The sequence below is a fragment of the Neorhizobium sp. NCHU2750 genome, from assembly GCF_003597675.1.
Classification (GTDB): Bacteria; Pseudomonadota; Alphaproteobacteria; order Rhizobiales; family Rhizobiaceae; genus Neorhizobium.
The window spans coordinates 4029462-4085615 of the sequence record NZ_CP030827.1; the positions used below are offsets into that span (position 1 = coordinate 4029462).

At 62.0% G+C, this 56154-nt stretch carries 54 protein-coding genes and 1 tRNA gene (2 of these 55 running past the window's edge); 24 read left to right on the forward strand and 31 right to left on the reverse strand.

The window, feature by feature from the left end; genetic code table 11:
* The 6 genes from rbfA to NCHU2750_RS19375 form a co-directional block, all read left to right on the forward strand.
* Window positions 1-22 carry the end of a 30S ribosome-binding factor RbfA gene (rbfA, locus tag NCHU2750_RS19350; RefSeq protein WP_119942251.1) on the forward strand. It extends 383 nt beyond the left edge of the window, so the window shows 22 of its 405 coding nt (coding positions 384-405); its start codon lies beyond the left edge, outside the window; it ends in the stop codon at window positions 20-22.
* Window positions 23-46: 24 nt separating this feature from the next.
* Entirely contained in the window at window positions 47-976 is a 930-nt protein-coding gene (gene truB / locus NCHU2750_RS19355; RefSeq protein WP_119942253.1) for a tRNA pseudouridine(55) synthase TruB, read from the forward strand.
* A gap of 386 nt (window positions 977-1362) precedes the next feature.
* Entirely contained in the window at window positions 1363-1632 is a 270-nt protein-coding gene (gene rpsO / locus NCHU2750_RS19360) for a 30S ribosomal protein S15 (protein ID WP_113458150.1), read from the forward strand.
* A gap of 295 nt (window positions 1633-1927) precedes the next feature.
* Window positions 1928-4063: a polyribonucleotide nucleotidyltransferase gene (gene pnp / locus NCHU2750_RS19365; RefSeq protein ID WP_119942255.1), complete on the forward strand. Its 2136-nt coding sequence runs from the start codon at window positions 1928-1930 to the stop codon at window positions 4061-4063.
* A 97-nt stretch (window positions 4064-4160) separates the two neighbouring features.
* Window positions 4161-5168, forward strand: a complete 1008-nt coding sequence (locus tag NCHU2750_RS19370) for a class I SAM-dependent methyltransferase (protein ID WP_119942257.1) — start codon at window positions 4161-4163, stop codon at window positions 5166-5168.
* Window positions 5169-5269: 101 nt separating this feature from the next.
* Window positions 5270-5911 carry a tetratricopeptide repeat protein gene (locus tag NCHU2750_RS19375; protein WP_119942259.1) on the forward strand — a complete coding sequence of 214 codons (642 nt, stop codon included), beginning with the start codon at window positions 5270-5272 and terminating at the stop codon, window positions 5909-5911.
* 62 nt (window positions 5912-5973) lie between these two features.
* On the opposite strand, the gene fabI is transcribed toward NCHU2750_RS19375, so the two are convergent.
* From fabI to fabA, 3 genes are read right to left on the reverse strand one after another with little or no spacing between them, the layout of a single operon-like run.
* Window positions 5974-6780 carry an enoyl-ACP reductase FabI gene (gene fabI, locus NCHU2750_RS19380; protein WP_119942261.1) on the reverse strand — a complete coding sequence of 269 codons (807 nt, stop codon included), beginning with the start codon at window positions 6778-6780 and terminating at the stop codon, window positions 5974-5976.
* A 3-nt stretch (window positions 6781-6783) separates the two neighbouring features.
* Window positions 6784-8007: a beta-ketoacyl-ACP synthase I gene (fabB, locus tag NCHU2750_RS19385; RefSeq protein WP_119942263.1), complete on the reverse strand. Its 1224-nt coding sequence runs from the start codon at window positions 8005-8007 to the stop codon at window positions 6784-6786.
* A gap of 44 nt (window positions 8008-8051) precedes the next feature.
* A complete protein-coding gene (fabA, locus tag NCHU2750_RS19390) occupies window positions 8052-8567 on the reverse strand; it encodes a 3-hydroxyacyl-[acyl-carrier-protein] dehydratase FabA (protein WP_119942265.1) in 516 nt (171 codons plus the stop codon).
* Between the two features lie 289 nt (window positions 8568-8856).
* Between fabA and irrA the strand changes: the two genes are divergently transcribed.
* Window positions 8857-9273: an iron response transcriptional regulator IrrA gene (irrA, locus tag NCHU2750_RS19395; protein WP_119942267.1), complete on the forward strand. Its 417-nt coding sequence runs from the start codon at window positions 8857-8859 to the stop codon at window positions 9271-9273.
* Here irrA and NCHU2750_RS19400 read toward each other — a convergent pair.
* Entirely contained in the window at window positions 9270-9932 is a 663-nt protein-coding gene (locus tag NCHU2750_RS19400) for a trimeric intracellular cation channel family protein (protein ID WP_119942269.1), read from the reverse strand. The genes irrA and NCHU2750_RS19400 overlap by 4 nt on opposite strands.
* Before the next feature lie 171 nt (window positions 9933-10103).
* On the opposite strand from NCHU2750_RS19400, the gene NCHU2750_RS19405 reads away from it, so the two are divergent.
* Window positions 10104-10529, forward strand: coding sequence for a hypothetical protein (locus NCHU2750_RS19405; RefSeq protein WP_502703859.1), 426 nt, complete (start codon window positions 10104-10106; stop codon window positions 10527-10529).
* On the opposite strand, the gene NCHU2750_RS19410 is transcribed toward NCHU2750_RS19405, so the two are convergent.
* The 4 genes from NCHU2750_RS19410 to NCHU2750_RS19425 form a co-directional block, all read right to left on the reverse strand.
* On the reverse strand, window positions 10530-11318 hold the full coding sequence (locus tag NCHU2750_RS19410; RefSeq protein WP_119942273.1) for a YdcF family protein: 789 nt from the start codon (window positions 11316-11318) through the stop codon (window positions 10530-10532). It lies immediately after the preceding gene.
* A gap of 30 nt (window positions 11319-11348) precedes the next feature.
* A complete protein-coding gene (locus NCHU2750_RS19415) occupies window positions 11349-12065 on the reverse strand; it encodes a YoaK family protein (protein WP_119942275.1) in 717 nt (238 codons plus the stop codon).
* A gap of 117 nt (window positions 12066-12182) precedes the next feature.
* Window positions 12183-13415: a TIGR03862 family flavoprotein gene (locus NCHU2750_RS19420; RefSeq protein WP_119942277.1), complete on the reverse strand. Its 1233-nt coding sequence runs from the start codon at window positions 13413-13415 to the stop codon at window positions 12183-12185.
* A 25-nt stretch (window positions 13416-13440) separates the two neighbouring features.
* Entirely contained in the window at window positions 13441-14343 is a 903-nt protein-coding gene (locus tag NCHU2750_RS19425; RefSeq protein WP_119942279.1) for a DMT family transporter, read from the reverse strand.
* Between the two features lie 270 nt (window positions 14344-14613).
* Here NCHU2750_RS19425 and NCHU2750_RS19430 point away from each other — a divergent pair, with 270 nt between their 5' ends.
* Window positions 14614-15543: a glutaminase gene (locus NCHU2750_RS19430; protein WP_119942281.1), complete on the forward strand. Its 930-nt coding sequence runs from the start codon at window positions 14614-14616 to the stop codon at window positions 15541-15543.
* Window positions 15544-15615: 72 nt separating this feature from the next.
* Here NCHU2750_RS19430 and NCHU2750_RS19435 read toward each other — a convergent pair whose 3' ends face one another.
* The 4 genes from NCHU2750_RS19435 to NCHU2750_RS19450 all read right to left on the reverse strand — a co-directional run bounded on the left by NCHU2750_RS19435 (window position 15616) and on the right by NCHU2750_RS19450 (window position 19928).
* Window positions 15616-17133, reverse strand: coding sequence for a tripartite tricarboxylate transporter permease (locus NCHU2750_RS19435; RefSeq protein ID WP_119942283.1), 1518 nt, complete (start codon window positions 17131-17133; stop codon window positions 15616-15618).
* Between the two features lie 22 nt (window positions 17134-17155).
* Window positions 17156-17653 (reverse strand): tripartite tricarboxylate transporter TctB family protein, encoded by a 498-nt coding sequence (locus tag NCHU2750_RS19440; RefSeq protein ID WP_119942285.1) that lies wholly within the window; start codon window positions 17651-17653, stop codon window positions 17156-17158.
* Window positions 17650-18594: a Bug family tripartite tricarboxylate transporter substrate binding protein gene (locus NCHU2750_RS19445; protein ID WP_119943562.1), complete on the reverse strand. Its 945-nt coding sequence runs from the start codon at window positions 18592-18594 to the stop codon at window positions 17650-17652. The genes NCHU2750_RS19440 and NCHU2750_RS19445 overlap by 4 nt, the downstream gene beginning before the upstream one ends.
* Before the next feature lie 248 nt (window positions 18595-18842).
* Window positions 18843-19928: an ABC transporter substrate-binding protein gene (locus NCHU2750_RS19450; protein ID WP_119942287.1), complete on the reverse strand. Its 1086-nt coding sequence runs from the start codon at window positions 19926-19928 to the stop codon at window positions 18843-18845.
* 159 nt (window positions 19929-20087) lie between these two features.
* Between NCHU2750_RS19450 and NCHU2750_RS19455 the strand changes: the two genes are divergently transcribed.
* The 3 genes from NCHU2750_RS19455 (at window position 20088) to NCHU2750_RS19465 (ending at window position 22749) form a co-directional block, all read left to right on the forward strand.
* The gene (locus tag NCHU2750_RS19455; RefSeq protein WP_119943564.1) at window positions 20088-20594 is read left to right on the forward strand and encodes a DUF1993 domain-containing protein; all 507 of its coding nucleotides are present in this window, start codon (window positions 20088-20090) and stop codon (window positions 20592-20594) included.
* Between the two features lie 83 nt (window positions 20595-20677).
* Window positions 20678-21355, forward strand: a complete 678-nt coding sequence (locus tag NCHU2750_RS19460) for a response regulator (RefSeq protein WP_119943566.1) — start codon at window positions 20678-20680, stop codon at window positions 21353-21355.
* Complete coding sequence (locus NCHU2750_RS19465; RefSeq protein WP_119942289.1) at window positions 21352-22749, forward strand: sensor histidine kinase; 1398 nt, start codon at window positions 21352-21354, stop codon at window positions 22747-22749. The genes NCHU2750_RS19460 and NCHU2750_RS19465 overlap by 4 nt, the downstream gene beginning before the upstream one ends.
* Here the strand turns inward: NCHU2750_RS19465 and nagA are convergent, their stop codons facing one another.
* Genes nagA through NCHU2750_RS19485 form a run of 4 tightly spaced genes read right to left on the reverse strand, consistent with a single transcriptional unit; the run spans window position 22750 to window position 26608 of the window.
* Window positions 22750-23907 (reverse strand): N-acetylglucosamine-6-phosphate deacetylase, encoded by a 1158-nt coding sequence (gene nagA / locus NCHU2750_RS19470; RefSeq protein ID WP_119943568.1) that lies wholly within the window; start codon window positions 23905-23907, stop codon window positions 22750-22752.
* Between the two features lie 11 nt (window positions 23908-23918).
* Window positions 23919-24941 carry an SIS domain-containing protein gene (locus NCHU2750_RS19475; RefSeq protein WP_119942291.1) on the reverse strand — a complete coding sequence of 341 codons (1023 nt, stop codon included), beginning with the start codon at window positions 24939-24941 and terminating at the stop codon, window positions 23919-23921.
* 18 nt (window positions 24942-24959) lie between these two features.
* Window positions 24960-25724 carry a GntR family transcriptional regulator gene (locus tag NCHU2750_RS19480; protein ID WP_119942293.1) on the reverse strand — a complete coding sequence of 255 codons (765 nt, stop codon included), beginning with the start codon at window positions 25722-25724 and terminating at the stop codon, window positions 24960-24962.
* On the reverse strand, window positions 25721-26608 hold the full coding sequence (locus NCHU2750_RS19485; RefSeq protein ID WP_119942295.1) for a glucosamine kinase nucleotide-binding domain-containing protein: 888 nt from the start codon (window positions 26606-26608) through the stop codon (window positions 25721-25723). Before NCHU2750_RS19485 ends, NCHU2750_RS19480 begins: the two co-directional genes overlap by 4 nt.
* Before the next feature lie 205 nt (window positions 26609-26813).
* On the opposite strand from NCHU2750_RS19485, the gene NCHU2750_RS19490 reads away from it, so the two are divergent.
* The 7 genes from NCHU2750_RS19490 (at window position 26814) to NCHU2750_RS19520 (ending at window position 33494) form a co-directional block, all read left to right on the forward strand.
* Window positions 26814-27737 carry an N-acetylmuramic acid 6-phosphate etherase gene (locus tag NCHU2750_RS19490; protein ID WP_119942297.1) on the forward strand — a complete coding sequence of 308 codons (924 nt, stop codon included), beginning with the start codon at window positions 26814-26816 and terminating at the stop codon, window positions 27735-27737.
* A gap of 18 nt (window positions 27738-27755) precedes the next feature.
* Complete coding sequence (locus NCHU2750_RS19495) at window positions 27756-29012, forward strand: ABC transporter substrate-binding protein (protein ID WP_119942299.1); 1257 nt, start codon at window positions 27756-27758, stop codon at window positions 29010-29012.
* A gap of 240 nt (window positions 29013-29252) precedes the next feature.
* The gene (locus NCHU2750_RS19500; RefSeq protein WP_119942301.1) at window positions 29253-30200 is read left to right on the forward strand and encodes a carbohydrate ABC transporter permease; all 948 of its coding nucleotides are present in this window, start codon (window positions 29253-29255) and stop codon (window positions 30198-30200) included.
* A 10-nt stretch (window positions 30201-30210) separates the two neighbouring features.
* Window positions 30211-31053, forward strand: a complete 843-nt coding sequence (locus tag NCHU2750_RS19505) for a carbohydrate ABC transporter permease (protein WP_119942303.1) — start codon at window positions 30211-30213, stop codon at window positions 31051-31053.
* Window positions 31050-32111 carry a Gfo/Idh/MocA family protein gene (locus NCHU2750_RS19510; RefSeq protein WP_119942305.1) on the forward strand — a complete coding sequence of 354 codons (1062 nt, stop codon included), beginning with the start codon at window positions 31050-31052 and terminating at the stop codon, window positions 32109-32111. Before NCHU2750_RS19505 ends, NCHU2750_RS19510 begins: the two co-directional genes overlap by 4 nt.
* 34 nt (window positions 32112-32145) lie before the next feature.
* Window positions 32146-33147, forward strand: coding sequence for an ABC transporter ATP-binding protein (locus NCHU2750_RS19515; protein ID WP_119942307.1), 1002 nt, complete (start codon window positions 32146-32148; stop codon window positions 33145-33147).
* Window positions 33148-33254: 107 nt separating this feature from the next.
* Window positions 33255-33494, forward strand: a complete 240-nt coding sequence (locus tag NCHU2750_RS19520) for a hypothetical protein (RefSeq protein WP_162939683.1) — start codon at window positions 33255-33257, stop codon at window positions 33492-33494.
* Between the two features lie 38 nt (window positions 33495-33532).
* Here the strand turns inward: NCHU2750_RS19520 and NCHU2750_RS19525 are convergent.
* Together NCHU2750_RS19525 and NCHU2750_RS19530 are read right to left on the reverse strand one after the other, a co-directional pair.
* Window positions 33533-33608, reverse strand: a tRNA-Ala gene (locus tag NCHU2750_RS19525).
* 150 nt (window positions 33609-33758) lie between these two features.
* Complete coding sequence (locus NCHU2750_RS19530; RefSeq protein WP_119942312.1) at window positions 33759-34151, reverse strand: TIGR02300 family protein; 393 nt, start codon at window positions 34149-34151, stop codon at window positions 33759-33761.
* A gap of 228 nt (window positions 34152-34379) precedes the next feature.
* On the opposite strand from NCHU2750_RS19530, the gene aroA reads away from it, so the two are divergent.
* The 3 genes from aroA to rpsA all read left to right on the forward strand — a co-directional run bounded on the left by aroA (window position 34380) and on the right by rpsA (window position 38272).
* Window positions 34380-35744 (forward strand): 3-phosphoshikimate 1-carboxyvinyltransferase, encoded by a 1365-nt coding sequence (gene aroA / locus NCHU2750_RS19535; RefSeq protein ID WP_119942315.1) that lies wholly within the window; start codon window positions 34380-34382, stop codon window positions 35742-35744.
* On the forward strand, window positions 35744-36394 hold the full coding sequence (gene cmk, locus NCHU2750_RS19540) for a (d)CMP kinase (RefSeq protein ID WP_119942318.1): 651 nt from the start codon (window positions 35744-35746) through the stop codon (window positions 36392-36394). The genes aroA and cmk overlap by 1 nt, the downstream gene beginning before the upstream one ends.
* Before the next feature lie 171 nt (window positions 36395-36565).
* Window positions 36566-38272, forward strand: coding sequence for a 30S ribosomal protein S1 (gene rpsA, locus NCHU2750_RS19545; RefSeq protein ID WP_119942320.1), 1707 nt, complete (start codon window positions 36566-36568; stop codon window positions 38270-38272).
* Here rpsA and NCHU2750_RS19550 read toward each other — a convergent pair.
* From NCHU2750_RS19550 to rimP, 11 genes are all read right to left on the reverse strand, one after another.
* Window positions 38191-40227: a hypothetical protein gene (locus NCHU2750_RS19550; protein ID WP_162939684.1), complete on the reverse strand. Its 2037-nt coding sequence runs from the start codon at window positions 40225-40227 to the stop codon at window positions 38191-38193. The genes rpsA and NCHU2750_RS19550 overlap by 82 nt on opposite strands.
* A gap of 200 nt (window positions 40228-40427) precedes the next feature.
* Complete coding sequence (locus NCHU2750_RS19555) at window positions 40428-41051, reverse strand: ribonuclease D (RefSeq protein WP_119942324.1); 624 nt, start codon at window positions 41049-41051, stop codon at window positions 40428-40430.
* A gap of 446 nt (window positions 41052-41497) precedes the next feature.
* Window positions 41498-42490, reverse strand: coding sequence for an Ldh family oxidoreductase (locus NCHU2750_RS19560; RefSeq protein WP_119942326.1), 993 nt, complete (start codon window positions 42488-42490; stop codon window positions 41498-41500).
* An 89-nt stretch (window positions 42491-42579) separates the two neighbouring features.
* Window positions 42580-43533: a TonB family protein gene (locus NCHU2750_RS19565; RefSeq protein ID WP_119942328.1), complete on the reverse strand. Its 954-nt coding sequence runs from the start codon at window positions 43531-43533 to the stop codon at window positions 42580-42582.
* Entirely contained in the window at window positions 43530-44015 is a 486-nt protein-coding gene (gene exbD, locus NCHU2750_RS19570) for a TonB system transport protein ExbD (RefSeq protein ID WP_119942330.1), read from the reverse strand. The genes NCHU2750_RS19565 and exbD overlap by 4 nt, the downstream gene beginning before the upstream one ends.
* A gap of 4 nt (window positions 44016-44019) precedes the next feature.
* Complete coding sequence (gene exbB / locus NCHU2750_RS19575) at window positions 44020-45225, reverse strand: tonB-system energizer ExbB (protein WP_162939685.1); 1206 nt, start codon at window positions 45223-45225, stop codon at window positions 44020-44022.
* Window positions 45226-45477: 252 nt separating this feature from the next.
* Window positions 45478-46236 (reverse strand): 2-dehydro-3-deoxy-D-gluconate 5-dehydrogenase KduD, encoded by a 759-nt coding sequence (kduD, locus tag NCHU2750_RS19580; protein WP_119942332.1) that lies wholly within the window; start codon window positions 46234-46236, stop codon window positions 45478-45480.
* Between the two features lie 71 nt (window positions 46237-46307).
* The gene (gene infB, locus NCHU2750_RS19585) at window positions 46308-49142 is read right to left on the reverse strand and encodes a translation initiation factor IF-2 (RefSeq protein WP_119942334.1); all 2835 of its coding nucleotides are present in this window, start codon (window positions 49140-49142) and stop codon (window positions 46308-46310) included.
* A gap of 98 nt (window positions 49143-49240) precedes the next feature.
* Window positions 49241-49942, reverse strand: a complete 702-nt coding sequence (locus tag NCHU2750_RS19590; RefSeq protein WP_119942336.1) for an RNA-binding protein — start codon at window positions 49940-49942, stop codon at window positions 49241-49243.
* Window positions 49939-51552, reverse strand: coding sequence for a transcription termination factor NusA (nusA, locus tag NCHU2750_RS19595; RefSeq protein ID WP_119942338.1), 1614 nt, complete (start codon window positions 51550-51552; stop codon window positions 49939-49941). The genes NCHU2750_RS19590 and nusA overlap by 4 nt, the downstream gene beginning before the upstream one ends.
* A 67-nt stretch (window positions 51553-51619) precedes the next feature.
* Window positions 51620-52213 (reverse strand): ribosome maturation factor RimP, encoded by a 594-nt coding sequence (rimP, locus tag NCHU2750_RS19600; protein WP_119942340.1) that lies wholly within the window; start codon window positions 52211-52213, stop codon window positions 51620-51622.
* Between the two features lie 235 nt (window positions 52214-52448).
* On the opposite strand from rimP, the gene NCHU2750_RS19605 reads away from it, so the two are divergent.
* Entirely contained in the window at window positions 52449-54080 is a 1632-nt protein-coding gene (locus tag NCHU2750_RS19605; protein WP_119942342.1) for an MFS transporter, read from the forward strand.
* Between the two features lie 12 nt (window positions 54081-54092).
* Here NCHU2750_RS19605 and NCHU2750_RS19610 read toward each other — a convergent pair whose 3' ends face one another.
* Together NCHU2750_RS19610 and recR are read right to left on the reverse strand one after the other, a co-directional pair.
* Complete coding sequence (locus NCHU2750_RS19610; protein ID WP_119942344.1) at window positions 54093-55334, reverse strand: lytic murein transglycosylase; 1242 nt, start codon at window positions 55332-55334, stop codon at window positions 54093-54095.
* Between the two features lie 9 nt (window positions 55335-55343).
* Window positions 55344-55949 carry a recombination mediator RecR gene (gene recR, locus NCHU2750_RS19615; RefSeq protein WP_119942346.1) on the reverse strand — a complete coding sequence of 202 codons (606 nt, stop codon included), beginning with the start codon at window positions 55947-55949 and terminating at the stop codon, window positions 55344-55346.
* Between the two features lie 66 nt (window positions 55950-56015).
* Here recR and NCHU2750_RS19620 point away from each other — a divergent pair, with 66 nt between their 5' ends.
* Window positions 56016-56154: the 5' portion of an MOSC domain-containing protein gene (locus NCHU2750_RS19620; RefSeq protein WP_119942348.1), read on the forward strand. It continues 473 nt past the right edge of the window; 139 of the gene's 612 nt are visible here — the first part of the coding sequence; it begins with the start codon at window positions 56016-56018; its stop codon lies beyond the right edge, outside the window.

The window sequence follows — 56154 nt, forward strand, 5'->3', positions numbered from 1 at the left end:
TGGCGAAGGCGACGACGAATAAACCAAGACATCATAAAGAGTACGCATGTCCAAACCACGCAAACCCAAGGGCCGGGCGGTTTCCGGCTGGCTGATCCTCGACAAGCCGGTGGATTTCGGCTCGACCGAAGCCGTGTCCAAGATCAAGTGGCTGTTCAACGCCCAGAAGGCGGGCCATGCCGGCACGCTCGATCCGCTGGCATCGGGCATGCTGCCGATCGCGCTTGGCGATGCGACGAAGACCGTCCCCTATGTCATGGATGGCCGCAAGATCTACGAATTCACCGTCACCTGGGGCGAGGAGCGCTCGACCGACGATCTCGAAGGCGAGGTGACGGCCTCTTCCGACGCGAGGCCCGCCGAACAGGCGATCCGCGATCTCTTGCCTGCCTATACCGGCGTCATCCAGCAGATCCCGCCGCAGTTTTCGGCCATCAAGATCGCCGGCGAACGCGCCTATGATCTCGCCCGCGATGGCGAGACGGTCGAGATCCCGTCCCGTGAAGTGGAAATCTTCCGCCTGACGCTGCTCGGTACCGGCGAAAACGAGGCGCATTTCGAAGTCGAATGCGGCAAGGGCACCTATGTGCGCTCGCTCGCCCGCGATTTCGGCCGAGAACTGGGCTGCTACGGCCATATCTCGAACCTGCGCCGCACTTTCGTCGCGCCGTTCGCCGAAGACAAGATGGTGCCGCTTGCTGATCTCGTCGCGCTTGAGACGATCGAGGATCGTGACGAGCGTCTGGCAGCGCTCGACGCCATGCTGATCGATACGGCCGAGGCGCTCTCCTCGCTGCCGCATTTGCCGGTGACCGAAGAGCAGGCGCATCGCATCAAGATGGGCAACCCGATCATCCTTCGCGGCCGCGCCGCTCCCGTCGAGGAGCCGGAAGCCTATGCGACGGTCCGCGGCAAGCTGATCGCCATCGGCGAAATCGGCCAGGGCGAATTCCGTCCCAAGCGAGTATTCGGGTAAAATCGACGCCGAAGGCAAATCCCCTCACTTGCGATTTCTAACACTTAGCTGCGCTAAGATGTTGAAATCGCTTTCTCTCCCGCAAGGGGAGAGATGCAGGGGAGGCTGGCTCGGCGCCCTACCTCTCCCCTTGCGGGAGAGGATACAAAATCAAGATCTTAGCGAAGCTAAGTCTTAGATTTTGTTGGTGAGGGGATCGTTCTCCCGAGATCGCCTCTTCGCGAGAGACCCCCGGGGGCCATCACCAATCTCGCACCTCTTTCCTTTTGCCTGAAATTCGTCTATAGGCCGCCCAAGCTCTCGGTATCCGAGGCTTTTCACGGCCAAGGCTGGACGACATCCCGGCCTTTGGCGACCCTATTTCCTCTCATGACAAGGATCAGACGATGTCGATCACTGCAGAACGCAAGGCCGCTCTTATCAAGGAATACGCAACTGCCGAAGGCGACACCGGTTCTCCGGAAGTCCAGGTTGCGATCCTCACCGAGCGGATCAACAACCTGACGGAACACTTCAAGGGCCACAAGAAGGACAACCACTCGCGTCGTGGCCTTCTGACCATGGTTTCCAGCCGTCGTTCGCTTCTCGACTATCTCAAGAAGAAGGACGAAGGCCGTTACACCAAGCTGATCGCCAGCCTGGGTATCCGTCGCTAATCGTTCTCGGCGGGCGCTCCGGAAGGGTCGCCCGCCGGTTCTCTTTTCGGTGCCGTACCGGCATCAGGACTGCGGCGGACCCGGATGGGCCGGTTTCGCCACCAAAAACCAGACCTGTCATGGGGCAGGATTGCCGGATGCTTTTGATCGGAGCCGCGAGGCGGCTTCGGTCAGCTTGAAAGCCTCTCGTTGTCTTGCCCGTGATGTGTCGCAATGATTGCGGTGAAGTGTGTTGCCGCCCCTTGTCTGACAAAGGCTGGGGCGAGACGCCGCCTCCCGCATTGAAGGACAACAGATGTTCAATACCCACTCTGTCGAAATCGAATGGGCAGGCCGCCCTCTGAAGCTGGAAACGGGCAAGATCGCCCGCCAGGCTGACGGCGCCGTCCTCGCCACCTACGGTGAAACCGTCGTTCTCGCCACCGTCGTTTCGGCCAAGGCGCCGAAGCCGGGCCAGGACTTCTTCCCGCTCACCGTCAACTACCAGGAAAAGACCTACGCCGCCGGTAAGATCCCGGGTGGCTATTTCAAGCGCGAAGGTCGTCCGTCGGAAAACGAAACGCTGGTTTCGCGCCTGATCGACCGCCCGATCCGCCCGCTCTTCCCTGAAGGCTACAAGAACGACACCCAGGTCGTCGTCACCGTCGTCCAGCACGACCTTGAAAACGATCCGGACATCCTGTCGATGGTTGCGACCTCGGCAGCGCTCACGCTCTCCGGTATTCCGTTCATGGGCCCGATCGGCGGCGCCCGAGTCGGCTACATCAACGGCGAATACGTCCTGAACCCGCATCTCGACGAGATGGATGAATCGGTTCTCGACCTCGTCGTCGCCGGCACCCAGGACGCCGTCCTGATGGTTGAATCGGAAGCCAAGGAACTCAACGAAGAAGTCATGCTCGGCGCCGTCATGTTCGGCCACAAGGGCTTCCAGCCGGTCATCGACGCGATCATCAAGCTCGCCGAAGTTGCCGCCAAGGAACCGCGTGACTTCCAGCCGGAAGACTATTCCGAACTCGAAGCCGAAATGCTGAAGCATTTCGAAGCCGAGCTGCGTGAAGCCTACAAGATCACCCAGAAGGCTGACCGCTACAACGCCGTCGACGCCGTCAAGGCAAAGGTCAAGGCTCACTTCTTCCCGGAAGGCGAAGAGCCGAAATACACCGCCGAAGTCATCGGTGCGATCTTCAAGCACCTGCAGGCCAAGATCGTTCGCTGGAACATCCTCGACACCAAGAGCCGCATCGATGGCCGTGACCTCGTCACCGTCCGCCCGATCGTCTCGGAAGTCGGCCTCCTGCCGCGCACCCACGGTTCGGCCCTCTTCACCCGTGGTGAAACCCAGGCCGTCGTCGTTGCCACCCTCGGTACCGGCGAAGACGAACAGTACATCGATAGCCTCACGGGCATGTACAAGGAGCGCTTCCTGCTCCATTACAACTTCCCGCCCTATTCCGTTGGTGAAACCGGCCGCATGGGCTCCCCGGGCCGTCGCGAAATCGGTCACGGCAAACTCGCATGGCGCGCTATCCGCCCGATGCTTCCGTCTGCCGAGCAGTTCCCCTACACGCTGCGCGTCGTCTCCGAGATCACCGAGTCGAACGGCTCGTCCTCGATGGCAACCGTCTGCGGTACCTCGCTCGCTCTGATGGATGCCGGCGTACCGCTGGCAAAGCCGGTCGCCGGTATCGCCATGGGCCTGATTCTCGAAGGTGAACGCTTCGCCGTTCTCTCCGACATCCTCGGTGACGAAGACCACCTCGGCGACATGGACTTCAAGGTAGCAGGTACTGCCGACGGCATCACCTCGCTGCAGATGGACATCAAGATCGCCGGCATCACCGAAGAGATCATGAAGGTCGCGCTCGCCCAGGCACAGGGCGGTCGCACCCACATCCTCGGCGAAATGTCGAAGGCAATCTCCGAAGGCCGTTCGCAGCTCGGCGAATTTGCTCCCCGCATCGAAGTGATGAACATCCCGGTCGACAAGATCCGTGAAGTCATCGGTTCGGGTGGCAAGGTCATCCGCGAAATCGTCGAAAAGACCGGCGCCAAGATCAACATCGAAGACGACGGCACGGTCAAGATCGCCTCGTCCTCCGGCAAGGAAATCGAAGCGGCCCGCAAGTGGATCCACTCGATCGTTGCAGAACCGGAAGTCGGCGCCATCTATGAAGGCACCGTTGTCAAGACCGCCGATTTCGGCGCCTTCGTCAACTTCTTCGGCGCCCGCGACGGTCTGGTCCACATCTCGCAGCTCGCTTCCGAGCGCGTTGCCAAGACCCAGGACGTCGTCAAGGAAGGCGACAAGGTCTGGGTCAAGCTGATGGGCTTCGACGAACGCGGCAAGGTTCGCCTGTCGATGAAGGTCGTCGACCAGGCCACCGGCCAGGAAATAAAGAAGGCCGAAGGCGACGCTGCCGCCGAATAAGCTTTCGCTTGATCGATAGGAAGGGCGCGGAAGTTTCTTCTTCCGCGCCTTTTCTTTATGCATGAACACCAAGATCCATCCGCTAAGGTCTAAACCCATGAGCCGCGACGCGCTGAAAACCCTCTTCCATCCCTTCGTTACCGATGCCGTGCCCATGCCCGGCGAAGGCGAGCGGGTGATCTTTCTCGGCGCCGAGGCGGGCAATGCAAGGCCGGAAGGCTTTGATGCGGAAATCACCTTCGTCCAGCCGTTCCGCCCGCTCTTCCGCGCCCTGCGCGACAACGCCTTTCCGGACGCCGAGGGTGAGGATTACGACGGTGCGCTGGTTCTCTGCGGTAAGCACCGCGGCGACAACGAGAACCGCGTCGCCGAGGCTCTGGCGCGCGTAAAAGTCGGTGGCCTGATCGTCGTTGCCGGCGGCAAGGAAGACGGCATCCAGCCGCTGCGCACCATGCTGCTGAAACTCGGCATCATTCTCGACTACGCGCCGAAATATCATGGCGTGGCGATCTGGTTCGCACGGCCGGAAGATGCCGGCGATGCGATCAAGGCCCTGAAGAAGACCGCTGTCACGGTCGAGGGCCGCTTCCAGGCGGTTCCGGGCATGTTCAGCCATGATCGCGTCGATTCCGGTTCGGAGCTCCTCGCAGGCCGCTTCCCGACCGATTTCGACGGTAACGTCGCCGACTTCGGCGCTGGTTGGGGCTACCTCTCCGTCATGCTCGCCGAAAAGTCGCCGCGCGTGAACCGCATCGACCTGTTCGAGGCAGACTATCGTGCGCTGGAATTCGCCAAGCAGAACCTCGCGCATAATTGCCCCGATCTCGAGGCGCGTTTCTTCTGGCAGGATCTGGGTAGCGAGCCGCCGAAGGAAAAATACGACATGGTCATCATGAACCCGCCCTTCCATGAGGCGCAGGCCGCCGACCCAGAACTCGGCCGCACGATGATCCGCACCGCCGCCGGCGCGCTGAAACAGGGCGGCCGCCTGCTGATGGTCGCCAACCGCGGCCTGCCCTACGAGACGGTTCTCGCCGAGGCTTTCCGCGAACACGGCGAAACCTGCCGCAACGCCAAGTTCAAGGTCCTTTGGGCGCGGAAGTAATCGTTCGAAGCATCAGTCCACACACTGTAAAATCTTATAGATTGTCGCGTCACTGATCGGCACGTTAAAGATGTGCCCGGTAGTGTTGTCGGGGCGATCGCATGGGGCGGCTATGGGCCAGTTGCATATTCCTGCTGATAGCTGCGGGTGGGGCGTCCGCCGATTCCGCCCGCATCACCTGGGAATGGTATAACGCCGCCGAGATCCATCAGGGTCGTGAAGCCCAGGGGCCTGGCGAACAGAGGCTTGCTGCCCACTATTTCCGGCTTGCGGCCGAAAAGGGAAATGCTACGGCCGCCTACAAGCTCGGCGAGATCTACGAGAACGGCTGGGGCGTCTCACCGGACCCCATCCAGGCCTTTGCCTGGTACATGCAGGCTGCCGCGAGAGGCGACAGATACGGCCAGCTCAAGGTCGGCTGGTGCTATCAGAAGGGCATAGCCGTTCAGCCGGATCAGAAGATCGCTGCCATCTGGTACAGGATCGCCGCCGAGAACGGCAATATCTGGGGCTATCACATGCTTGGCTTCATGCTGGCAGATGGCGATGGCGTGGTGAAGGACGTGGCGCTGGCCCGCCGCTATTTCGAGATGAGCCTGCCGAAGACCAGAGATCACTGGGCCAAGTGGAAACTCGCGCACCTGATCGAAGAGCAGGAACCGGCAAGGGCGAAAGCACTGCTGAAGGAGGCCGCAGCGGCCGGCAACACGCAGGCGGCGGAAGAACTGAAGCAGATGCCTTGAATGCAAGAAGGGCGTGCGCATCATGATGCGCACGCCCTTTTCGGATAAAATAGTCGGAATGCTTACTCGGCGTCGGCCTTGCGCAGCTTGTCGAGGCTCGGCAGCGAGGTGATGCTGTAGCCGGCATCGACATAATGCACTTCGCCGGTCACGCCGCGGGAAAGATCCGACAGCAGATAGAGGGCGGATCCACCGATATCCTCGATCGTCGGCGTGCGACGCAGCGGTGCGTTTTCCTGGTTCCACGAGAAGATTGCACGGGCATCGGAAATGCCGGCGCCGGCAAGCGTGCGCACGGGGCCGGCGGAGATCGTGTTGACGCGGATATCCTGCGGACCGTAATCGGCGGCCAGGTAGCGCACGGAGGCTTCCAGAGCCGCCTTGGCCACGCCCATGACGTTGTAGTTCGGAATGACGCGCTGCGAGCCGTTATAGGTCAGGGTCAGCATCGAGCCGCCATTCGGCATCAGTTCGGCGGCGCGCTTGGCTACTTCCGTGAACGAGAAGCAGGAGATCACCATCGTGCGCGAAAAATTGTCCCGCGTCGTGTTGGCGTAAAGCCCCTTCAGCTCGTTCTTGTCGGAAAAACCGATCGCATGGACGAGAAAGTCGATCGTGCCCCAGCGTTCCTTGAGCGCCGCAAAGGTCGCATCGACCGAAGCGATGTCTTCCACGTCGCAGGGAATGACGAAGTCCGAATTCAGTTCTGCCGCCAGCGGCTTTACGCGCTTTCCAAGGGCATCGCCCTGATAGGTGAAGGCGATTTCCGCACCCTGTGCAGCAAGCGCCTTGGCGATGCCCCAGGCGATCGAATGATTATTGGCGACCCCCATGATCAGGCCGCGTTTTCCCTGCATGATACCTGTCATGGCTTATCCGTTATAGCGCTGGAAGACGAGCGTGGCGTTGGTGCCGCCAAACCCGAAGGAATTGGAGAGAACAGTGTCGATCTTGGCGTTGTCGATCCGCTTGCGGACGATCGGCACGCCTTCGAATTCGGGGTCGAGGGTCTCGATATGGGCGCTTTCGCCGATGAAGCCCGCCTGCATCATCAGAAGGCCGTAGATCGATTCCTGCACGCCGGCACCGCCGAGCGAGTGGCCGGTCAGGGACTTGGTCGACTGGATATGTGGGATCTTGTCCTTGAAGACTTCGCGGATCGCGCCGATTTCCTTCGAATCGCCCACCGGCGTCGAGGTGCCGTGGGTGTTGATGTAGTCGACTTCGCCCTTCACCGTTGAAAGCGCCTGGCGCATGCAGCGAATGGCGCCTTCACCCGACGGAGCGACCATGTCGTAACCATCCGAGGTAGCACCATAGCCGGTGATTTCGGCATAGATCTTGGCGCCGCGAGCCTTGGCGTGTTCCAGTTCTTCGAGAACCAGAACACCGGCGCCGCCGGCGATGACGAAACCGTCGCGGTCGGCGTCATAGGCGCGCGATGCGGTGGCCGGCTGATTGTTGTACTTGGAGGACATTGCGCCCATCGCGTCGAACAGGTTCGACATCGTCCAGTCGAGGTCCTCGTGGCCGCCGGCGAACATGATGTCCTGCTTGCCCCACTGGATCATTTCGGCCGCGTTGCCGATGCAATGCGCCGAGGTCGAGCAGGCCGACGAGATCGAGTAGTTGACGCCGTGGATCTTGAACCAGGTGGCAAGCGTCGCGGATGCCGTCGACGACATCGCCTTCGGCACGGCGAACGGGCCGATGCGCTTCGGGCTGTTGTTCTTGATGGTGATGTCGGCGGCTTCGATCAGCGTGCGGGTCGAGGGACCGCCGGAACCCATGATGATGCCGGCACGCTCGTTTTCGCTGTAATCCTTTTCCTCAAGCCCGCTGTCGGCCAGCGCCTGCTTCATCGCCACGTGGTTCCACGCCCCACCCTGGGACAGGAAGCGCATGGCGCGGCGGTCGACGAGGTCCGTCGTGTCGATATTCGGCTTGCCCCAGACCTGGCACTTGAAACCGTGCTCGGCAAAGTCGGGGGAAAAGGAAATGCCGGACTTTGCAGCCCTCAAGGATTCGGTGACTTCGGCCGCGTCGTTTCCGATCGAGGACACGATACCGAGGCCCGTGACAACTACCCGTCTCATCTGATCTAACCCTTTTGTTTCCTGGAAATCGCCTGAGTTTTGCCTCAGGCGGTCTTGTCCTTGGACAGGCCGACGCGCAGGTCGGTTGCCTGATATATGGTTTCGCCGTCGGCCTTTAGCCAGCCGTCGGCGGTGCCGAGTACGAGCCGGCCCTTCATCACGCGCTTGAAGTCGATGCCGTATTGCAGGAGCTTCGTGGTCGGGCGGATCATGCCCTTGAACTTCACTTCACCGGTCGACAGCGCCATGCCGCGGCCTTCTTCGCCGAGCCAGCCCAGGAAGAAGCCGGTGAGCTGCCACATGCCGTCAAGGCCAAGGCAGCCCGGCATGATCGGGTTGCCTTCGAAATGGCACGGAAAATACCAGTCATCGGGCTTGACGTCGTATTCGGCCCGGATGAAGCCCTTGTCGAAGGCGCCGCCGGTTTCCGAAATCTCCGTAATGCGGTGAACCATCAGCATGGGCGGCAGCGGCAGTTGCGCATTGCCGGGCCCGAAGAGATCGCCATGTGCGCAGGCGATGATGTCTTCGTAAGCGTAGCTGGACTGTCTGGTGGTCATCGAATTCCGTTTCCCCCTCTGATCGTCTTCTCGGCGGCAGCTTTAGAGCAAGCGCTGCCGAAATTGAAGCGTTCAACCTTCCAGGACCGGGGTTTTCTCGCCCTGGAACGTCGTTTTGTCACGTCCGCATATAGGAACCGAAGCGTGCAAACCAGAGGCGGCGGCGTAAAATCCGAATATTTGACGGCCCGCGTGCGCATCGGACGCGGGAAACTGTTGAAACGCGATGCAGCAAAAGTTATATCCGAACGTTAAGAAGTATCGCGAGTTGCGGAGTTCCAGGACCAAAATGGCAGAAGCCGTGCCCCATATCGAAGTGAAATTGCGCCATCATGGCCTGCGCCCGACAAGGCAGCGCGTTGCCTTGGGTGACCTTCTCTTCGCCAAGGGTGATCGTCACCTCACGGTTGAGGAGTTGCACGAAGAGGCAATTCTCGCCGGCGTTCCCGTATCGCTCGCAACCGTCTACAACACCCTTCACCAGTTTACCGAGGCCGGGTTGATCCGTGTTCTCGCGGTCGAGGGCGCAAAGACCTATTTCGACACCAATACGTCCGATCACCACCATTTCTTCGTCGAAGGTCGCAACGAGGTCCTCGACGTGCCGGTGACCCAGCTTCAGATCGGCAATCTTCCGGAGCCGCCCGAAGGCATGGAGATCGCCCATGTCGACGTGGTGATCCGTCTGCGCGAAAAGCGCTCCTAACCTCTTTTTTTCTTCCGTTTCGGCGGTCTCATCGCCTCGTCGGGATGCCGGCCGGGGCGAGACTTGTAGCGTGGCAGCATCCAGCCGTAATGGATGGCGCCCCCTCTGAGTGCGAAAGCAAGGACAGCGCCGAAGCTTGCGCTGACGATCAGCGGCTGACCCATCGCATGCATGGCGGTAAAGCCGCTTGCTCCTGCAAGCGCTGCGGTGATGTAGATTTCCGGCCGCAGAAGCACGGAGGGCTCGTTGGCCAGCACGTCGCGCAGCACGCCGCCGAGCGCTCCGGTCATCACCCCGGTGACGATCGCAATCGTCGGAGAACCGGTGGCGGCCATGCCCTTGGCAGCGCCGAGCACGCTGTAGGCCGCAAGCCCGACCGCATCGAGCCAGATCAGAAGCCGGTAGCGCCATTCCACCCGGTGGGCCGAAAAGAACACGAAAGCGCCGGCAACGACCGCGACCAGCACATAGGTCGGATCCATGATCCAGAACACCGGCCGGCCAAGTACCATGTCGCGTATGGTGCCGCCTCCCAGTCCGGTCACCGCGGCAAAAAACAGGAAGCCAATGAAGTCGAGCTGCTTTCGAGAGGCGGCAAGCGCCCCTGTCGCGGCAAACAGCGCAACGCCCGCATAGTCGAGAATCATCAGCAGGGACATGGTTTTCTCCAGCGTCGCGCAAGTGCCTGAGCTTAATGAAGGTATATTCCGTGCCGACTGCGCCCGTCATCCGCGCTCAAGCACCATGAACAGATCAATTTCGTCTTATTGGTGAGGCCTGTGAAAAGACACCTGATCGCGATAATTCAGGCAATTGCACTCTTGGCATTGATGCCGGTCATGGCTGCAGCACAACAGCAGCTGGTGCCCGACCCGGAAGCATTCGAGAAGGCCTTCTTCCAGAAGACCTGCAAGACGGTCGATTTCGGCCAGAACTTCGTCAAACGCTTCGATATCAACAACGACAATCTTGCGGATGTGGTCGTCGATCATGGTGCCCTGACCTGCGATGGCGTCAAGGGGCCGCGATGCAATGCCGACGGCTGCCCGCAGGATTTCTACGTGCAGGTCAAGGAGGGCGGCTATATCCTGATCGCCACAGCCCAGGTCTACAGCTACGATTTCGTCCAGTATTTCGGCAATATGGTCTTCATGTTCCAGATGCATCCGCGCTTCTGCGACCGTACCGACGCGACGCCCTGCGAGATGCGGGTGCGTGTCCGGGGCACGAAATTCGTCACCATCTCGAAGAAATAGCTATTTCGGGAAAACCGTGCCGATCCGGCCGGTGAGGTAATAGGCCAGAAGGCTCGTCCATTCGCGCGCGGCCGTCGTGGTAATCTGGGCATTGAGCGCAGGCTGGGTGAAGTCGAACGAAAGATGCTCCACGCCGCTCGTCCGATAATCGACCGGCCAGGGCGTCACCCCGATGCCGGCCTTGGCGAACAGGCCGACCGAGCGCGGCATATGGAAGGCCGAGGTGATCAGCAGGCAGTTCTCCAGTCCCTGTGCCTTGAGCAGGCCTGCCGTGTTGAGGCTGTTCTCGTAGGTCGTGCGCGACGTGTTGTCCTCGATCAGCCTGTCGCGTGAAATGCCGAAGGCGGAAAAGAACCGCGCCGCCGTCTTCGCTTCGCTCTCGTAACCGCCGCTGATTGAACCGTCCCCGCCCGAGACGAGGATGCGCGCCTGCGGATGATTGCGGGCAAGCCTCAGTGCCTCGACGAAGCGATCGGCCGCCTGGTTCATCTCCATGCCGCCGCGCGCCGTGTTGATCTCGTTGTCGAAGGCGCCGCCGAGAATGATCATGCAGGAGATGTTTTCCGGTTCGCCCGCCGGCTTGGCAATGCGGGCCTCAAGCACCTGCAACGCGACCGTGCCCGTGGTCGTGAACAGCGTCACGAACAGGATGAGGGCGGCCAGCAACGCGGCAAGACCACCGAGCCGCCGCCAGCCAATGAAAACGGCAAGGCCCGCAAAGGCCCTCAGTAGGAAGGTGATGGAAAGCGGCTGGGCAAACACCCAGAACAGCTTGGAAAGAAGGAACATGCTGCCCCGCCGGTTCGAATCGCCGGCACTCTACAGCGTGTTGCGGCGGTCGTGAACGATCGGTTGCTGGAAGTGCAGATGTAGCGGGCGCGGCAGAAGCGTCGTTGCCAATGCGACGGCGATCGTCACCATCGAGACGATCCAGAGCGCATGGCTGCCGAGATAGTGGGTCAGGAAGGCGCCGCTGACGGCACCGCATGCCATACCGGTCCAGGGGACGGTCTGGATCAACCAGCCGCGCAGATTGCGGTCGCCGATCAGCCATCGGCCGATGCCCCGACCGAAACGCGACAGGGCGCCGGTAATATAAGTCAGCCCGATCGGCAGGCCGTCGATCTGCTCGACCGTGGCATTGATCAGGCCCATTGCCAGCACGACGAGATAGAATTGCTCGCGCATGTGGCTGCCAGGCACGATCGAAGCACCTGCAAGCAGGATGGCGACGGCCGCCAGCACGACGAAGGCACGTCGCGACGAAAGCGTATGCGCCAGCACGATGCCGAGCGCATTGCCGGCGATGAACACCCACAATGCCCCGAACAGCGTCAGGGCATGGCCATAATCGCCATCCGCAAAGGAAATGGCGGCACGCGTCGTGTTGCCGCTCATAAAGGAGACGAAATCTCCCGACAGGATCATCCCGATCGCATCGGTCATGCCGGCGATGAAGGATGTGGCGGCAACGAGCGCCAGACCGGTTGTGGTCCGCCGCTTGCGGATGAGGTGTCGACGTCTCTGGCGTGTCATCTGGACGATTGGTCTTGGGGTGATGCGGGGGTGTTGAGCTGTCCACCCTGCGCAGGATTTCCAGCCGGACATTGATCCAGAACAATAACCGCAAAACCTACGTCGGTCCTGTCTAAACTACCGGCTTGCGAGCCACTCCAGCATGCCCCGCGCTGCCGCACGGCCGGTGGCAAGGCAGGCCGTCAAAAGGTAACCGCCGGTCGGCGCTTCCCAGTCGATCATCTCGCCGGCGGCAAACAGGCCGGGCAGGCGCTTCAGCATATAGCCATCGTCGAGTTCATCCCAACTGATCCCGCCGGCAGACGATATCGCCTCGGCGATCGGCCGGGTCCGAAGCACCGGAATGGGCAGTGCCTTGATCAGTACCGCCAGCGGCTCGGGCGCCATCCGGTTGGCATCCGGCAGCAGTTCGCGCACCAGCGCCGCCTTGACGGCATCGAGCCCTGCGCCCTTGCGCAGCCGGTTGGAAAAGCTCGCCTTGGCATCCTGCCGCGACAGATCGCGGGCAAGCCGCTCGGCGGTGCGTCCCGGCATCAGGTCGATGGTCAGCACCGCATTCCCCGTCATCGCCAGCCGGTCGCGCAGCGCTGCCGAATGGGCGTAGACGAGACTGCCCTCGATCCCATGTTTGGAGATCACGAACTCGCCCTGAAACGCCCCGGCATCCGATGTCGTCACCACCGATTTCAGCGGCGCGCCGCCGAACCGTTCGGTAAAGACCGCGCTCCAGGCGACATCGAAGCCGCAATTGGCCGGCCGCAGGTCGCTGATTTCCATCCCCGCCTGGCGCAACCACGGGACCCATGAGGCATCCGAGCCGAGCCGCGGCCAGCTGGCGCCCCCAAGTGCCAGCAATGCTGCATCCGGCCGGATCGCAATCTCGCCTTCGGGCGTGGCCAGAAGAAAGCCCGAACCGGGTTGATTGTCGGCAAAGCCGGTCCAGCGATGCCGGGTCTTCAGGATCACGCCCTGCGCCTCCAGCCGTTTCAGCCAGGCGCGCAGGAGCGGCGAGGCCTTCATCGCGGTCGGGAAGACGCGGCCGGACGTGCCGGTGAAGGTTTCCGTGCCGAGCCGAGCCGCCCAGCCGCGGATATCGTCCGGCATGAATGCGTCGAGCGCCGGGCGCAGGCGCGGCGAAGACGCACCATAGCGTTCGGCAAAACGGGCAAACTCTTCCGCATGGGTGATGTTGAGGCCGGATTTTCCGGCGAGCAGGAATTTTCGCGCGAAGGTCGGCATGGCGTCATAGACGGTGACCGCAATGTCATGAGACTGCGATGCTGCCGAAAGCACCTCTGCGGCCATCAGTCCTGCCGGGCCGCCGCCGATGATCGCGATTGTCTTCGTCATGCTCTCTTCGCTGCAGGGCCGGTGTCTACAAGCCGGCCTGCCTTGTTGTCGGCACCGGCCCGCGGCTGCGCCTGAATTCGACGCAGATATGCCCGAAAAGTGCCGCCAGCACGATAGGCCCGCCGATCAAAGTTGCCTGCGGCGGCACTTCGGCCATGAAGATCCACACCCAGAGCGGTGTCAGCGGCACTTCCAGTGCCACAAGCAGGCTCGCATCGGCAGCCGGGATCCATCTGGCACCGAATGTATAGAGGATCAGGCCGATCGCGTTCTGCACGACGCCGAACAGAATGATCAGCACGATATCGTTGCCGGTTGCGGTGCCGGGGCTGGCGAAGAAGAAGGTGACGATCGAGCAGAGATAGGCGGAAAACGCCATGGCCGGGATCATCGGTACGTCGCGATGCCGGCGCATGACGACGGCAAGTGCGGCAACCGTCAGCGTCATGATCGCCGCAAGCCCCTTGCCGAGCATCGACCCGCCGCCGCCTGTATCCATCAGCATCACCACGACGCCGCAAAAGGCGATGGCGCTGGCGATCAGCGTCGAGCGGCTGGCCTTTTCCCGGATGAACAGGAAGGCGACGCCGGCCGTGACAAACGGCACGGTCGCATAGATCACCATCGCATCGGCAACCGAGGTATAATAGATCGATCCGAGCCCGGAGATCATGCTGGCGGCTGAAAACAGCGTGGCCAGCAGCGTCGGCCCGCGCATCCTCTGGAGGGTCCTGAGGCCACGCGGAATGCCTTCCAGATAGAAGAAGAACATCAGCGTCGCCGTGCCCGAAACGATCCCTCTGAGAAAGATGATCGTGGCCAGATCGGTGGAGATGGAGCGCATAAACAGGCCCGACAGCGACCATGCCAGCGCCGACAGCGCGACATAGATCACACCCAGGCGATACTGGCGGTCTTCGATGGTCATTCCCGGCCGGCCTCATAAGCGAGATACGCCGGGACGCTAGTCCCGGCGACCATTCGTCACAAGTTCTGCTTGCGCTGTCTCATGCCGCAAACGGAACTGCTGCAGTGCTTCCGTCTGCTCTCGATCAAATCGACTGGTCGCCTCATTCTGAGCGCGGATGTGATGGCTGACCGCTGCATTTTCGCGGCATGTCGTCTTCACGGATGACCACTGCCGCGCTAGAGCTTGATCGACAAACTAAGCGACAGCAAGATAACGCCCGGAGACACGATGACAGACCTGCAGGCCATCGTTGACGACATCCATGTCAAGCTGCAGAAGCGGCTCGGTGAAGGCAAGGTTGCCGATTACATTCCCCAACTCGCCCATGTCGACCCGAAGAAATTCGGCATCGCCGTGGTCACGGTGGACGGCAAGGTTCACAGCGCCGGTGATTGCAACGAGCCCTTCTCGATCCAGAGCGTGTCGAAGGTCTTCACCCTGACGCTGGCGCTCGGCAAGCATGGCGAGACCACCTGGAACCGCGTCGGCCGTGAACCTTCGGGATCCGCCTTCAATTCCATCGTCCAGCTGGAACATGAGGAAGGCAAGCCGCGCAATCCCTTCATCAATGCCGGTGCCATCGCCGTCAGCGATCTCGTCCTCGCCGGCCATACCCCGCGCGAGGCGATCGGCGAAATCCTGCGTTTCGTCCGCTATCTCGCCGATGACGAGGAGATCACCATCGATCCGGCCGTGGCGAAGTCGGAGGAAGCCACCGGCTTCCGTAATTTCGCCCTCGCCAATTTCATGCGCTCCTTCGGCAAGCTCACTCATCCGGTCGAACACGTGCTCGGCGTCTATTTCCACCATTGCGCCATCGCCATGACCTGCACCCAGCTGGCCAAGTCCGGCCTGTTCCTCGCCGCCAACGGCCGCAATCCGATGACCGGCCACACGGTCGTGTCGAAGCAGCGGGCGCGGCGCATCAACGCGCTGATGCTGACCTGCGGCCATTATGACGGATCGGGCGAATTCGCCTATCGCGTCGGTCTGCCGGGCAAGAGCGGCGTCGGTGGCGGCATCATGGCGGTTGCCCCCGGCCGCGCCTCGATCGCCGTCTGGTCGCCGGGCCTCAATCACAACGGCAATTCGCTGGTCGGCTCGCTCGCCTTGGAAATGCTGGCCGACAAGACCGGCTGGTCGGTCTTCGGCCATTGAAGTCATGACGCTGAAACGCAAAAAAGCCCGGCACGAAACCGGGCTTTTCATTGAGCGTACGGCGTCTCGCGATCAGTCTTCGCTGGCAGCCATCTGCGACAGGGCATCCCCGCGACCACGCAGCCGCAGGATCAGTGGCAGGGCGAAGGCGATGACGGCCAGTGCCAGCAGCACGGCAGCGATAGGCGACTGCACCAGCGTCGTCACGTCGCCCTGGCTGATCGACAGTGCGCGGCGAAGATGCTGTTCCGCCAGCGGCCCGAGGATCAGGCCGACAATGACCGGCGCGATCGGAAAATCCATCACCCGCATGACATAGGCGACGAGCCCGAAGACCAAGAGCATGCCGAGCTCGAACACCGACGGGTTGGCGCCGATCGTGCCAAGCGTCGCAAACACTAGGATGCCGGCATAGAGCCAGGGCTTGGGGATGGTCAAAAGCTTCACCCAGAGCCCGACCAGCGGCAGGTTCAGCACCAGCAGCATGAAGTTGGCGATCAGAAGCGAGGCGATCAGGCCCCAGACGAGCTGCGGATTGGTCGCAAACAACAGCGGACCGGGCTGCAGGCCGTATTGCTGGAAGCCGGCGAGCATGATTGCGGCGGTGGCAGACGTCGGCAGGCCGAGCGTGAGGAGCGGCACCAGCGTGCCGGCGGCGGAGGCATTGTTGGCCGCTTCCGGACCGGCAACGCCCTCGATTGCGCCATTGCCGAACTCTTCCGGATGCTTCGACAGCTTCTTTTCCGTCGCATAGGACAGGAAGGTGCCGATTTCAGCACCGCCGGCAGGCATCGCGCCGATCGGGAAGCCGATCACCGTGCCGCGCAGCCATGCTTTCCAGGACCGCGCCCAGTCCTGCGCCGTCATCCAGACCGAACCCTTGATGGCTTCGATCTTGTCCGGCGCGCTTTCGCCCTGCGCGGCGATGTAGAGCGTCTCGCCGATGGCAAACATGGCGACCGCCATCGTCGTCACTTCGATCCCGTCGAGCAGGTCCGGCACGCCGAAGGACAGGCGGTTCTGGCCGGTCAGCTGGTCGATACCGATCAGCGACAGCGCCAGCCCGATGAACAGCGAGGTAAGACCGCGCAGCGCCGAATTGCCGAAGGCCGATGAGACGGTGATGAAGGCCAGCACCATCAGCGCGAAGTTTTCGCGCGGGCCGAAGGAGAGTGCCACCTTGACAACCAGAGGCGCGACGAAGGCAAGCGCCAAAGTCGCGATCAGGCCGGCGACGAAGGAGCCGATCGCCGCGGTGGCGAGTGCCGGTCCGCCGCGGCCGGCGCGGGCCATCTTGTTGCCCTCGAGCGCGGTGACGATCGAGGCGCTTTCGCCCGGCGTGTTCAACAGGATCGAGGTGGTCGAACCGCCATACATGCCGCCGTAATAAATGCCGGCGAACATGATCAGCGAGCCGGTGGCGTCGAGCTGGTAGGTCACCGGCAGGAGCAGCGCCACGGTGGTGGCCGGGCCGATGCCGGGCAACACGCCGACGAGCGTGCCGAGCGTCACGCCGATCAGCGCATAGAGCAGGTTCATCGGCATCATGGCCGAGCCCAGGCCCTGGAGAAGGAAATCGAATGTGCTCATGATCTTGCTTTCAAGGCCCCGGTCAGTGGACGATCAGCTGTTCCAGCGGGCCTGACGGCAGCGAAAGCTGCAGCACGCCGGCAAAGAGCCAGTAGATTGCGAAACAGATGACGATGCCGACGGGAATGCTGATCCAGATCCTGCGCGCGCCGAAGCCGGCGGCCGCAAGCCCGAACAATGCGCCGGTCGCGATCGAGAAACCGGCGATACGGATCAGCGCCATCTGCGCGATAAGGCCCGCGACGACCCAGACGACCGGCTTTATCTGCTGTTTCTCCCGTGCGGGAAAATCCCGCCGGAAGGCGGCGAACACGGTCCAGATGGCAAGGCCGATCAGACAGAAGGCGATCCAGTCCGGCACGGTGGCCGGGCCGACCTGCGAATATCCTCCCATATCCCTCAGGCGCGAGACATCGAAGAAGATGACGCCCGCGATGATGGCGAGCACGGCGGCAACGGCAAGCGCCGCCCAGTCGGGGCGGCGCTTCTCGATGCTGGAAGCATTGTTGTCGTGGCTCATTTGACCAGTCCGATATCCTTCAGGATGCTTTCGGTGGACGCGATGTCCTTGGCGAGCTGGGCATCGAATTCCGGACCGGCGAGATAGGTATCGATCCAGCCCTTGGATTTCAGGTTGTCCTGCCAGGTCTTGGACTTGGCGAGCTTTTCGATATCGGCCGAAACGGCCTTCTTCTGCTCGTCGGTAAGGCCTGGAGCGGCAGCGACCATGCGCCAGTTCTGGATCACCACGTCAACGCCGCCTTCCTTCAGTGTCGGAGCGTCGATGCCGTCGACCTTCTTGTCGGAGGAGATGCCGAGCACGCGCAGCGCGCCGGCCTTGATCTGGCCTTCGAACTCGCCATAGGACGAGATGCCCGCCGTCACCTGGCCGCCGAGAATGGCGGCCAGTGCCTCGCCGCCGCCGGAAAACGCGATGTAGTTGATCTTGGTCGGATCGACGCCGGACGCCTTGGCGATCAGGCCGGCCGTGATGTGGTCGGTGCCGCCGGCCGAGCCGCCGCCCCAGGAAACGGCACCCGGATTGGCCTTCAGCTTGGCCGTGAGGTCGGCGATCGTCTTGATGTCCGACGAGGCCGGAACGACGATGACTTCGTATTCGCCGGTGAGCCGGGCAATCGGCGTGACGTCCTTCAGCGTGACCGGCGACTTGTTGGTCAGGATCGCGCCGACCATCACGTAACCGCCGACCATCAGCTGGTTCGGGTTACCCTTCTGCTGGCTGGCGAACTGGGCGATGCCGATCGTGCCGCCGGCACCCGGAACGTTCATCACCTGCACCTTGCCGGAAATCTTCTCCGTCTGCAGCGCGCTCTGCATTGTGCGGGCGGTCTGGTCCCAGCCGCCGCCGGGCGCTGCCGGTGCCATGATCGAATAGTCGGCAGCCAGCGCCGGCAGCGCGAATACACTCATGGCCAGCGAAGCGATGAGCACATGTTTCAAGGGCTTGAAATGTTGCAAGGGTATGTCCTCCGTTGACGTCCCGCGGGACGAATTGTTTGTGCGCAACAAGAGGATGCAGTGAGCAAGGCGATGCGTCGCCTGCTGTCCTCCTCCCCTTGATCGACGGCGCCCACCTCCATGGGGCCGGATGCCTTAAGCGATCACAGCAAGCTGACATTTACCTGACATCGCTTGACACTCGTCATTCTTGCAGGATGCAACCAGGGTTTGCCAGCATTTTCTGGGTGCTACTGATGCCTGAGCTCGTCGTTCCACTTGGCGATCAGCCGTGCCCGCTTCACCTGGTCGAGATAGACCATCAGCCCGAGGCTGACCGGCACCGGCTTCAACTGCCCGCCGAGTATTTCCCGCATCGTCGTTGCCGTGTTGTTGCCGGCGACTTCCGGGCTGACGGCGGGGATCTGCAGTTCCCGCGCCATGATCGTCTGGCCTTCCTTCGACATGAAGAATTCCAGGTAACGCTTGCCGAGAGCGGGATCGGCGGCAGCCTGCGGCACCAGTCCGATGCGCGACATGACGACGGTATAATCCTTCGGCAGAACGATGCCGACGTCGGGATGGCGGGCGGCCCAGTCGGCCGCATAGGAGCCGACGATATTATAGCCGAGCAGGAACCGTCCGTCCGCCACTCGTTCGAGGATCGCGCCGCTGGTGGAATAAAGCTTCACGCCGGCGGCCCCCATCGCCCGCACGACGGACCAGATATCGCCGAACTGTTCCTGGTCGCGCGACATGAACAGGAAACCCACCCCCGAGCGCTCGATGTCATAGGTACCGATCCTGCCATGAACCGCATCGCCGTGTTTCTGCAGGAAGGCGATGAACTCTGCCCGGCTGGCAGGCGGCGCTTCGTTTTTGAAGCTCGGCTTGTGATAGACGAAGACCGCGGGCTCGAAGGTCAGCGCATAGACGGTGTTGCGCCAGTTCGCCCATTGCGGCCATTGCCCGCTCATCGGCAGGTCGCTTCTCTGCGCATAGCCGTCATTGGCGAGTTTCACCTGCAGGTCCATGGCGGATGAAAAGGCGAAATCGGCGGTCTTCTTGCCCGCATCCGTCTCCCGCACGATCCGGTCGTAGATCTCGCCGGTCAGCATGTCTTCATAGGCAACGGCGACATCCGGATTGGCGGCCTGGAAGCCCGCGATCATCGGCTTGGCCAGTGCCTCGTCCAGCGACGAATAGACCCTCAGCACCGGCGCGTCCGCCCGACCGGAAGGAGCGGGAAACATTAGCACATCTGCAGCGCATGTCCCGGCAACCAATACCGGACAGAGGCCGAAAAGACAGAGACGGAGGAATGAAAGCGCCTTCATGCCGCTAAGAATGCATGAGCGGCAAGGTTGCGGCAAGCCGGCGCACGGCGCTGCCCCGCTGCAACAGATCGGCCGCTTCGTTCTTGACCGCCTTGTTTCCTGCTCCGTCATCCCTAAGTGAGGTCGGCATTTATCTCGCAACGTCAACAAGGTTTGACCATGTCGCTTTCGCTCTACGATATTTCAGTTCCCGCCTTCCTGCGCGGTTTTGCCAGCCTCACCGAGATCCTCAAGAAGGGCGAGGCCTTCGCCGACGAGAAGGGCATTGCCCATAAGGAGCTTCTCGAAGCCCGGCTGATCGAAGACATGCTGCCGCTGACCGGCCAGATCCAGCGCGCCAGCGATACGGCGAAATTCGTGCCGATCCGCGTCGGCGGGCTGGATAATCTTTCGATGGCCGATGACGAGGTCACCTTCGCCGACCTCCATGCCCGTATCGAAAAGACCGTGGCCTTCCTCAACACCGTCGTCCCGGCCAGCATGGCCGATCGCGACGATGCCGAAGTCATCCTCAAGACGCGCTCCGGCGAGACGAAGTTCACGGCCAGGAGCTATGTCACCGGCTTCGCCCTGCCGAACTTCTATTTCCACGTGACGACGGCCTACGCCATCCTGCGCCACAAGGGCGTGCCGATCGGCAAGATGGATTATCTCGGCCGCTCCTAAGCGATCACGTGTAAACTCGGCCCCGTCACCCGTTACATTCCTCCGCTTGCCGATTATAGTTGAGGCGCAAGCGGGGGGATTTCGTGCGGATATTGCTGGTCGAGGACAATCTGGCGCTGGCCGAAGGGCTGCAGGCAATTCTTCGCGGGACAGGCTATGTCGTCGATTTCGTCGCCGACGGCGCTTCGGCGGAAGCCGCAGCGGCAGCCCAGACCTATGATCTCGTCATCCTCGACCTGAACCTGCCGGAAATGGACGGGCTCGACGTGCTGCGCGCCATGCGGGCAAGGCAAAACCGTGCGGCAGTGATGATTTTGACCGCCCGCGGCCTTCCGGAGGAACGGGTCAAGGGGCTCGATCTCGGCGCCGACGACTACATGATCAAGCCGTTCGACGTGCCGGAATTCGAGGCGCGTATCAGGGTTCTTTTGCGCCGTCAGGCGGGTTTGCGAACCTCGGTCGTCAGCCATGGCGGCGTCACCTTCGATCTGACCTCGCGCACCTTTTCCTGCAACGGCACGCCGCTCGATATCCCCGCCCGCGAGATCGCGCTTCTGGAATTGCTGTTCATGAGAATGGGCAAGGTCGTCTCCAAGGAGGCGATCGTCGCCTCTCTGACCGGTTTCGACGACGACCTTTCTGCCAATGCGATCGAGCAATATGTGAGCCGGCTAAGAAGGCGTTTGACCCCGCACGGATTGACGGTGAAGACGGCCCGCGGCATCGGCTACTATCTCGAGACGGCAGGTGCGGCGCCATGATCAGGCTCCCGGTGCCGAGGCCTGGACGCTATTCGCTTCGCCGCCGCTTGCTGGCCTGGCTCCTGGTGTCGACGGCAATGATCGGCGCCGTCGCCCTCGTCGATACCTGGGACGAGGCGATCGATACGGCCAATGAAGTATCCGACCGGGTTCTGGCTGGCTCGGCGCTGGCAATTGCTGAGCGCGTCATCGTCTCGGAAGACGGCTCGCTCGAAGTCGACATTCCCTATGTCGCGCTGGAAATGTTGACATCGGCCGCCCAGGACCGGGTCTTCTACCGTGTCGACGGGCCGCCGGGCAATTTCGTCACCGGTTACCGCACCTTGCCGTCCATCCCGCGCCGGGAGGGCCAGCAGGCAGCCTTTGCCGACAGCAGTTTCCGCGGCGAGCCGATCCGTGTCGCAGCACTCGCCCGTTCCGCCTCGACCGGCATCAATTCGGTGCCGTTCACCGTGACGGTGGCCGAAACGACGATCGCCCGCCAGCAATTGACCCGCGCCATCCTGCTGCGTTCGGCTCTGCGGATCCTGTTCATGATCCTCGGTGCGGCGTTCATCGTCTGGATCGCCGTTACCCTGTCGCTGCGGCCGCTCTATCGGTTCAGCGAGGCGCTGTCGGAACGCAGCCCCGATGATCTGCATCCGATCACCGAGCGGGTGCCGAACGAGGTTCAGGGGCTCGTCGATACCGTCAATTCCTTCATGGTCCGGCTTGAAGGCGCGCTCGATGCGCTTCGTCATTTCACCGGCAATGCCGGCCATCAGTTGCGCACGCCGCTTGCCATCGTGCGCACGCAACTCGCTTTGGCCAAGCGGGCGGGCACGCTTGGCGAGGCGCGCGAGGCCTCCGAAAAGGCCGATGATGCCGTCGGCAGCGCCGAGCGCATCCTTGCCCAGCTTCTGCTCATGGCGCGCATCGATGCGGCCGGCCGATCTACGGCGATGGGGAATGTCGATCTGGTCGATCTTGCCCGTGCGGCAACTGCAGAGCACGTGCCGCGCGCCGCCGAAGCGGGCATCGATCTCGGCTTCGAAGGGGAGGGGGAAGCAAACGTCACCGCTGAGCCGATCCTGATCGGCGAGCTGGTGAAGAACCTCGTCAACAACGCGCTTCTCTATACTGGAACGGATGCCGAGGTAACCGTCCGGGTTTTCGCTACTGGGGATAAGGCCTTGCTCGAGGTCGAGGACAACGGGCCCGGCATCCCACCCGAACGCCGGGAGGCCGTGCTGAAACGTTTCGAGCGCGGCGAGACGTCCGAGCGACCGGGAACCGGCCTCGGACTTCCGATCGTCGAGGAAATCGCAGGACTGCATGGCGCAAGCCTCACCCTCGGCGAAGGCTCAGGCGGAAAAGGCCTCAAGGCTGCGATTGCGTTTCCGCTGGCGAGGTGATCAGGCCCGATATACTTCCCGGCCACCGATCCAGGTACTCTGCGTCCTGAGATCGTCGTCCAGCACGACGAAATCCGCGTCGAGGCCGGGGGCGATCGAGCCTTTCACGCCCGATACCTGCACCGCTTCCGCCGGATAGACCGTTGCCATCCTCAGCGCTTCCTCGAGCGGCAGGCCGAGTATCTGGTGAACGAGGCGAACCGAAGAGGCCATGTCGATATCGGCCCCCGCCAGCGTGCCGTCGATGAGCGTCAGGCGGCCGTCGCGGCGCAGAATTTCGCGGCCGTTGAGGGTGAATGACGTCATGTCCGTGCCGAGCGGGCTCATCGCGTCCGTCACCAGGAATATCTTCCCCGGCCCGGTCTTGGCTCTAAGCGCAATACCCATTGCCGCCGGATGGACGTGAATGCCGTCGGCGATCATGCCGGCGTAAAGCGCGCCTGTCGCAAGTGCAGCACCGACCATGCCCGGCTCGCGGTGGCCGAGCGGGCTCATCGCATTGAAGAGGTGGGTCGCCGTGCGGATGCCGGCCGTCGCATAGCTTTGCGCCGTCTCGTAGCTCGCCTCCGTATGGCCGAGGCTGACGGTGATACCGGCGGCGGCGAGCCGCGTCACCTGGTCCGCCGAGACGCTTTCCGGCGCGATCGTCACCATCAGCGCGTCGAGCGCCATGCCGCAGGAGAGGATGAGATCGAGATCGCGCTCCTCCATCGGCCGGATCAGCTTTGGATCATGCGCCCCCTTGCGGGAGAGCGACAGATGCGGGCCCTCTAGATGCAGCCCGAGAAAACCGGGAACATGCCGGTCCTTCGCCGCGATCCCGGCCTCGACTGTCCGCTCGGTGATCTCGTACGTATCGGTAATCAGCGTCGGCAGGAGCGCGGTCGTGCCGAATTTCGCATGGGCGGCGCAGATCGTCGCAATGCCTTCGACCGTCGGTTCCTCGTTCAGCAATACCCCGCCGCCGCCATTGACCTGCAGGTCGATGAAACCGGGCGCAATGATCTCGCCGCCCTCGATCTTCTCGATATCCGGCGAAAGTGAGCCGACCGGCCGGATCGCGATGATCTTGCCGTTGCCAAACAGCACGGCCGCATCCTCATGCCAGGAGGCGCCGTCGAATACATGCCTGCCGATGAGGGCCCTGTTTTCAGTCATACTGTCTTCGGTCATAGGGTTTCGGTGACCTTCTTCAGCGCTGCCGGCTGGTCGGGGTTGAACCCCTTCGACCGCGACCAGGCCTCGACAAATCCGTAGAACGGCACGATCAGCGCCAGGGCATCGGTCAAGGGATGGCCGGTGGCGACGAAGGGCAATTGGCGTGCGGAAGAAACCTTGCCGGACGTTGCAAAGGCGAGTGCCCGCTTGCCGGCAAGGCTGTCGACGATCTCGACGACGGAGGCTTCTGCCGCATCGCGGGCCGCGAAGGCCAGAACCGGAAAGCTGTTTTCCACCAGCGCTACCGGCCCATGCAGCACTTCCGCCGCCGAATAGGCCTCCGCATGCATGTTGGAGGTTTCCTTGAATTTCAGCGCCGCCTCGCTGGCGATTGCCAGTGCCGGGCCGCGGCCGAGCATATAGAGCGATTCGGCCTCGCCGAGCCGGTCGGCAAATTCGCTCCAGTCGAGCGCGACGGCCTTGTGCAGGTGATCCGGCAGGTCGCATATGGCGGCTTTGAGCGCTTCGTCACCCGTCCATTCCGACAGCAGTGCGAGACCGGCGACGATCGAATTGACGAAGGATTTCGTCGCGGCAACCGCCAGTTCCGGCCCGGCATTGATATCGACGGCATGGAGCGAGGCGTCGGTGATCGGCGAGGCAAGTGTGTTGGTGAGCGCCACGGTAACAGCGCCGCTTTTCGTCGCCGCGTCCGCCATGGCGACGATATCCGGGCTCTTGCCTGATTGCGAGATGGCAATCGCAGCGCCCCCGGCAAGCTTCATCTTTGCCCCGTATATTGACGCAAGCGAAGGCCCGAGTGAGGCGACGGGCCGCCCGGCCGTCAGCTCGACCGCATATTTGATGAAGGTCGCCGCGTGATCCGATGATCCGCGGGCAATCGTCACGAGGAAGGCCGGGTCTGCGGCCCGCAGCGCATTGCCGGCCTTCTGCAGATCTGCTGCCGACCGGTCGAGCAGGCGTGCGACCGCCTCCGGTATCTCGTTGATCTCCTGCCGCATATGGGTCAGCATTCTGTGGTCCTCGAATTGTCAACTGTCTCCGAGCGAAAGCTCGGCCACGAAATCGTAGGCATCGCCGCGATAAAGCGAGCGGGTCAGTTCCACCACCCGGCCGGACGCGAGATAGGACACGCGTTCGATCGAAAGGCCTGCCGCCTCGATCGGCACTTCCAGAAGGGCGGCATCGCTCTTCTTCATATTGGTTGCCGAAATCCGCTGGATGGCCCGCACCGGCCGCGCATCCTTCTTTTCCAGTTCCGCATAAAGCGAGCCGGAAAGAGCGGCCGGCTCCGGCAGGAACTCGGCGGAAATGCTTGCCCGCTCTATGGCAAGCGGCATGTCGTTGCCAAACCGCAGGCGCCCGATCCGCGCCACCATCGTGCCGGGCGCAAGGCCGAGCATCATCATCTCTTCCGGTGACGGATGAAACAGGCCGCGCTCCAGCCATTCGGAACGGGATACGAGCCCGCGCCGTGCCATGTCCTCGGTAAACGATGTCAGCCTCGTCAGCGGCTGTTCCACCCGTGACAAAGGCTTGACCACGAACGTGCCGGAACCCTGCCGACGGGTCAAAAGCCCGTCCCGCACCAGATCGTCGACGGCCTTGCGCACCGTCACGCGGCTGACATTGGCATAGTCGGCGAGATCGCGCTCCGCCGGCAAGGCGTCGCCATGGCCGAGCTTTCCGGAGCGGATCGCATCCTCGAGGCTCTGCCGCAGTTTGAGATAGAGGGGCCCCGAACCCGCCGATTGCAGCCCGTCGAGGGGAAGGATGGCGGTCAGCATATCGCTCATGCGCCAACCTCCGCGCCTGTCCCATAGGCCTTCACCGCAAGCTCGACGGCACCGGTCAGCGCATCGGCGCGCGGTTTGGAAAGGCGCCCACGGTGCCGTTCGGCGAGATAGGGTGGATAAAGCGAGGAAAGACCGCCAAGCAGGCAAAGCCTGCCCTTGCCGTTGGTCACCGCATGGACGGCATCGAGTGCCTCGTCCACGCCGCTTGCCCCGGCCGCCAGAATGCGCAGCGCCGCCGGATCGCCGCTTTCGGCAAATTCGAACACCTTTGGTGTATAGCGGCCGAAATCGCCGGGCTTTGCCAATCTGGCAAAATCGACGATCAGTTCCGGGTTGCCGTCGAACTCGGCAAGGATCGCTGCGCAGAACGGCGTCATCGGCCGGATTGCATCATAGGCGAGCAGCGTTTCCTGCAATGCGAGCTGGCCGAGCCTTGCGCCGCTGCCGAGATCGCTGACTTGGAAACCCCAGCCAGCTATGGATCTGAACCGGCCTTCCGCGCGGATGATATAGACTGTGCCGGTGCCGACGATGCCGATTGCGCCGTCCTCGTCGCCGATCGCCCCCTGCAAGGCGATCACGCCATCCGAGACGATTTCCGATCTCCGGAAGGGAAGGCGGGGCCGCACATAACCCACCGCATCGCCGACATTGTTGCCGGCAAGCCCGAGGATCGCCGCTGCCGCGCCGAGATCGGCTGCAAGGCCCGCGTCTTCGAAAGCAAGCTCCGCAGCTTCGGCAATATGCCGCAATGCCGTGTCGGGATCGGTCAGGATATTGGACGCGCCGCTCTTGCCGCGGCCGAGCACCTTGCCGGACCTGTCGGCCAGCGCTGCCCGGCAACTTGTGCCACCACCATCGATCCCGAGAATGAAACCCGTCATTGGTACCTCCAACTTGATGATACCAAAAAAATACCATTTACCAAGGCAGAAATAACGCTTTGGCAAAATTCATCGATAAAAGGCCAATTTCATTGGCTTTTTAGCATGACCGATTGATGGCTCAATTCTCCCGGGTAACAATCATTAATTTCTCGCTGGACAATTGGTATTTTTTTGGCATCATTTTAATCAGAGGGAGAAACGGATGAGCGAAAAAGCCACCGAAGCCAGACACGGGAAAGCGGAAGGGCTTGATACGCTCGCACCGGCCGATATCCTTGCGCTGCTTTCCGCCGGCCAGCAGGATGCGGCACGCGCGGTGGATGCCGCCATTCCGGCGCTTGCCGAGGCTGCCGATCTGGTGGCACGCGCCCTGCGCAGTGGTGGCAAGCTGGTCTATGCTGGCGCCGGCAGTTCAGGCCTGATGGCCATGGCCGATGCGCTCGAGCTTCCCGGAACCTACGGCATTGCCCGCGAGCAGATTGCACTCCTGCTTGCCGGCGGCATTTCAAGTCTCGGCGATATGCCCGGTGCGCCGGAAGATGACGTGACGCTCGCAGAACGCGATGCATCTGTCATCAAGGAAGGCGACTGTGTGCTGGCCGTCTCTGCCAGTGGCTCCACGCCTTATGTGATGAAGATTGCCGAGATCGCCGAAAGCCGCGGCGCAAAGGTCGTGGCGATTGCCAACAATGCCGGTGCCTGCCTGTTCGATGGCGCCGATGTTGCGGTCCTGTTGTCGACGCCGCCGGAAGTGGTGGCCGGTTCGACCCGCATGGGGGCCGGCACCGCCCAGAAACTCGCCTTCAACATGCTTTCCACGCTTGCCGCGATCAAGCTCGGGCATGTGCATGATGGCCATATGGTCAATCTGCTTGCCGATAACGACAAGCTGCGCACGCGTGCCGCAGGCATGGTCGCCGAGATAGCCGGGATCGGCTTCGACGATGCGCGTCGCCTGCTTCTGGAGGCCGACGGATCGGTGAAGCTCGCCGTCCTTCTGGCTGCCGGCGCGGCCGATCTTGGTGCCGCAAAAGATTTGCTCGATTGTTCCGGTCAGGTGTTGAGGAAAGCCCTGTCGGAACTGGACATGACGGAAAATACAGCCAAACGCGCTTGCAAGCGCTAACCGATAAGGGAGAACATCATGACCCGTCTATTGAATGGCATGCTTCTGGCCACGACCATGCTGGCATCTGCCGGCGCGGCTTCGGCGGCGGATGTCACGCTCAATATCGAAAGCTGGCGTAGCGACGACCTGCAGATCTGGCAGGAGAAGATCATTCCGGCGTTCGAAAAGGAAAATCCGGGCATCAAGCTCACTTTCTCGCCGACCGCACCGACCGAGTATAACGCATCGCTGAATGCCAAGCTCGATGCCGGCTCTGCAGGCGACGTCATCACCTGCCGCCCCTTCGATGCCTCGCTCGAGCTTTTCAACAAGAAGCAGATCGCCGACCTGACCGACCTCAAGGGCATGGATAATTTCACGCCCGTCGCCAAGGCTGCCTGGTCGACCGACGATGGCTCGAAGACCTTCTGCGTACCGATGGCATCGGTCCTGCACGGCTTCATCTACAACAAGGATGCCTTCGACAAGCTCGGCATCAAGGTCCCGACGACCCGCGACGAATTCTTCGCCGCGCTCGACAAGATCAAGGCCGACGGCACCTATATCCCGATGGCCATGGGCACGAAGGATCTCTGGGAAGCGGCCACCATGGGCTACCAGAATATCGGCCCGAACTACTGGAAGGGCGAGGATGGCCGCAAGGCACTGATCGCCGGCAAGGAAAAGCTGACCGACAAGGAATGGGTTGCCCCGTTTGAGGAGCTTGCCAAGTGGAAGCCCTATCTCGGCGACGGTTTCGAAGCCCAGTCCTATTCGGACAGCCAGAACCTCTTCACCCTCGGTCGTGCGGCCATCTATCCGGCCGGCTCCTGGGAAATCGCGCTGTTCAACAGCCAGGCCCAGTTCAAGATGGGCGCCTTCCCACCACCGGTCGCAAAGGCCGGTGACAAGGGCTACATCTCCGACCATCCGGATATCGGCGTCGGCATGAATGCCAAGACGACCCATCCCGAGGAAGTGAAGAAATTCCTCACCTGGGTTACCTCGCCGGAATTTGCCGAAATCTACGCCAACTCCTTGCCCGGCTTCTTCAGCCTCAACAAGAAGGAAGTGAAGATGAGCGATCCGCTTGCCGAAGAATTCGTCTCCTGGCGCAAGGATCACATCTCCACCGTGCGCTCCACCTACCAGATCCTGTCGCGTGGCACGCCGAACCTGGAAAACGAGACCTGGGTCGAATCGGCTAACGTCATCAACGGTACGGATACGCCGGCCGCTGCCGCCGAAAAGCTGCAGAAGGGCCTCGACAGCTGGTATAAGCCGGGCAAGTGATGGTGTGGGATCTCTCTTCGTAGACGAGAGAGGTTCATCTGTGAAAAGTCCCCCTCTGGCCTGCCGGCCATCTCCCCCACAAGGGGGGAGAACACCCGAGGCGAACGCCCAACGGCTCGAGGGCTCGGCGGATCGACTGGGTTAAGCCCTCCCCCTTGTGGGGAGGGTGGGGAGGGGTCTTTGTCTCTCCGAGAACACACCCGCAGTGCCCGCCAGCAAACACAAACAAGACGAGAACCGATGACCGAAGCCGACACCCATTCCGAAGCGGCCCCGATCAAGCGCCCGTTCCGCTGGCATATCCTTGTGTTTCTGGCGCCGGCTTTCATCGTCTATACCGCGGTCATGATCCTGCCCTTGGTCGAGACGCTGCGGCTCTCCTTCTACAACACCGTCGATGGCGCCACCGCCTTCGTGGGCCTCGCCAATTACAAGGTGCTGTTCGGCGACGCACGCTGGTTGCATGACTTCTGGAATGCGCTGAGAAACAACCTGGTCTTCTTCGCCATCCATATGTGCGTGCAGAACCCGATCGGCATCGCGCTCGCAGCACTGCTCTCGACGCCGAAGCTGCGTTTCGTCGCCTTTTACCGCACGGCGATCTTCCTGCCGACGCTCCTGTCCTTCGTCATCGTCGGCTTCATCTGGAAGCTCATTCTCTCGCCCATCTGGGGTGTCGCGCCATGGCTGATGAGCCTTGTCGGTGCCAAGTGGATGTTCGCCCCCTGGCTCGGCCAGTCGGGCCCGGCACTCATCGCCGTATCGTTGATCTCCAACTGGCAATATATCGGCATTCCGATGATGCTGATCTATGCGGCGCTGCTGTCCATTCCAGAAGAGGTGATCGAGGCTGCCGAATGCGACGGCATTACCGGCTGGAGCCAGTTCTGGAGGATCAAGCTGCCGCTCGTCCTGCCGGCGATCGGCATCATCTCGATCCTCACCTTCGTCGGCAATTTCAACGCGTTTGACCTGATCTACACGGTCCAGGGCGCGCTCGCCGGCCCCGACATGTCGACGGACATCCTCGGAACGCTGCTTTACCGCACCTTCTTCGGTTTCCAGCTGCAGCTGGGCGACCGATCCATGGGTGCCACGATCGCCACGGTGATGTTCGCCATCATCCTCGTCGGCGTGTCCTTCTATCTCTTCGCCATCCAGCGGCGCATGCGCCGCTACCAGTTCTGAGGGGGAAACCATGTCCAACAAGGCACGCTCTTCCCCGGTTCGCGCAAGTCTCGTGCATCTGGCGCTGATTGCCTACACGCTGATCGCCATCTTCCCGGTCTTCCTGACGATCATCAATTCGTTGAAGGACCGCAACGCCATCTTCCGCTCGCCCCTGCAGATACCGCTGCCCTCGACCTTCAGCCTCGTCGGCTACAAGACCGTGCTCGGCCAGGCGGATTTCGCCCATTATTTCCAAAACAGCTTCATCGTCACCATCGTCTCGATCGTGCTGGTTCTGCTGTTCGGCGCGATGTCGGCCTTCGCGCTCTCCGAATACCGTTTTCGCGGCAACGCCTTGATGGGCCTCTACATGGCGATCGGCATCATGATCCCGATCCGGCTCGGCACCGTGGCGATCCTGCAGGGCATGGTGGCGTCCGGCCTCGTCAATACGCTGACAGCGCTGATCCTCGTCTACACGGCGCAGGGCATACCGCTTGCCATCTTCATCCTGTCGGAATTCATGCGCACCGTCTCCGACGACCTGAAGAATGCCGGCCGCATCGATGGACTGTCCGAATATGCGATATTCTTTCGCCTCGTCCTGCCGCTGGTGCGCCCGGCCATGGCAACGGTCGCCGTCTTCACCATGATCCCGATCTGGAACGATCTCTGGTTCCCGCTCATTCTGGCCCCGTCCGAGGCAACCAAGACGGTGACGCTCGGCAGCCAGATTTTCATCGGCCAGTTCGTCACCAACTGGAATGCGGTTCTGGCGGCGCTCTCGCTCGCCATCCTGCCGATCCTCATTCTCTACGTCATCTTCTCCCGCCAGTTGATCCGCGGCATCACGTCCGGAGCGGTCAAATGAGCACGCATAAGCCGATCCGGGTTCTCGTCGCAGGTCTGGGCAATATGGGCCGCAGCCATGCGCTCGCCTATCACAACGATCCGGGCTTCGAGATCGTCGGCTTGGTCAATCGCTCTGCGCCCAAGCTCGATCCGGCATTGTCCGGCTACGAGATCCATCCGGACTTCCTCACCGCACTGGCGCAACTGAAGCCGGATCTCTGCGCCATCTGTACCTATTCCGACAGCCATGCGGATTACGCCATTGCCGCTTTCGAGGCCGGCTGCCACGTCTTCGTCGAAAAGCCTCTGGCAACTACGGTCGCCGATGCCGAACGGGTCGTGGCAGCCGCGAAGGCCGCGGGCAAAAAGCTGGTGATCGGCTATATCCTGCGTCATCATCCCTCCTGGGTGCGGCTGATCGAGGAAGCGCGAAGGCTCGGGCCGCCCTATGTCTTTCGCATGAATTTGAACCAGCAGTCCTCCGGACCCACCTGGGACGTGCACAAGGCGCTGATGCAGACGACCCCGCCGATCGTCGACTGCGGCGTCCATTATGTCGACGTCATGTGCCAGATCACCGATGCCAGGCCGGTCGAAGTGCGCGGCATGGGCCTGCGCCTCTCCGACGAGATCGCCCCGGACATGTATAACTACGGCCATCTTCAGGTGATCTTCGACGATCGCTCTGTCGGCTGGTACGAGGCCGGCTGGGGGCCGATGATCTCGGAAACCGCCTTCTTCGTGAAGGACGTGATGTCGCCGAAAGGCTCCGTCTCGATCGTCATGGATCCGAACGCGAAGTCCGACGACATCGACACCCATACGAAGACATCGGTCATCCGCCTCCACAATGCCGAGACCGGACCGGACGGCATGTTCATCCATCCGGACAGGGACATGGCGATGGTGGGCGAGCCCGGCCATCAGCAGCTCTGCGATCTGGAGCAGGCCTATATGCTGAGGGCGATCCGCGAGGATATCGATCTGACGCGCCACATGGACGATGCTGTGCAATCGCTGAAAATCTGCCTGGCGGCGGATGAGAGCGCCCGCACCGGTAAACCGGTCCACCTTTGAAGGCCGGCCACGAGATTTAACAAGGAAGACGCTTTTGGGTTCGCTGCAACTGACCTCCATCCGCAAGTCCTTCGGCGATCATGAAGTGCTGAAAGGCATCGATCTCGACGTCAAGGAAGGCGAGTTCGTCATCTTCGTCGGCCCGTCCGGCTGCGGCAAGTCCACGCTGCTTCGGGTCATTGCCGGGCTTGAGGATGCGACATCCGGTTCGATCCGCATCGACGGCAAGGAAGTGGCCACCGTGCCGCCGGCCAAGCGCGGCATCGCCATGGTCTTCCAGTCCTATGCGCTTTATCCGCACCTGACGGTCAAGGACAATATGGCGCTTGGCCTGAAACAGGCCGGCACCGACAAGGCCGAGATCGAGGAAAGGGTGACGAAGGCTTCGGCCATGCTGTCGCTTGAGCCTTATCTCGCCCGCCGCCCGTCAGAGCTTTCGGGCGGTCAGCGCCAGCGTGTCGCGATCGGCCGTGCTATCGTCCGTGAACCGAGCCTGTTTCTCTTCGACGAGCCGCTGTCGAACCTCGATGCGGCCCTGCGCGTCCAGACAAGGCTGGAAATTGCCCGCCTGCATCGCCGCCTGAAGGCGACGATGATCTACGTCACCCATGACCAGGTCGAGGCGATGACGCTGGCCGACAAGATCGTCGTGCTGAGCGCCGGCGCGATCGAACAGGTCGGCTCGCCCATGGAACTCTACAACAGGCCGGCCAATATCTTCGTCGCCGGCTTCATCGGTTCGCCGCAGATGAATTTCATTGCCGCAGAGAAGCTCGGTGAGAGCGGCTGCAAGACGATCGGCATCCGGCCCGAGCATATCGCCCTGTCGCGCGAGGCGGGCGACTGGAAGGGCAAGGTGGTGCATGCCGAACATCTGGGTGCCGATACCATCCTTTATCTCGAGACGGAAACGGCCGGCCTCGTCACGGTCCGTCTGTTCGGCGAGCATCGCTATGGCGCCGACGACGTGGTTTTCGCCACGCCGGACAAGGCCTCGATGCATCGCTTCGACGCCAACGACCAGGCGATTCGCTAGGTTTTCTGCATCGGCCACGCTGCCGAAGACGGCAGCTGCGACCATCGGACCGCGTCGACCGAAGAACCTTATGGCTTCCTCTGCGTTATCCTTGCAGAGGAAGCATCATGGTTACGATAATAGCACTCATATCGATGGCAACCCTTTTCGCCGCACTGGCGGGCATCATCATCCACCAGAAGTCGCTGGCGCTCCGCGATCTCTATGACGAAGAGGTGGCATTGGGCGGCCAGGTGATCGCGGCAAGGCCCGTCACGCGCCGAAATGGCCGCTCGGCCACGGTCGGCATACGGAACACGGCAACGGCACGCCGCAAGCTCAATCATGCCTGTGGCCATCAGGCCTGAATGCCCGGTCGGCAAATCGTAACTTCTGAGAAGAGGATTGGTGGAGCTAAGCGGGATCGAACCGCTGACCTCTTGCATGCCATGCAAGCGCTCTCCCAGCTGAGCTATAGCCCCATCAGGGTGGTCCGGTATATCCGGTCCTGGGAAACTCTGCGGCGGTGTTCGCTGCGGAGTGGCGGCTTATTACTTCGCCAATTTTGGAAGCGCAAGCCGAAAAATCAAACGTCCGGCAATTTTTCTGAAATTGCCGGACGTTAGCGTCAATTACTGTTCGTCGTCGTCGCCGCCAACGCCGATAATGCCGGTCATATCGTCGTCGTCTTCATCTTCCTGCTCCAGGAAGGTGTCATCTTCATCGTCGCCGATATCGACGTCTTCGTCATCACCCATGTCAGGAATGTCGTCGCCATTGTTGTCGCCGTCGGCATCTTCCAGGGATACGACTTCGACGTCCTGGCTCTCGCTGTCTACTTCCTTGACGTCGTCTTCGTCTTCCGCGGCCTCTTCCATCTTTATCGCGGCGCTGTTTTCAGCGAAGAAAGACAGCGGCCATGCCTTGCCCGTATAGGGGGAGACGACCGGGTCACGGTTCAGGTCGTAGAACTTCTTTCCGGTATCCGGGTCGGTACGTTTGGTTCCGAGTTCCGCTTTTGCCACTGTTAAGCCTCATAAGCCGGCCGATCAGATCGGCGCGCCGCGTGTGCGGCGATGGATGAATGGGTGAAAAATCTAAGCCGGTCCCCATAAGGCCAACAGGTCTTGATGTCAAAGCCTAACTTTCCGGGCTTTCTTGGCCACACGCGGCCAACAAGCGGATGACCGGCAAAACGCTTTGTGATAACGACGGCGCAAAATTCAGAAACGCTTGAGGAATAGGGACACTCAATGTCGCATGGTATCGCGTTGAAGCCGGCAAGGTCGGCTCGCTCGGAAGCTCTCAAAGGGACGATCCGGATTCCCGGCGACAAATCGATCTCGCATCGCTCCTTCATGTTCGGCGGCCTGGCTTCCGGCGAAACCCGCATCACCGGCCTGCTGGAAGGCGAAGACGTTATCAATACCGGCAAGGCCATGCGCGCCATGGGCGCCAAGATCGACAAGGCCGGCGCCGAGTGGATCATCCAGGGCACCGGCAATGGTGCGCTCCTGGCCCCCGAAGCGCCGCTCGATTTCGGCAATGCCGGCACCGGCTGCCGTCTGACCATGGGTCTGGTCGGCGTCTATGACTTCCCCTCGACCTTCATCGGCGATGCCTCGCTCTCCAAGCGCCCGATGGGCCGTGTGTTGAACCCGCTGCGTGAAATGGGCGTACAGGTCTCGTCGACGGAAGGCGATCGCCTGCCGGTCACGCTGCATGGCCCGAAGACGCCGAACCCGATCACCTACCGCGTGCCGATGGCATCTGCGCAGGTAAAGTCCGCCGTCCTTCTCGCCGGCCTCAATACGCCGGGCATCACCACGGTCATCGAGCCGGTCATGACCCGCGACCATACCGAGAAGATGCTGCAGGGCTTTGGTGCGGATCTGACTGTCGATACAGATGCGCAAGGCGTACGCACCATCCGCCTCGTCGGCCGTGGAGACCTGAAGGGCCAGATCATCGACGTGCCGGGTGATCCATCCTCGACGGCATTCCCGCTGGTTGCAGCCCTTCTGACGCCGGGTTCGGATGTCACCATCCTCAACGTCCTGATGAACCCGACCCGTACCGGCCTTATCCTGACGCTGCAGGAAATGGGTGCCGATATAGAAGTGCAGAACGCGCGCCTTGCCGGTGGCGAGGATGTCGCGGATCTGCGGGTCAGATATTCCGAGTTGAAGGGCGTCACGGTTCCCGCCGATCGTGCACCGTCGATGATCGACGAATATCCGGTTCTGGCCGTTGCCGCCGCCTATGCGACCGGTACCACGACCATGTTGGGCCTCGAAGAACTGCGCGTGAAGGAATCCGACCGCCTTTCCGCCGTAGCCGAGGGCCTGAAGCTCAACGGCGTCGATTGCGACGAGGGCAAGGAAACGCTCGTCGTGCGCGGCCGTCCGGGCGGCAAGGGCTATGGCAATGCCTCCGGCAAGGCCGTCGTCACCCATCTCGATCACCGTATCGCCATGAGCTTCCTCGTTCTCGGCTTGGCTTCCGAACATGCCGTGACGGTCGACGATGCCTCGATCATCGCCACCAGCTTCCCGGAATTCATGGACCTGATGACCGGGCTTGGCGCGAAGATCGAGCAGGTGGAAGGCGAAGCCTGATGGGCGTCGTCATCGCCATCGACGGACCGGCGGCAGCGGGCAAGGGCACGCTGTCGCGCCAGATTGCCGAGACCTACGGTTTTCACCACCTCGATACCGGCCTGACCTATCGCGCCACGGCAAAAGCGCTTCTCGACGCCGGCCTGCCGCTGGATGACGAGGCGGTCGCGGAAAAGATGGCGCGCGAGGTCGAACTCGCGGGCCTCGATCGCGATATCCTCTCCGCCCACGCGATTGGCGAGGCGGCCTCGAAGATCGCCGTCATGCCCAGGGTGCGCCGCGCGCTCGTCGAAGCCCAGCAGGCTTTCTCGAAGAAAGCGCCGGGCACCGTTCTCGATGGCCGCGATATCGGTACCGTCGTCTGCCCCGATGCGCCGGTAAAGCTCTATGTCACGGCCTCTCCAGAAGTCCGGGCGAAGCGTCGTTATGACGAGATCGTCGGCAAGGGTGCCGAGGCGGATTATGCCGAAATCTTTGCCGACGTGAAGAAACGCGACGAGCGTGACATGGGCCGCGCCGACAGCCCTTTGAGGCCCGCCGACGACGCGCACTTGCTTGATACGTCCAAAATGGGTATAGAGGCCGCGTTTCAGGCCGCAAAGTCTCTGATTGACCCGATCTTGATGAAGAATGGCCTGACAAGGAATTGATGGAGTGCCGGCCAACCGGCTTTTCGTCCGCAAAGATCCCGCAGTTCAGTCCCAGCGCCGGATAGCCTCCCACGGTATGACCGATTGAGAGAGGCGGGCCTGGACTTCGGGCGTGTTTAACACGAACCACCGGCGCATATGTGTCCGATCCGGGCACGATCAGGAGATTTCATGGCAGTAACTAACCCCACGCGCGAGGACTTTGCAGCCCTCCTCGAGGAATCCTTCGCCTCCAACGATCTGGCAGAAGGCTACGTTACCAAAGGTCTGGTAACGGCAATCGAAAAGGACATGGCAGTTGTCGACGTCGGCCTCAAGGTCGAAGGTCGCATCGCGCTTAAGGAATTCGGTGCCAAGGGCAAGGACGGTTCGCTGAAGGTCGGCGACGAAGTCGAAGTCTATGTCGAGCGCATTGAAAACGCTCTCGGCGAAGCCGTTCTGTCGCGCGAAAAGGCTCGTCGCGAAGAAAGCTGGGTCAAGCTCGAAGCCAAGTTCGAAGCTGGCGAGCGCGTTGAAGGCGTTATCTTCAACCAGGTCAAGGGTGGCTTCACCGTCGATCTCGACGGCGCCGTTGCCTTCCTGCCGCGTTCGCAGGTCGACATCCGTCCGATCCGCGACGTTACCCCGCTCATGCACAACCCGCAGCCCTTCGAAATCCTCAAGATGGACAAGCGTCGCGGCAACATCGTTGTTTCGCGCCGTACGGTTCTCGAAGAGTCGCGTGCCGAGCAGCGTTCTGAAATCGTTCAGAACCTCGAAGAAGGCCAGGTTGTTGACGGCGTCGTCAAGAACATCACCGATTACGGTGCGTTCGTTGACCTCGGCGGCATCGACGGCCTGCTGCACGTCACCGACATGGCATGGCGCCGTGTGAACCATCCGTCGGAAATCCTGTCCATTGGCCAGCAGGTCAAGGTTCAGATCATCCGCATCAACCAGGAAACCCACCGCATCTCGCTCGGCATGAAGCAGCTCGAGTCGGATCCGTGGGATGGCATTGCGGCCAAGTACCCGATCGGCAAGAAGATCTCCGGTACCGTCACCAACATCACCGACTACGGTGCATTCGTAGAGCTGGAGCCGGGCATCGAAGGCCTGATCCACATCTCCGAAATGTCCTGGACCAAGAAGAACGTACACCCCGGCAAGATCCTGTCCACGAGCCAGGAAGTCGACGTCGTCGTTCTCGAAGTCGATCCGTCCAAGCGCCGTATCTCGCTCGGCCTCAAGCAGACGCTGGAAAACCCGTGGCAGGCATTCGCCTACTCGCATCCGGCTGGCACTGAAGTCGAAGGCGAAGTCAAGAACAAGACCGAATTCGGTCTGTTCATCGGCCTCGAAGGCGATGTCGACGGCATGGTTCACCTGTCCGATCTGGACTGGAACCGTCCGGGCGAGCAGGTCATCGAAGAGTACAACAAGGGCGACGTCGTCAAGGCTGTCGTTCTCGATGTTGACGTCGAGAAGGAGCGTATCTCCCTCGGCATCAAGCAGCTCGGCAAGGACGCCGTTGGTGATGCAGCCGCTTCCGGCGACTTGCGCAAGAACGCTGTCGTTTCGGCTGAAGTCATCGCCGTCAACGACGGTGGCATCGAAGTGAAGCTCGTCAACCACGAAGACCTCGTGTCCTTCATCCGCCGCAACGACCTGGCACGCGATCGTGACGATCAGCGTCCGGAGCGTTTCTCGGTTGGTCAGGTCGTCGACGCCCGCGTCGTCAACTTCTCCAAGAAGGACCGCAAGGTCATGCTTTCGATCAAGGCGCTCGAAATCGCCGAAGAGAAGGAAGCAGTTGCTCAGTTCGGTTCGTCTGACTCGGGCGCTTCGCTCGGCGACATCCTGGGCGCAGCCCTGAAGAACCGCGGCAACAACGAGTAATCGTCGTTACCTGAACGTTTGAAGGCCGCCGGACCGAGAGGTTCGGCGGCTTTTTTCATGTCCGCCAGATGCTGCCGGCTACCGGTATCTTCACCCCGGGAATCGGTCCAGCCGGCCATGCGCCAATAGAGATCGCCAGCGCTTGCCTCGGCCGGGTCCTTCCCGATGCTGGCTTCGGCGGCGGTATAACCGGCGGCCTTTTCTGCCGCGGTCATCCTGTCGCGAACGATCTCCTCTTCGGCAGCATCCTCCTGCGCCTGCTCTTCTGCCCCGCTATCGTCGCTCTCACCCTGGAAGGCCTCCTGCTGCGCCGACGAATCCTGTTCCTCGTCCTCGATGGCAGACACCGGAGGGGTCTTGCGCTCTCGCCGCTTCGGCTCTTCTTCGCCGGGAGGATAGGCGGCCACATAGGGCCAGGGCGGGCTTTCTCGGAGCGGGGCCTGCAAGGTGGCGGATGCCGCCGCCAGTGATTGCTCGCTGACATTGCGCGGCGCGGCTGAGCTATTCGCCATGCGCACGTCGTCGGCTGCATCGTCTGTCACGGCAGAATTGGCTGCGAGCTGCTGGGCTGGTGACGAGGTCGCCTCTCGCGTGATCGGAATGCCCGCAGTCTGCTGCTGATCTATCGCCTCCCCAGCCACAGCCTGCTGGCCGGACGCGGCAGCTATTGCGGCGGGGGAGGGCACGTCCATATTGTCGGCTATGGCCGCGGCCCAGGTCGCCAGTTTGGCCACTGCTTGATCGGAAAGCGATGTCCATAGACGAGCCGGAACCGGCATGTCGTCTCCATCGTCTCCGTAAGCCTGCAGCAGCAGAGCCGCCTCCTGAAGCTTGAGCGCGTCCTTCAGTTCCGTCCCGTCGCCGTCTGCCGCCGCCTGCCGCAGATATGCGGCATCCGTCGCTGCAACCGCCGATGTGAGGACGGGTATCGGCACATGGCTTGCCTCGGCTTGGGAGGCGGCGGCCGCAGGCATGGTGGGCTGGGAGGGAGAAGGGTGCGCATCGGCCTGAGCCGGGCCTGGCATGGCTGGGCCGGATGGCTTGGCGTCGGCCATCTGCCCGGCGACGGCCGGCTTCTCTGCCGGGGATGCGGATGGTGCCGGCGCCGACGCGGATGCTGTTGCCGGCTGATTTGTGGAGCCGTCGCCAGCTTTCGCCGACATGGCAGGGCGATCAGCGCCCGTCGCGGCTGGCTGTTGCTGCGCGCCCGCTGTGCGGCCCGCACCTGCGGCGTCAGCTTCGGCATTATCCGAACCGATTGCGCTCGCAATCCCGTCAGGTGTGTCGGTGGCCGCGCCGCCGTCGGCAATTGCCGGGCTTCCGGCAATCACGGCTGTTCCGGTGCCTGTTGGGGCTCCACCAGCCTGGTTCGGACCGCCGCCCGTCGCCGTTGCGCCGGCAGCACTGCCATTGACAGGCGGACGGCTGTCATTGGCTGCCGGAGGAGGTTCGCTACCGTCGTTTTGCTGGTAGGAACTGACGACGGCGTTCGCTGCCGGATCCTGCTCCGCACTGCTCGCCATTTCGATATAGACGGCAAGCCGCGCCGCGGCAGCCCCGGTGGGCTCGCGCAAGACTTCCGCCAGAATGCGCAGTGAGATCCCCTGGACGATCTGGTTCAGCAGTCGCTCGATATTCGCCACCTCGGCGGGTTTCAGCACCTGGACAGCGTTGAACAGCCGGCTCGTATAATCGGCGAGCGTCTCGCCGTCCTGTCTCGGCGTCTTGAGCAGCTTTCCGATCGTTTCAGCGAAAACGGATGATCCCTGGGCGAGCTTGAGCTGGGCGGAAAGCGACATGGCGTCCGACCGGGCGCTGGAAATGGCACTGGCCTTTTCCGGATCTGACTGTTGTGTGCCGGAAGCCACGTCGACACGCGGGCGGGTGGCCGCGACCTGCGACTGGCTTTGGAAATCGATATTTGAGCTCAGCGCGGCTTGAACGGGTGGCAGCATCGCCTGTTCCATCTGTTGTCTGCGACGGTGGACAGTACGGCCAGGTTGAACGCAACGCGAAAGGCTGCGGCCACAACGCCTCATGGCGCGATGATGCCGATTGATGAATGCTAGTTGGAAATGGTTAACGGCTGGCTAACTATCGTTAAGGTAGTTTTAAGCCGGAGGCCTTGCGGCCGCTGAAGCGGGGCGGCTTCGTTTCAGCTATGGGCAAAAATGTCTGTTTCGTCCCAGCCGAGCAGGTCCAGCTTGGCACGGGTCGGCAGGAATTCGAAACAGGCCGCGGCCAGCTCGGCGCGCCCATCGCGCTCCAGCCGCATCGTCAGTTTGTCCCGCAAGGCATGCAAATGAAGCACGTCTGATGCCGCATATTCCAGCTGTGCCTGGGAAAGTGTCGCGGCTGCCCAGTCGGTTTGCTGCTGTGCCTTCGAAATATCGACCTCCAGCAACTCGCGGAGGTTATCCTTGAGCCCATGCCGGTCGGTATAGGTTCGCGTCAGGCGTGAGGCGATCTTGGTGCAGAACACGGGTGTCGTCGTCACGCCGAAGGTGTAGAACAGCACGGCAATGTCGAAACGCCCGTAATGAAATATCTTTTGGCGCGAAGGGTCGCAGAGGATCCCGACCAGATTGGGTGCCTGTTTCTGCCCGGCGGCAATGCGGATGACGTCCGCCGTGCCGTCTCCGGGAGACAGTTGCACGACGCAGAGCCTGTCGCGGCGCGGCACCAGCCCCAGCGTTTCGGTATCGATGGCGATTGCGTCGCTGTAGCGGGCGGCATCTTCCGCAGAAATATCCCCTTCATGGTAGCGTATCACGGCCATGGATGCCTTCCCCGATCTCACGTTTCGCAATCGCTATAACGCGGCTTGCCTGGTTGCGATACGCTTATGATGAAACAAGTGCCATCACGATAGCGAGCAAATGCTCAGCCTTGCACATAATGCATTGCTGCAATGCACCGAGCCGGCTTGGCGAAACCGGTACGGTCGGCTTATAAGCTTGTTCATCGAACGACGCACTCCTCCTCCCAGTGTCGTTCGAGACGGATCGACAACATCCTCCTCCTCCCAGTTGTCGATCAAGTTTAAAGCCTGGCGCATCCTCCTCCCGCGCCAGGCTTTTCGCTTTTCTGGAGGTTTTTCACAAAAGTTTTGGGCTTCTGTTTGATGGCTTCGCGCCATTCGTAGGCGTGCCGTGCCATGCGCAACGGGTTGCGAAATCCGCGTTGGCCGAGGCATGCTGGGGCCTCGGCCGTCCAGCTTCCGGCCTACCTGAGCGCCTCGATTGCCTTCACCACATCTTCCTCGATCTTCAGACCATTCCTCAGCGCCTCTGCGCGTAGACCGCGCCCTCTGCGCCCGGGAAGCCTTACGCCATCCTGCTTTGCCATCTCGGCAGCAAGGTCGGCCATCCGATGAGCCGTGCCTCCGCTATTGCCCGCGTCTGGATCGATGACAATGATCGTGTGGCCAAGCTTCGGGGGAGGTCCGTGCTCATCGAACAGCGAACTGGCCTCGTAGGAAAAATTTGCGCCAGCAAGCCCGGCGGATAACACCTCCACCATCAGTGCCAGTGCTGCGCCTTTCGCGCCGCCTGACGGCGCCATCGTGCCCTTCAGTGCGGCCGCGGCGTCGGTCGTCGGGTTGCCATCGATATCGAATGCCCAATCGTCTGGAATGCTCGTGCCCTTCTGGGTTGCTTCCATGACCTTGCCGCGAGCGACCTTCGACAGTGCAAGGTCGATCACCAGCGGCGTGTGGCCGGCGACCGGAACGGCGAAGGCGATCGGATTGGTGCCGAACAGCGGGCTCTTCCCACCCCATGGTGCCATGGCAGCGGGAGCGTTGGCGAACATCATCGCAATCAACCCCTGCTCGGCAAAGCGCTCGACGGTCAGCGCCATGACGCCGGCATGGTGCGAGCGACCGATCGTGGCAAAGGCGATCCCCTGTTCATGGGCAATCGCCGGTAGTTCTTCAGCTGCAAGATCGAGTGCGGGAAAGGCAAAGCCATGGGCTGCATCGATCGACAGAACGGCTGGACGAGGGCGAACTGCCTGCGGCAATGCGGAGCCATCTACCTTGCCAGTGCGTACCTGCCTGACATAGGCAGGCACACGGCGAAGGCCATGGCCCGACTGGCCGGCTGCTTCGGATTGAACGAGTGCACGCGCCACCGACAAGGCCGTTGTCGGCAATACGTTATTTTCCTCGAAGACGCTTCGAACCAGCGTCTCGGCTTCGTTGAGTTTCAAATGCATCAGGCAGTCCAGGGGTAGGTGTGGGGGTCGTCCGACCACTGGAGACCTGCCGCCGCTCCGATTGGGGCGGCGACACGGCATTTAAGCGGTCACTTGCACTCTACGGCCTGGGTGAGCGTGCTGGCAACACCTGATGGCGGTGTTGGGATCGGCGAGGCGCGCCGGATCGCGGCAGTCACATAATCGTCGATCTGCGAATTGCCCGACGAGCGTGCAACCGATACCCGGCCGATATTGCCGCTGCCGTCGAAGCTGAAGCTGACGGCCACCACGCCCGTATCACCGCCGGGGCAGCGTCGTGCATTGCGGGCAATCTTGGCCCTGACCCGGGTCATCCACTGCGCCGGAGAAACCGTCTGCGAGAAGATCGATCCCGTTGCCGACTGGGTCGCGGCGTTGCGGTTGGACTGCTCGACCTGTGCCTTGGCCTCGACAGTTTCCTTCTGCGCCTGTTGCTGCTGTTGCTTGCGGCGCTCAACCTTCTTCACCTGCTCCTTCTTCGGTTCCGGCTTCTTAGCCACTTCCGGAGGCGGAGGAGGGCGCACTGCCGGCAAAGGCACCTCGACATTGTCGAGTGCGGCAGTCATCTGCTCTTCGATCGGATCGGGCTGCTCGACAGGCTCCGGCGGTTGCTCGGGCATCGGCTGCGCGATTTCCGGTTCCGGCGGCGTCGGTTCTTCCTGAACCGGTTCCGGCGGCGGTGTCTCGACCACTTCCGGCGGCGTTTCCACGGGCTCGGGGGTCGGCTCCGGTTCCGGGTCGGGCTGGGGCTGCTCTACCGGTTCCGTCTGCTTGCTGTCCACCTGCTGGGAATCGGCCGTGTCCGTAGTGATCTGCTCGGCGTCGGTATTGGTTGCTTCCGGCTCGGGCGCGAGCTCGATCATGATGGCCGCCGGCGGAGAGCTGTCCGTTTCGGTAACCGGGTCTTCCTTCATGAGCAGGGCGGCCGCAGCGAGATGGGCTGAGAGCACAACGACACCCGCGCCGACCCAAAGGGAGACCTCGCCGATCCGCCGTCCGCGATAGGGAGCTGCAGGGTTCATTGACCTGCTCCGGCCGCGGGCGCGGCTGGCTGAGCGCCGGCGGGCTGAGCTCCCGCAGGAGCGGGCAATGTCTCGAGCCCGACAAGCGCAATCTTCAGATATCCGGAATCGCGCAGCAGGTTCATCACTTCCATGAACTGCCCGTAGTCGACAACCTTATCGGCGCGCAGGAAGATTCGGGTATCCTTCTTGCCGCCGGTCACCGTATCCAGCCGGCTCGCCAGCTGATCGCGCGGCACCGGGTCGTTGCCGAGATTGAGCGTAAGGTCCGACTGAACCGTGAGGTAAAGCGGTTCGTCCGGGCGCTGCGCGGGCTTGGCGCTCGACGCCGGAAGGTCGACATTGACATCGACCGTCGAAAGCGGTGCGGCGACCATGAAGATGATCAGCAGAACGAGCATGACGTCGATGAACGGCGTTACGTTGATCTCGTGATTTTCCTGCATGTCTTCGCCGTGATGTTCGCGAATGCCGCCGGCCATGGACTTATTCTCCGGCGACGAGCGACATCGAAGCGGGCTTGCGACCGCCCGGCGGCACCTTGCGGAAATCGAGATCGCGGCTGACCAGCCGTTCGACACCCGCGGCAGCATCGGCGAGAAGTTGGCGATAGCCCGTCACCGAGCGCGCGAACACGTTGTAGATAACGACGGCGGGAATGGCGGCGACGAGACCGATAGCCGTTGCCATAAGCGCTTCGGCGATACCCGGTGCCACGACCGCGAGGTTGGTCGTCTGCGTCTCGGATATCCCGATGAATGCGTTCATGATGCCCCAGACGGTGCCGAACAAGCCGACGAACGGACCCGTGGAGCCGATGGTTGCCAGGATGCCCGTGCCGCGTGCGATCCGACGCCCAGCAAAGGCTTCGATCCGCGACAGGGAGGAGCCGACGCGCTCCTTCACGCCATCGCCTTCCACGTGATCGAGTGCGGCTGCGGAAAGCTGCATCTCTTCCGCCGCAGCTCTGAGCATGTAGGCGGCAGGACCACCTCGGCTCGCTGTGGCATCAAGCGCCTCGGCCAGCGTGCGGGATTTACGGATGATCTTGATGGTGTTGCCGGCGCGGGCGCGGGCGCAGGCCAGTTCAAGTGTCTTGACCAGCCAGACGGTCCATGTTGCGAGCGAAGCGATCGCAAGCCCGATCATCACTGCCTTGACCACCCAGTCGGCAGCCATGAACATGCCCCAGGGCGACAGATCATGCGGAATGGTCAGCGGCTTCGGCTCTTCGGCCGGCGCGAGTTCGGTCACGCTTTCCTGCGGTGCAGGGACAGCAGAGGGTGAACTCTGGTTCGTGGCAGCCGGCTCGGGCGTGGTGGACGGTGAAACGGTAGAGGGAGACTGCGCTGCAGACGGTTCGGTTGCCGCAGGAGCGGGCGTCGTCCCTTGGGTTACCGGTGCAGGGGGCTGAGAAGCCGCCGGTACGGTTGCTGCAGGGGCGGGCGCCGCGGGCACGGTTGCCGTCGGCGCGCCACGGCCGGTCGTGGGCGCTGCCGTCGACGTGGGGGCGGTCTGCGGCTCGGATGTCTGCGTCTGTTGCAAGCTCGGCTGTTGCGCCGGAGCTTCCTGGGTCTGGGCCATCGCCGTGGCACCCAGCAAGGCCAGCGCGGCCGCGGTCAGACCAAGTTGTTTCGCGACATGCGCAAGACGGCGGCTTCCGGCGGCAGCTGGGGCGAAATCAACAGACATGGCAGACGATACTCCGACTATTGCCGAAAGGCATTCTTGCCGGCTCGGCACGCAACAATTCGGCCACGGGCCATCCGTGGCGAAAGCAGGCTTTGCTGCTATCCGATAATAAACATGACTACAAATGGCAACTAATAAATCTTGAGTGATGCCACCAATTTTAAATTCAGGATGTTGCAGATGACAAAAGACAATTGCAACCGCCGCACAGATCTGCGGCGGCGCTTGGCTTTTGTCTGCCCAATCCGGCCGTTAACGGGCGAGCCAGCCGCCGTCGACCGGCAGTACTGTGCCATGGACATAGTCAGAAGCTTCAGACGATAGAAAGACCGCCGCCCCGCCGATCTCCTTCGGCTGCCCCCAGTGACCGGCCGGGATGCGGGCCAGAATGGCGGCGTTGCGATCAGGGTCTGCGCGCAGGGCGTCCGTATTGTTGGTCGAGAAATAGCCCGGTGCAATGGCGTTTACATTGATGCCCTTGGCCGCCCACTCGCAGGCGAGCAGCCGCGTCAGCCCGGCAAGCCCGCTCTTCGACGCCGTATAGGACGGAATTCGGATACCGCCCTGAAAGGAGAGGAGCGACGCGATATTGACGATCTTGCCGCCTTTGCCGGCGGAGACGAGACGACGCGCAAAAGCCTGGGAGAGAAAGAACACGCTCTTGAGATTGAGGTCCATCACCGCATCCCAGTCGGTCTCGGTGAACTCCAGCGCATCGGCACGCCGGATGATGCCGGCATTGTTGATAAGGATATCCGCACCTCCGGCCCAGGCAACGGTCTCGTCCATGATGCGCTCGATCGGGTCGAGCGTAGCAAGATCCGCCGAGATCGGCAGGCCTTGGCCGCCGACATCGGCAATCATGGCTTCCGTCTCGGCCATCGATGACCGTCCGACCAGTGCCACCTTGGCTCCGGCCTCCGCCAGAGCGACTGCTATCGCCTGCCCAAGGCCGGTATTGGCGCCGGTGACGATTGCCGTCTTGCCGGTCAGGTCGAACGAATTGGCCATGCTTCCATCCTCACAAAGAAAAACCGCCGGGAACTTCTCCCCGGCGGTTCGTAACATGGCTTTTATCAAGCTTAAAGCGTGCGCGTGATGTGTTCCACGCGGAAGCACTCGATGATGTCGCCGGCACGGATGTCTTCGTAGTTTTCGAAGGCCATACCGCATTCCTGACCCATCGGCACGTCGGCAACTTCGTCCTTGAAGCGCTTGAGCGTCTTGAGCTTGCCTTCGTGGATGACGACGTTGTCGCGGATGAGGCGAACGCCTGCACCGCGCTCGACCTTGCCTTCCGTGACGCGGCAACCTGCGACCTTGCCGACCTTGGTGATGTTGAACACTTCCAGGATCTCGGCATTGCCGAGGAAGGTCTCGCGGCGTTCAGGCGAAAGCAGGCCCGACATCGCTGCCTTCACGTCATCCACCAGATCGTAGATGATGTTGTAGTAGCGGATCTCGATACCGTTGCGCTCGGCAACCGTACGGGCCTGGGCGTTTGCACGAACGTTGAAGCCGATGATGGCTGCATCCGATGCTTCTGCAAGCGAGATATCCGATTCCGTGATTGCACCGGCGCCCGAATGGACGATACGGGCACGCACTTCGTCGGTACCGAGCTTGTCGAGCGATGCGATGATCGCTTCGACCGAACCCTGCACGTCGGCCTTGATGACCAGCGGGAATTCCTTGAAGCCGGTATCCTGCAGCTTGCTCATCATCTGTTCGAGCGAACCGCGCTGGCCGGACTGGCGGGCAGCAGCCTTGTCGCGTGCCAGACGCTGGCGATATTCGGAAATCTCGCGAGCGCGGCTTTCGTTTTCGACGACGGCGAAACGGTCACCCGCAGCCGGAGTGCCGGACAGGCCGAGCACCTCGACCGGCATGGCCGGGCCGGCTTCCTTGACGTGATCGCCCTTGTCGTTGACGAGAGCGCGAACACGGCCCCACTGATCGCCGGCAACGATGATCTGGCCGGGCTTCAGCGTACCCTTCTGGACGAGCACGGTCGCAACCGCACCACGACCACGGTCGAGCTGTGCTTCGATAACGGTACCTTCGGCGGTACGGGTCGGATCGGCCTTCAGGTCGAGAATTTCGGCCTGCAACAGGACGGCTTCGAGCAGCTTGTCGAGGTTCGTCTTGTTCTTGGCCGATACTTCGACGTCGAGCACTTCACCGCCGAGCGATTCAACGAAGACTTCGTGCTGCAGAAGCTGCTGGCGGACCTTGTCCGGCTTGGCTTCGTGCTTGTCGATCTTGTTGATCGCCACGATGATCGGAACACCGGCCGCCTTGGCGTGATTGATGGATTCGATCGTCTGCGGCATCACGCTGTCGTCGGCTGCGACCACGAGGATCGCGATATCCGTCGCCTGCGCACCACGAGCACGCATGGCCGTGAAGGCGGCGTGGCCGGGAGTGTCGATGAAGGTGATTTTCTGGCCGTTCTTTTCGACCTGATAGGCACCGATATGCTGGGTAATGCCACCGGCTTCGCCGGAAACGACATTCGCCTGGCGGATGGCGTCGAGCAGCGAGGTCTTGCCGTGGTCGACGTGACCCATGATCGTGACCACGGGCGGACGCGTGACCATTTCACCCGCATCGTCAGCCTTGTCGAAGATCCCCTCTTCGACGTCGGATTCCGAAACGCGCTTGACGGTATGACCGAATTCGACGGCGATGAGTTCTGCGAGGTCGGCGTCGATGACGTCGCCCGGCTTCATCATCTGGCCTTCCTTCATCAGGTACTTGATGACGTCGACCGCGCGTTCGGACATGCGCTGCGACAGTTCTTGGATGGTGATGGTCTCCGGCAGGATGACTTCGCGGATAACCTTTTCACGGGTTTCCTGCATCTGGCTGCGGCGGAACTTTTCCTGACGGCGGCGCATGGCGGCCATCGAACGACCACGGGCGTTGCCGCCGTCATCGTCGGTGCTGGCAGCGGTGATCGTCAACTTGCCCTGACGGCGACCTTCGTCGCCCTTCGGGCGTGCCGGGGGCTTGGCCGGAACCGCTGCTACCACACGGCCACGGCCGGGGGCACCAGATGGGCCACGGGCTGGGCCGCGATCATCGTCATCGTCATTGCTGCGGCGGCCGCGTATCGCGCCGGGCTGCGCATCGGCAGATGCCGGCGAACCTGGACGTGGAGATTGCGGGCGGCCTTCCTGGGCGCGTGCGGCAGGGGCAGGGCTGCGTTCGGCAGCGCGGGCGGCAACCGGTGCAGGTTCAGCGGGTGCGGCTTCGGGCTCGGGAGCCGGAGCTGCTGCGGCCTCGGCTGCGCGGCGCGCGGCCTCTGCTGCTTCCTCGACCTTGCGGCGCTCTTCTTCAACCTTGCGGCGTGCTTCTTCCTCGGCACGCTGCTTGGCTTCGATCACATCGCGGGCCTGTGCTTCCATCAGCGCACGGCGACGTGCTTCCATTTCGCCCGCCGAGAGGTCGTGGAGCACGTTCGGGCGCTGCGGCTGGCGATGCGGCTGGCTGGACTGTTGCGGGCGCTGGCCCTGCTGCTGTCCGTGATTGGAGCCGGGGCGCTGACCCTGATGGGAGCCAGGACGCTGACCCTGCTGCGGAGCGGCGGGGCGCTGGCCCTGCGGTGCCGGCTGATGGACGCGTTGCTGCGGCGCTGCGGCGGCAGGGGCCTGCGGACGCGGCGGCTGGGGAGCTGCAACCGGCTGGGCAGCCTCTACGGGCCGCTGAACCGGCGCCGGGGCCGGGGTAGCAATCGGGGTGATCGGCTTTTCGTCCAGTGGCCGCGTCGGGCGGCGCTTTACCGTCTCGACGACGACCGCCTTCGTGCGACCGCGACCCATGTCCTGACGCACTGTGCCCTGGTTCATCCCAGATGGCTTCAGGGTGAGAGTCTTCTTAACGCCGAGTGTCTTGTCGTCTTTGTTGTCGGTCATTCCGTTCCTGTTCCTTCGAACGGGACCGGATGGTGACATCAGGGCCCGTTAATCGTGCATAATTCCGTTACGGTGTCCGGCTGGAGCCGTTGCCCGTGTCATTGTTTCGGCATGTCAGCGACACCCTTCGGCTGGGACAGACCGCCATTGCGGTACTGCTCAAGTAGGTTTGCGCGCTTCACTACACCTTCACCTGCCTGCCCTGCAAGCGCGCAGGCATGGATAAAAGCATTCTCGCCCATCACTTCGTCCAATTCCGCGCTGGTGAGCGGTGAAAAGGACGGAATGTCTTCCTCGGCATCAGTGCCGAGCTTCCAGGCCTTGCGAGCCTGGTCGATTTTTCTCACTCCGTCCGCGGCCGCGTCCGAAGCATGGAAATAGCCGACGGCGGCGCCGGAACGCACCGCTGCATCGACTTTCATCGCGCCGGTTATGAACTGACCGGCCTTGCGGGCCATGTTCATCATGCCGGTAAGATCGGCCACCAGAAGCCGGTCTACGAGTGCGCCAAGATCGTCTGCCGCTTTCGTCTCGCTTTTGAAGGCGCGCGAGAACAGCTTTCTCTTGACCGCCCGATCGACGAGTTGCCGGTCGATGCCGATCCAGCAGCCCCGTCCAGGGAGCTGCCGTTTCAGGTCCGGTACCACGCTCCCGTCGGGAGCGCGTACGAACCGGATCAGCGCCTCAGGGCTTGCCGCCTGTCGCGTGACGATGCAGGTGCGGTCGTTCACGACGAAATCGTCCGGCCACTGATCGTCCAAGCCATCGGCACCATCCGTATCGACACCTGCCGCGATCATTCCTGATCGGCGGCGGCGGCCTCCTCCTCAACCTCTTCGGCTTCCTCTTCCTTGGCGAGATCCGCTTCGGTGATCCAGCCGGCCAGTAGGCGGGCCTGAACGATCATGTTTTCGGCCTCGACGCGCGAAACGTCGAACTTGGAGAACGTGCCTTCGAACTTCTTCGTTTCGCCGTCCTTGCGTTCCGACCAGCCGACCAGATCGTCGGCAGCGCAGCCGGCGAAGTCTTCGACCGTCTTGATGCCTTCTTCGCCGAGCGCCACCAGCATCTGGGCGGTAAGACCCTCGATCTGCTTCAGCTCGTCCTTGACGCCGAGTTCGATGCGCTTGGCATCGTTTTCAGCTTCGATACGCTCCAGATATTCGCGTGCGCGGGTCTGGATCTCGTTGGCGGTATCCTCGTCGAAGCCGTCGATCGACGAAATTTCGTCGAGATCGGTATAGGCGAGTTCCTCGACCTGGGCAAAACCTTCCGATGCGAGCACCTGGCCGACCATTTCGTCGACGTCGAGCGCGGTCATGAACAGGTTGGTACGCTCGTTGAATTCCTTCTGGCGGCGTTCCGATTCTTCGGCTTCCGTCATGATGTCGATATCCCAGCCGGTCAGCTGCGATGCGAGACGGACGTTCTGGCCGCGGCGGCCGATGGCGAGCGACAACTGCTCGTCCGGAACCACGACTTCGATGCGTTCTGCGTCCTCGTCGAGAACGACCTTGGCGACTTCAGCCGGCTGCAGGGCGTTGACGATGAAGGATGCCGGATCCTGGCTCCACGGAATGATGTCGATCTTTTCGCCCTGAAGCTCGCCGACGACGGCCTGAACGCGCGAACCGCGCATACCGACGCAGGCGCCGACCGGATCGATCGACGAATCGTTGGAGATGACGGCGATCTTGGCGCGCGAACCCGGATCACGGGCAACCGACTTGATCTGGATGATGCCGTCGTAGATTTCCGGCACTTCCATGGTGAACAGCTTCACCATGAACTGCGGATGGGTGCGCGACAGGAAGATCTGCGGGCCGCGCTGTTCGCGACGGACGTCGTAGACATAGGCGCGGACGCGATCGCCATAGCGCATGTTTTCGCGCGGGATCATCTCGTCGCGACGGATGATGCCTTCGCCACGGCCGAGATCGACGATGACATTGCCGTATTCGACACGCTTGACGGTACCGTTGACGATTTCGCCGACGCGGTCCTTGAACTCGTCGAACTGGCGGTCACGCTCGGCTTCGCGCACTTTCTGCACGATGACCTGCTTGGCCGACTGGGCGGCGATGCGGCCGAAATCCATCGGCGGCAGCGGATCGGCGATAAAGTCGCCGATCTTGGCGTCGACATTGCGGTCGCGGGCAAGTGCCAGCGGGATCTGCGTGCCGTAGTCTTCTGCGTGCTCTACGACTTCCAGAAGACGCTGAAGGCGGATTTCGCCGGTCTTGGAATTGATGTCGGCGCGGATGTTGGTTTCAGAACCGTAACGCGAGCGTGCAGCTTTCTGGATGGCGTCGGCCATCGCAGCCAGCACGATCTCACGGTCGATGACCTTTTCGCGGGCTACTGCATCTGCGATCTGCAGAAGTTCAAGCCGGTTAGCGCTCACTGCCATTGTCGTTGGTCTCCGTAAGTCCAATTCTGACAGCCTCTCCCTGCTGGAGAGGCCGGTTGAGAGTGGGTTATTCTTCGTCTTCCGCTTCGTCGTTCTGGTTCGCAGCCTGCTGCTTGGCGAGCTTGTCGGCCCTCAGCGCATCGCGGATCAGATCGTCCGTCAGGATCAGTTTGCCTTCGGCCAATGCCGAAAACGGGATCATGACCCGAGGTTCCTCGCCATAGGCGACTTGGTCCCGCTCGATGGTGAAACCGTCTTCATTGACATCGGCAATCTTGCCGCGGAACCGCTTGCGGTTGTCGACCATGATCGACGTCTCGCATTTCACCAGATGGCCGGTCCAGCGAACGAAATCCGACTTGCGCACCATCGGCCGGTCGATGCCGGGCGAAGACACTTCGAGATGATACTCGCGATCGATCGGATCTTCCACATCAAGAACGGGTGAGATCGCCATGGAGACGGCCTCGCAGCCATCGACATCCATCGTGCCGTCATTGCGCTCGGCCATGATCTGCAGGGTCATGCCATTCAGGTTCAGCATGCGAACCCTCACCAGCCGATAGTCCATGGCGGTCAATACCGGCTCGATGATCTCGGCGATTCTCAGGTCGAGACCTGTCTCGACGATGAGACGCGGCTCGTGGTCTGTCTGCTGCATAAGCTCTCCGGTTCAATGCCCGCGTCCGTGATGCGGGTTGAAGCGATCGCCTAACAAAAAAGAGCGGGTCCGGTCGGGCCCACTCTTCATCGGACGATCAAGAATATGGCGTCCATATACGCCCTCGGCCCGGTAATTGCAAGGCATGCACTTTTTCTCCGGCAAAGCGCTGGAATTGGCACGTCCGATCTCTATAACCGATACATAGACCCGAAAGAGGAGCTAGGGCCACAACGTGCCGGATCGGATAGCAACGCTTGCGCCATTCAAGAACCCGACCTTTCGTATCATATGGATTGCGAGCCTTGCATCGAATTTCGGGGGTCTGATCCAGGCTGTGGGTGCGGCCTGGATGATGACCTCCATCTCCAGTTCGCAGGACATGGTGGCGCTGGTTCAGGCATCGACGGCATTGCCGATCATGATGTTCTCGCTGATTGCCGGTGCGCTTGCCGATAACTTCAATCGGCGCAGTCTCATGCTGACGGCTCAAGCCTTCATGCTGGTCGTGTCCGTGGTACTGACGGCTTTTGCCTATCTCGACCTGTTGACCCCCTGGCTTCTGCTGCTGTTCACCTTTCTTCTCGGCTGCGGCGTGGCGCTCAATAACCCGTCCTGGCAGGCGTCGGTCGGCGATATCGTCTCCAGAGACATGCTCCCGCAGGCGGTGACGCTGAACAGCGTCGGCTTCAACATAACGAGAAGTGTCGGACCGGCGATCGGCGGGGCCGTCGTGGCGGCTGCCGGCGCCGCGGCAGCCTTTGCCCTGAATGCCGCCAGCTATGTCGCGCTGATCTATGCCTTGATCCGCTGGAAGCCTGAACGGCGGGACGATAGCCTGCCGAGGGAAACGATGGCGCAGGCGCTTTCGGCGGGGCTTGGCTACGTCACCATGTCGCCCAACATTCTCAACGTGCTGTTTCGCGGGCTTCTTTTCGGCTTTTCTGCCAGCGTTGTTCTGGCGCTGTTGCCGGTCGTGGCGCGCGACCTCGTCGACGGTGGGCCACTGACCTACGGCATCATGCTCGGTGCGTTTGGCCTGGGCGCGATCGCCGGTGCCATGGCCAATTCCCGGCTCCGGGAAATCTTGTCCAGCGAACGGATCGTCCAGTTCGCGTTCCTGGGCTTTGCCGCAAGCTCCGCCATCATCGGCTTCAGCACCAATATCTGGCTGACTTCAGTCGTCCTGCTTGTGCCCGGTGCCTGTTGGGTTCTGGCCTTGTCGCTGTTCAACACGACGGTGCAATTGTCGGCGCCACGCTGGGTGGTCGGCCGGGCACTCTCGTTCTACCAGACGGCTACGTTTGGCGGTATCGCCGCCGGCAGCTGGATCTGGGGTCTTCTTGCCGAGGATCTCGGCATCTCGGCTGCCCTCAGCATTGCCAGCCTTGCCACACTGGCGGGCGCGCTCGCCGGCATCCGCACGCCATTGCCGCAATTCGCCGACGTGGATTTGAGCCCGCTCAATCGCTTCAATGCCCCCATGCTGAGGCTGGATTTGAAGCCGCGTAGCGGCCCGATCGTGCTGCAGATCGACTACGAGATCGACGACAAGGATATTCCGGAATTCCTCACCCTGATGGCGCGCCGACGTCGGGTGCGCATTCGCGATGGCGCACGCCAATGGGCCTTGATGCGCGATCTCGAACAGACCGATATCTGGACCGAAACCTACCATACGGCCACCTGGGCCGATTACGTCCGCCACAACCAGCGCCGTCTGCAGATCGATGCCGAGATCTGGGATCAGATCCGCAGGCTCCACAAGGGCGCGGACGGGCCGCGTGTTCATCGCATGATCGAACGGCAGGCAATCCCGCCGAGCGACGACATCTTCCACAAGCCGCATATCGACCTGCATCATTGATGTCGGTCGTTTCTACCTTAGTTTCGCCTTCAGCGATGCATCCGGATAACAGGTCGGCGCAAGTCCGGCCTTCGCCTGCCAGTCGCCGAGCGAACGCCGCGTCTTGAAGCCCGGCAGCCCGTCGACATTGCCGACGTCATAACCCTTGGCCACAAGGGCCTTTTGCATCGCAAGTACGTCGGAACGCAGCATCTTGCCGACATCACCCCAGTTCGCCTGGAAGGGACCGGCCCCATGGGCGATGCGATCGGCGAGATTGCCGATGAACAGCGCATAGAGGTCGGAATTGTTATATTGCTTGAGCACGTAGAAATTCGGCGTGACGATGAATTCAGGCCCGAAGCGGCCGGCCGGCAGCAGCATCATGCCGTCGGCCCTGAGTTCGGATGAGGGAAACGCCTTGTCGGAAATGCGCGCAATCCCGGTCGAAACCCAGGCAGAGATCGGCTTTGCAAGGTCCGGCCCCTCCTGCGCGCAGCTGACTTTGGCGGGGATCGATACCTCGAACCCCCAGTCGCGCCCGCGCTGCCAACCCTCTTCGTTGAGGTAATGGGCGATCGACGCGAGCGCGTCCGGCACCGAATTCCAGATGTCCGGATGCCCGTCGCGATCGAAGTCGACGGCGTATTTGAGATAGCTCGATGGCATGAACTGCGGCTGGCCGAGCGCCCCGGCCCATGAGCCCTTCATCTCTGTGGCCGTTGCATCGCCGCGCTGGATCATCGTCAGCGCCGCGATCAGTTCGTCGCGGAACATCTCCTTGCGGGTCGACATGAAGGCCTTGGTTGCCAGCACCTGGATCGCCGAATAGGGCATGCGCGCCTTGCCATAACCGGTTTCACGCCCCCAGATCGCGATCAGGATCTCGCCCGGAACGCCATACTTGGCTTCGATCTGCTTCAGCGTCGAGGCATAGGTCGATGCAAGCCCGCGGCCGGTCTCGGCCAGCATCTGCAGCCGTTTCTCCGAGAAATAGGCACCCGGAGAGGAAAATTCCGCCTGGCTTTGGTCCTGTTGTTTCGGCGGCTTGGAACCGGGCGGCACTAGATCGGGCAGATCCCAGTTCAGTGTCACGCCCTTGAAGGCGGCTTCGATCGTACGCTGCGAAATGCCGGCCTTGCGCGCTTGCGGGCCAAGATCGGTGGCGATCCATTGCTGGAACTGCCTCTCGACATCCGGCCTGTTCTGGGCAGAGGCGGGGAGCGGAAGAAGAAGTGCTGCGAAAGCCGCCAGAGCGATGAGTGTCTTGCGCATCGTTCCTCCTCAGATCGTCGTCCGGGCCCTGAGGGCGGCGGTCAGCGTGCCTTCATCGAGATAATCCAGTTCGCCGCCGACCGGCACCCCATGGGCAAGCCGGGTGATCTTCACGTCAAAATCGGAAAGCTGGTCCGTGATGTAATGCGCCGTCGTCTGACCTTCGACGGTGGCATTGACGGCGATGATGATCTCTTTCACCGTTCCCTCGCTCACCCGGTCGACGAGCGAGCGGATATTGAGGTCGTCCGGCCCGACGCCGTCGAGCGGCGAGAGCGTGCCGCCGAGAACGTGGTAGGCGGCATTCATCGCGCCGGCACGTTCCAGCGCCCAGAGATCGGACACGTCCTCGCAGACGATCAGCATCGAGTGGTCGCGGCGGATATCGGTGCAGACGGTGCAGGGATCGGACGTATCGACATTGCCGCAGCGCGAGCAGATCTTCACCTTATCATAGGCCTCGCCCATGGCATGTGACAGGGGGCCGAGCAACTGGTCCTTCTTCTTGATCAGATGGAGGGCCGCCCGCCGCGCGGATCGGGGGCCGAGCCCCGGAACCTTCGCCAGAAGCTGGATGAGTTTTTCGATTTCGGGGCCGGTGACTCGCTTTGCCATGACCTCCCTTTAGCCCATATGTCGGTTGAACGGAAAGACCGAAGGATCAATAAGGACAGGGCCTGCATGAAACTTCTGGCGATCTGCATGGGCCACGCGGAAAAGCTGGCCGGCCGCAATTATCGCACCGGCATCTACAAAATGCCCGTCGGTGGTCCCGTCATGGTCGACACACTTGGCCTGGTCGGAGATGCAGTCTGCAACC

Bases quoted from the DNA above. Each gene is read 5' to 3' on its own strand.
- truB (WP_119942253.1), top strand. From the start codon at position 47: ATGTCCAAACCACGCAAACCCAAGGGCCGGGCGGTTTCCGGCTGGCTG.
- rpsO (WP_113458150.1), top strand. From the start codon at position 1,363: ATGTCGATCACTGCAGAACGCAAGGCCGCTCTTATCAAGGAATACGCA.
- pnp (WP_119942255.1), top strand. From the start codon at position 1,928: ATGTTCAATACCCACTCTGTCGAAATCGAATGGGCAGGCCGCCCTCTG.
- NCHU2750_RS19370 (WP_119942257.1), top strand. From the start codon at position 4,161: ATGAGCCGCGACGCGCTGAAAACCCTCTTCCATCCCTTCGTTACCGAT.
- NCHU2750_RS19375 (WP_119942259.1), top strand. From the start codon at position 5,270: ATGGGGCGGCTATGGGCCAGTTGCATATTCCTGCTGATAGCTGCGGGT.
- fabI (WP_119942261.1), bottom strand. From the start codon at position 6,780: ATGACAGGTATCATGCAGGGAAAACGCGGCCTGATCATGGGGGTCGCC.
- fabB (WP_119942263.1), bottom strand. From the start codon at position 8,007: ATGAGACGGGTAGTTGTCACGGGCCTCGGTATCGTGTCCTCGATCGGA.
- fabA (WP_119942265.1), bottom strand. From the start codon at position 8,567: ATGACCACCAGACAGTCCAGCTACGCTTACGAAGACATCATCGCCTGC.
- irrA (WP_119942267.1), top strand. From the start codon at position 8,857: ATGGCAGAAGCCGTGCCCCATATCGAAGTGAAATTGCGCCATCATGGC.
- NCHU2750_RS19400 (WP_119942269.1), bottom strand. From the start codon at position 9,932: ATGTCCCTGCTGATGATTCTCGACTATGCGGGCGTTGCGCTGTTTGCC.
- NCHU2750_RS19405 (WP_502703859.1), top strand. From the start codon at position 10,104: ATGCCGGTCATGGCTGCAGCACAACAGCAGCTGGTGCCCGACCCGGAA.
- NCHU2750_RS19410 (WP_119942273.1), bottom strand. From the start codon at position 11,318: ATGTTCCTTCTTTCCAAGCTGTTCTGGGTGTTTGCCCAGCCGCTTTCC.
- NCHU2750_RS19415 (WP_119942275.1), bottom strand. From the start codon at position 12,065: ATGACACGCCAGAGACGTCGACACCTCATCCGCAAGCGGCGGACCACA.
- NCHU2750_RS19420 (WP_119942277.1), bottom strand. From the start codon at position 13,415: ATGACGAAGACAATCGCGATCATCGGCGGCGGCCCGGCAGGACTGATG.
- NCHU2750_RS19425 (WP_119942279.1), bottom strand. From the start codon at position 14,343: ATGACCATCGAAGACCGCCAGTATCGCCTGGGTGTGATCTATGTCGCG.
- NCHU2750_RS19430 (WP_119942281.1), top strand. From the start codon at position 14,614: ATGACAGACCTGCAGGCCATCGTTGACGACATCCATGTCAAGCTGCAG.
- NCHU2750_RS19435 (WP_119942283.1), bottom strand. From the start codon at position 17,133: ATGAGCACATTCGATTTCCTTCTCCAGGGCCTGGGCTCGGCCATGATG.
- NCHU2750_RS19440 (WP_119942285.1), bottom strand. From the start codon at position 17,653: ATGAGCCACGACAACAATGCTTCCAGCATCGAGAAGCGCCGCCCCGAC.
- NCHU2750_RS19450 (WP_119942287.1), bottom strand. From the start codon at position 19,928: ATGAAGGCGCTTTCATTCCTCCGTCTCTGTCTTTTCGGCCTCTGTCCG.
- NCHU2750_RS19455 (WP_119943564.1), top strand. From the start codon at position 20,088: ATGTCGCTTTCGCTCTACGATATTTCAGTTCCCGCCTTCCTGCGCGGT.
- NCHU2750_RS19465 (WP_119942289.1), top strand. From the start codon at position 21,352: ATGATCAGGCTCCCGGTGCCGAGGCCTGGACGCTATTCGCTTCGCCGC.
- nagA (WP_119943568.1), bottom strand. From the start codon at position 23,907: ATGACTGAAAACAGGGCCCTCATCGGCAGGCATGTATTCGACGGCGCC.
- NCHU2750_RS19475 (WP_119942291.1), bottom strand. From the start codon at position 24,941: ATGCTGACCCATATGCGGCAGGAGATCAACGAGATACCGGAGGCGGTC.
- NCHU2750_RS19480 (WP_119942293.1), bottom strand. From the start codon at position 25,724: ATGAGCGATATGCTGACCGCCATCCTTCCCCTCGACGGGCTGCAATCG.
- NCHU2750_RS19485 (WP_119942295.1), bottom strand. From the start codon at position 26,608: ATGACGGGTTTCATTCTCGGGATCGATGGTGGTGGCACAAGTTGCCGG.
- NCHU2750_RS19490 (WP_119942297.1), top strand. From the start codon at position 26,814: ATGAGCGAAAAAGCCACCGAAGCCAGACACGGGAAAGCGGAAGGGCTT.
- NCHU2750_RS19495 (WP_119942299.1), top strand. From the start codon at position 27,756: ATGACCCGTCTATTGAATGGCATGCTTCTGGCCACGACCATGCTGGCA.
- NCHU2750_RS19500 (WP_119942301.1), top strand. From the start codon at position 29,253: ATGACCGAAGCCGACACCCATTCCGAAGCGGCCCCGATCAAGCGCCCG.
- NCHU2750_RS19505 (WP_119942303.1), top strand. From the start codon at position 30,211: ATGTCCAACAAGGCACGCTCTTCCCCGGTTCGCGCAAGTCTCGTGCAT.
- NCHU2750_RS19510 (WP_119942305.1), top strand. From the start codon at position 31,050: ATGAGCACGCATAAGCCGATCCGGGTTCTCGTCGCAGGTCTGGGCAAT.
- NCHU2750_RS19520 (WP_162939683.1), top strand. From the start codon at position 33,255: ATGGTTACGATAATAGCACTCATATCGATGGCAACCCTTTTCGCCGCA.
- aroA (WP_119942315.1), top strand. From the start codon at position 34,380: ATGTCGCATGGTATCGCGTTGAAGCCGGCAAGGTCGGCTCGCTCGGAA.
- cmk (WP_119942318.1), top strand. From the start codon at position 35,744: ATGGGCGTCGTCATCGCCATCGACGGACCGGCGGCAGCGGGCAAGGGC.
- rpsA (WP_119942320.1), top strand. From the start codon at position 36,566: ATGGCAGTAACTAACCCCACGCGCGAGGACTTTGCAGCCCTCCTCGAG.
- NCHU2750_RS19550 (WP_162939684.1), bottom strand. From the start codon at position 40,227: ATGCTGCCACCCGTTCAAGCCGCGCTGAGCTCAAATATCGATTTCCAA.
- NCHU2750_RS19555 (WP_119942324.1), bottom strand. From the start codon at position 41,051: ATGGCCGTGATACGCTACCATGAAGGGGATATTTCTGCGGAAGATGCC.
- NCHU2750_RS19560 (WP_119942326.1), bottom strand. From the start codon at position 42,490: ATGCATTTGAAACTCAACGAAGCCGAGACGCTGGTTCGAAGCGTCTTC.
- NCHU2750_RS19565 (WP_119942328.1), bottom strand. From the start codon at position 43,533: ATGAACCCTGCAGCTCCCTATCGCGGACGGCGGATCGGCGAGGTCTCC.
- exbD (WP_119942330.1), bottom strand. From the start codon at position 44,015: ATGGCCGGCGGCATTCGCGAACATCACGGCGAAGACATGCAGGAAAAT.
- exbB (WP_162939685.1), bottom strand. From the start codon at position 45,225: ATGTCTGTTGATTTCGCCCCAGCTGCCGCCGGAAGCCGCCGTCTTGCG.
- kduD (WP_119942332.1), bottom strand. From the start codon at position 46,236: ATGGCCAATTCGTTCGACCTGACCGGCAAGACGGCAATCGTCACCGGC.
- infB (WP_119942334.1), bottom strand. From the start codon at position 49,142: ATGACCGACAACAAAGACGACAAGACACTCGGCGTTAAGAAGACTCTC.
- NCHU2750_RS19590 (WP_119942336.1), bottom strand. From the start codon at position 49,942: ATGATCGCGGCAGGTGTCGATACGGATGGTGCCGATGGCTTGGACGAT.
- nusA (WP_119942338.1), bottom strand. From the start codon at position 51,552: ATGGCAGTGAGCGCTAACCGGCTTGAACTTCTGCAGATCGCAGATGCA.
- rimP (WP_119942340.1), bottom strand. From the start codon at position 52,213: ATGCAGCAGACAGACCACGAGCCGCGTCTCATCGTCGAGACAGGTCTC.
- NCHU2750_RS19610 (WP_119942344.1), bottom strand. From the start codon at position 55,334: ATGCGCAAGACACTCATCGCTCTGGCGGCTTTCGCAGCACTTCTTCTT.
- recR (WP_119942346.1), bottom strand. From the start codon at position 55,949: ATGGCAAAGCGAGTCACCGGCCCCGAAATCGAAAAACTCATCCAGCTT.